Raw genomic sequence first — 54,928 nt, 5'->3', positions numbered from 1 at the left:
GGCGTGAACGAGGGCACTGTCGAGGGCACGGAGCCTTCGACCGGGGAGCACGAGGAGTAGAGCGTGAGTGGAGCCACGGGCGCCGGTTCGGCCGCTTCCGGAGCTGGAGCGAACGGTGCCCGTGGCCCTGCCACGGACTCCCAAGGGGGCACTGTGACGGACACACGAGGGCCTCAGCCCCAGTACGAGGGTTACGCGACCGGGCCCCTGCCCGGCGAGCGTGAGCCCGCACCGGGGCCGTCGGGGCCGTACCACCCGCCCCAGGCGTATCAGGGGCCCGGACAGCCGGCCGGCGGCACGCTGGGCGGCGCGCAGGGCGTGGGCGGCGCTCAGGCGACGCGTAAGCCACGCACAGGGGCGCGGACCACTCCGCGCACCCGCAAGGCCCGTCTGCGGGTGGCCAAGGCCGACCCGTGGTCGGTGATGAAGGTCAGCTTCCTGCTGTCGATCGCGCTGGGCATCTGCACGGTGGTGGCGTCGGCGGTGCTGTGGATGGTCATGGACGCGATGGGCGTCTTCGAGACCGTCGGTGGCACGATCAGCGAGGCCACCGGCTCGAACGAGAGCAACGGCTTCGATCTGCAGTCGTTCCTGTCGCTGCCGCGCGTGCTCATCTTCACCTCGGTCATCGCCGTGATCGACGTGGTGCTGGCCACCGCGCTGGCGACGCTGGGCGCCTTCATCTACAACCTGTCGGCGGGCTTCGTGGGCGGCGTCGAGCTCACGCTGGCCGAGGACGAGTAGCGCGTCGGGTATCGATTTTGGGACTGGCCCCGACGTGCGCTAATCTTCAGAAGTCAGCGCGACAGCGCGGCGGGGCTATAGCTCAGTTGGTTAGAGCGCATCCCTGATAAGGATGAGGCCACAGGTTCAAATCCTGTTAGCCCCACCAGCACGAAGGCCCCTCACCGGAGACGGTGGGGGGCCTTTGACATCTACGGCTGACATCAGCCGATCAGTGGATCTTCCAGGAGTTCCGCGAGCACCGTCACGGCCTCCCGCACACCGTCGCCCACCCCGTGGGTGTAGCCGTCCATGGTCATGCTGATCTGACTGTGCCGGAGGAGCAGAGGCGATCGCCACCGGCCTTGAGGCGGAGGGCGGCTACAGCGTGGACGCGTACAGCAGCACCGCTATCGGAGTCAGCCCGCACACGAGGCCGGCCGAGAGGCACACGTACGCCAGGAACTTGTAGGCCCTGTGCTGTTGGGCCCGGCACGCGGCGAAGCAGGTGAAGCACGCAATGGCCAGGCACGGCAGGACGATGAAGAAGAAGCCCAACGCGGCCACGGCGTCCCCTCTCCGCTGTTCACTCCGCGGCCCGGGCCCGCGAAGTGGGGGCATCCTCGCAGGCCGTGTCAGGGGCGTACGGGACCGGGCCACGGAAAGGGCCCCCGGCCGGTGTGAACCGGACCAGGGGCCCCGGAGTGCGGTGGACGCCGGGATCAGGGAGGTGGCGCCGGGGAGTCGCCTTCCGGGGCTGTGTGGTGGGAGTCGGCCGGGCCGGTCGTGCGGGCGGTCTCCGCGGGGTCGAGCGACAGGTGACGGGTGGCCGGGGAGGAGCCGTGGGCCTCGGCGCGGATGCGCTGCTTCATCGTGGGCGGCACGGCCCGGTCACGCGGAAGGGTCCATCGGACCGAGGGGACGATCGGGGTTGCCGCGGTGGCTGCCGTGTGCTCCTGGGGCGTGGTGCTCGGCTGCGCCGCGGCGTTCGTGGCGTTCGCGGCGCCCGCCGTGGCGGTGGCGAGGCCCAGCGACGCCAGGAGGGCGAAGAACGCGGTGATGAAGGCGGTCCAGAGGTTCTTGGGCTGGAAGGTGCTCATGGCCCCTCGCTTTCGGACGGTCCGGTTGCTGACTTCTCCGATCATGTGGATCCGGGCCGTGGTTTCGAGGAGCGACGCCCGCTCTGCGCCGATCTTCCGATGAACACCACTCGTATGGTGCAACCGGAGTGGACAGGCCCTCGCGGAGGGTCGGAAAGGGTGCCGAGAGGTCTCTCCGGATGCCGTGAATGGGGTGCTCCGGGCCCCCCGGGCAGGTAACCGATCGGTATCGGCCGGTGTGTATAGTCGGCGACAGAAGGCCCATACGCCAAGGAAAGACGAGGTCGCGCGGTGAAGAAGCTTCTCCTGGTCGCACTGGCCGCCATCGGCGGGCTCCTCGTGTACCGCCAGATCCAGGCGGATCGCGCCGAGCAGGATCTGTGGACGGAGGCGACCGACTCCGTGCCCGCAGGTTCGGGTGTGTGAGACGGCACAGTCTGTTACGGGCCCCGGTCGCTGAGCGGCCGGGGCTTCGTGCTGCTCGGGGCCCGCTCGTCGGCGTGCGGGCCCTTTGTCGTACGTGCGTGACGCCCGGGCCTCCGGGGCCCCCGCGTCTCTTGAGTTCACTGGAGCACATACATAAATTGCTCTGGTGAACCTGGCCGGGTGTCGGCGAGGGCCGGAACGCGGACAAGAGGGGCAATACGGCTGCGACCGGAGACACCGGCGGTGCGGGCGGGGCAGGATGGACCGGCATCGCGGCCGGGCGGTCGACGGCACCGGCGCGTGAGGACGACGAGGGGAAGCGCGTGAAGAGGCAGCGCAACAGGGGTCGGGTGGTGGCCGCGGCACTCGCGGCGATGTGCGCGGCGGCGGCCCTGCCGGGGCAGGCGCACGCGGCCGGTCCCGGGGTGTACGCGTTCGACCCCGACGCGAAGAACGTGCAGGGCGCGGCGACCAACGTCGAGGCGTCCACGCTGGACGAGGGCGTCCCGTACCGCAGCACGATCAAGCCGGGCGAGAAGCTCTACTACCGGGTCACGCTGGACGACGCCTCCGCCGCCTACGTCTCGGCGGTCGCGGTGCCCGGCGACAGCGGCGAGGTCGCCTACGGCGACGGCATCAACGTCAACCTCCGGGAGACCGACAACACCCAGTGCAGCTCGGAGCGGGCGAACTTCGGCTCGGGTGAGTACGCGCGTCCCATCGCCGCGTACGTCTCCCGGACCATCAAGGAGGGCAGCTCCACCTGCCAGGAGAGCGGCCAGTACGACGTCCTCGTCGAGCGCGAGAGCAAGGACACGTCCAACTCCGAAGCCTGGGACCTGGAGTTGCGCTTCCTCCAGGAGCCGCGGTTGAAGAGCGGGGTGACCATGCCGACCGACGGGCCCGAAAGCTGGCCCTCGGCCTCGGCGAAGCCGCTGACCGGGAAGCAGCAGAAGCGGTCCGGCGGGTCCGGGTACTCCGAGGCCACCAGCCTGGAGAACGGCCGCTGGCAGGACACGGTCGCCCCGGGACAGACCCGCTTCTACCGGGTGCCGGTCGACTGGGGCCAGCAGCTCCACGCCACCGCGGGTCTCTCCAACAGCACCGGCGACGTCGGGGAGTTCGTGGGAAACGCGCTCACCCTGTCGCTGGACAACCCCGCCCAGGGGCATGTCTCCGACGCCACGCTCTCGTACTCCGGAGGGCCCGCTTCCGCGTCCCTGAAACCGCTGCCGCCGGTGGCCTACCGCAACCGGTTCGCCTCCTCGACCCAGGTCAGCGCCATGCGCTTCGCGGGCTGGTACTACCTGTCGGTGTCCCTCAGCCCGAAGCTCAAGGAGTCCTACGGCGCCGAGCCGATTCCGTTCGAGCTGGCGGTCCAGGTGAAGAACAAGGCCGAGACGTCCCCGTACGAGGGTGACGCCGGGGTCTTCGGCGTCACCGACCAGGACCGGGAAGTGGCCCGGAAGGGGAAGAACGCCCGGGAGGCCGCGCAGAGCGGGCCGATGACGGTGGTCGCCGCGGCCGGGATCGGCACGGGGTCCGTGCTGTTGCTCGGGCTGGGTGTCTGGACGCTGCTGGCCCGCCGCCGCGTCGCCGGGGCCCCGGCGGCGGGTACGCCGGTGGCCGGGGGCCACCAGCCGCCGCAGGGCTGGTAGCCGGCCCGGCGGCAGGCCGTCAGATCTGGGTCAGGGCCCAGATGCCGACCGCGAAGCAGATCAGCGCCACCACCAGCACCGGGATCGCCACCTTCGGGGGCGGTCCCGGACGCGTTCCCCGTACGGGCGCGCGGGGAGCGGTGTGCTGCACCGGCGGGGCCGGCACCGGGGGCTGTTGCTGCTGGGCGGTGTAGGCGCGGGTGGCGACGGGATCGTGCGGTACGCCGGAGGTCGGCGCCTGGGAGAGGCCCGGCGCGCCGACGGCGTACGGGGGCGGCGCGTCCGCGGTGAACGGTGCGGCCTGGGGCTGCTCGAACCCCGGCTGCGCGTAAGGCGGTTGCTGCGGGGGCGAGGCTCCGGGCGGGGGCGCGAGGTGGAAGCTGCCCGTCTCGGACATCGACGCGGGGGGCGGTGCGTAGGCCTGCCGAGCGGGCTCCGGAACGGCCGGCGGCGCCGGTGCGGCCGCGGGGGCAGGGGCGGGGGCGGGCTCCTCGGGCTGCTGAGGGGCGGTCACGGGCCCGTCGGGGCCGAACCCCGCCGGCAGCGGCCCGATCTGGTCGAACACCTCCACCGGCTCGTCGTCCGGGCCGGGTTCGGGCAGCATCTCGACCGCCGCGGTCAGGGCCTTGCGGGCCCCCGTCGCCGTCCGGAACCGGGCGTGCGGGTCCGGCTGGAGCAGCCCGGCGAGAACCTGCCACAGCGGCTCGGGGATGCCGTTGGGCGCGCTCGGGGTGCCGTGCGCGGCGAAGTGCTCCACCAGCGCCTGGGAGTCGGGCTTCTGGCCCTGGAGGAGATAGAGCGCGACCAGGCCGACCGCGAAGAGGTCAGCGGGGAAGTCGGGTTCGGCGCCCATCATCTGCTCGGGGGCGAAGTAACCGGGCGTGCCGACCACGTAGTTGGTCTCGGTCAGCCGGGGTTCGCCCTTGCGCATCGAGATGCCGAAGTCGGAGAGGCGCAGATGCGGGCGGCCCGTTCCGGTCGCCTCCATCAGGATGTTGGCGGGTTTGATGTCGCGGTGCACCACCCCTTCGGCGTGCACCGTGGAGAGCCCGGAGAGCAGCTGGTCCAGCAGCAGGCAGACGAAGCGCGGGGGCAACGGGCCGTAGTCGCCGATGACATGGGCGAGCGAGCCGCCGCTCACCAGGTCCATGGTGAACAGGACCTTGTCGTCGTCGGCGGCCCAGCTGGCCGGTGCCAGCACGTGCGGATGCTCGATGCGCAGGGCCTGTTCGCGGACGAAGCGCAGCAGCGTGTGCGCGTCGCTCTGCTGGAGCACCTTGGCCGCGACGTACCTGCGGCGGCGGTGGTCCCAGGCGCGCCAGACGGCGCCGACCCCGCCCCGTCCGATCGGATCGACCAGCTCGTACCGACCAGCGAAGACCTCACCCATTGTGTTGCGCCCGCTCCCCGTTCCCGTGGTGCCGCGGCGTCTGCCGCGGCCCGTGTCCGGCCCCGTGCCCTGCCGGCACCAGGGCGCCGCACGGTGTGCGCGTGCCCTGGCTCCGTCGTCCGTCGTGGTCCGGAGCCGCTAGCTCTGGTGCCCCTCGTAGTGCGCGACCGCGTCCGCGGTGCGTCCCGCTCCGTACACCTTGAGGAACTCTGCCAGCTCCGGGTGGGTCGGGGCGAGGGCGTCCGCGGCGTCGATGATGTCGCCGGCCGCCGCGACCGACCGCAGCAGGGACTGGATCTCGCGCACCACACGGCGGACGGTGGGAGCGCCGCCGGTGGAGCTGGTCTGGCCGGTGGCGGTCAGGACCGACCCACCCTGTGACTTCTTGATCTCCCCCATGCGGTCGGTGGCCTCGCCCGCGCTGACGCTGCCGTCGGCCACCTGGCTCGCCAGCTCCTGGAGGGCCTGGACGCGCTGGACCACCGCGGGATTCCCGATCTTGGCCCGCTGGCCGCTCATCAGTTGGGAGAGCATCGGGGCGGAGAGCCCGAGAACAGCGGCCAGCCGGGCCTGGTTCAGGCCGAGGTCATCGATCAGCCGGCGGAAGAGCGCCCCCAACGGCTCTCCGTACCAACTGCGTTGAAGCTCTCTGGCTCTTGCCGTCGCCTCTTGTTGCGCTGCGTCCATGGCGTCTCCCCATCGCTGCGGCTTCGCTGCTGCGAACCTTGCGAGCATCTTACGGAGCGTGGTCGTCCACGGGGAGTCCCTATCCTTTTGCAGGATTACGGGGGTCACCCGGTACTCTGGTCTGCGACGGTAGCCCTGGCACGGACGTGCTGGGCGTTGCCCTCATTCGTTGTGGCCCGGGGCCTTAGCTCAGTTGGTAGAGCGCTGCCTTTGCAAGGCAGATGTCAGGAGTTCGAATCTCCTAGGCTCCACACTTTTACACCCCCCTGACCTGCGGAAACGCAGTCAGGGGGGTGTTTTTGTCCAGCGGTCCGGGCTCATCGAGCACGTCGGGCGGCTGGAGGCGTCACACGCCATTTCTCCCGGAGCCAGGCCAGATCGGTTTCGGCGCGGGCGCGGGCCGTCCGCTCGCGGGTGAACACCGCCTCCGTCTTGGTCAGGACCAGGGTGTACGGGCGGCCCTGGCGCCGGGTGGTGTGAGAGACGGGCAGGCCGGCCAGGTCGATACGGCTGTGGATGTGCCGGCGCTTGTCCTTCGCGAGCGGCCATTCCATGACCCGGCGGGTGCGGGAGGCGAGGGAGGCGTCCAGGTCGGGGCAGAGGTCGCAGCCGGAGCGGCACGTACCGGCCGGGGCGAGGGACCAGTCGTCCGCAGCTCGTACGGGGAAGGCGACGGCTGCGGTCAGCCGGGCCTGACAGTGGTCGGCGAGCGACTGGAAGGCGCCGCCTGCGGGGGCCTCGTCGCGTACGGCGGCCGGGTGGTGTGCCGCGGAGCGCAGGGCGGAAAGCAGGCATTCCAGGGCGGTGTCCGGCAGCCCGCGCAGGGTGGTGGTGATCGTGTCGGCGGCCCGGGGGCCGGTGCCTGCACGATGTGGGCGAGTGTGGTGCCGAGCCGCTCCATGGCCGGGCGGCGTTCCGGCTCCCGGCCTACGCCCAGCCAGCCGGTGAGCTGCTCCTCGGTCGCTTGCCAGGCCCCTTCGGCCAGCGGTGTGGCCACCGCTGCCCCGCCACCGTCAGCGTTCCGCAGAGCGGCACATAGGCCGGGTAGGGAGGCGAGCCATGCCGCGCGGTCGGCCCCGGTGCAGGCGCCGGCCGGCCCGAACCAGTCGGCGACGGTCTCGCGTGCCCACGTCGGTCCGTACCGTGCGGCCGCTTGTGCGAGGTCGGGGGCGTGGACCTCGCTCAGAGTCTCCACCCCGAACGGCGCGAGGAGCATCACGCTCGTCCGAGCCGCTTGCGTGCCTCGTGCCCCATGGTGCGCCCGTCTCCCTGCTCGGCGGCGTGCCGTTCCGGCCGTCCCGAAAACCTAGTGCTCCAGGGAGAGGCCCTGCACATGGTCGACAGGATGATCTTGACATTCGAAGAGTACGTGGGTAGGGGCGAGATCGACGTGGACCGCGCGACGGGGATGACGGCACTGCCTGGCCCCGATCTCGTACGATCCGGAACCGGCGCGCTTCCCGCGGGGGCCGAGTGCCGGAGGTACCAGGCACACTTCATACGTAAACAGTCGAGCCACAAAAGGACTCAGGCATGATCACGTTGACGAAGGAAGACGGCCCGGCCGACCTGGGTGGGGTGACCCATCTGTCCATCGGGGCGTCCTGGGACCCCACCGTCGGGAGCAGCGGCGGCCTGATGGGGAAGCTCCGGCAGAAGGCCGGCACGGACCTCGACCTGATCGCCATCGCGTTGCAGGGCGGGGACCCGGTGCGGCTGGCGGGTCTGGACTCGCTGGACCCGCTGGGCAACGGCTCGCTGGTGCACAGCGGCGACAACCAGACCGGGCACGGTGACGGTGATGACGAGACGGTGACCGTCGAGTTCGCCAAGATTCCTTCGAACATCACGGCGATCGTCTTCATCGCCGCCGCGTACAAGAAGCGCAGCGCGTTCAGCAACGCGCGCAACATCAGCTTCAAGGTGTACGACGCGACGGGCGGCAGCACGCAGCAGGTCGCCGACATCTGGCCGAGCATGCTCACCCAGGACAACGGCGTCGCCGTGGCCAAGGCGATCCGCGAGGGCGCGGGCTGGAAGCTCCAGGTGATCAACGAGACCGGGAAGATCAAGCAGGGCGACGAGCAGGCCCTGATGCGCTTCGCCGTGAGCCGTTAGTCGCCGGTGAGCGGGGCCCGCTCCGCCGTCCTTCGGCGGAGCGGGGCGGGGACGGGGAACGGACAGCGGCTGCGGCGACCGCCAGGGCGGTCGGCCGCAGCCGCGTCCGTTCTCTCAGGGCGTGAACCCGGGGCGCCCCGGGTCAGGGCCGGTCGTCGAGGCCGGGGGTGTCTCCCTCGCCCGACTCGGCTTCGGCCTGCTTGGCCTTGACCTCCGGGTCGAGGTCGGCCCGGGCGCTGCCGTCGACCGAGCTGAGCGGCGAACGCTCGTCGCCCACCTCGGTGGCGACCGGCGGCTCGACCAGCCAGTCCGGGTTGGCCTGCTTGTCCCACCAGCGCCAGGCGGCGTAGGCGCCGCCGGCCAGGACGCCCAGCACCAGGAACCCCTTCGCGGCCCGGCCAGCCTTGGCCCGCCGCTGGTGCTTCCTGGCCAGCTTCTGGATCTCCTTGGCCGTCACCTGGGTGCGCAGCGCCGCGAGGGCGGCCGCGCTGCGGGCGGAAGCCTGCTCGGCGACGGGCAGGGCCATCGACCGGGCGTGCTCGACGCGGGGGGCGGTGTAGTCGGCGGCGCTCCGTGCGGCCTTACGGGTGGAGACCGCGGCGCGGTGCGCGGCCTCGTCGACCCTGGGCGGCACGTGCGTACGAGCCTGTTCGAGGCGAGGTGCGAGGTGGGACGCGTACTGGACACGCGCCTGCTGGGCGGCCTTCGTCACCTTCGGCGCGAGTTGCGTACGAGCCTCGTGCGCGTAGTGGGCCGCCTGCTTCTTGGCTGTGTCGGCGTAGGGCGCCACCACTTCCGCGGCGTGCTGCGCGCTGTCCTTCGCCGAGTCGGTTGCGGCGCGCACGCTGTCGATGCGGGTCACGAGATCCTCCTCCTTGGTGGCGGGTAGGTACTCCGCCTGTCCGCCCAGTTCGAAATCATGCCTGTTGGGTCCACGCCCGGCATGCGGGACGGGCATCCGGGTCATGAGCGCCCTTCGCGGCCAAAACGGTTCATGTGAAGTGTGCCGACGACAATGCCATGGTTCGGTGCCTAACGCGCCGTTTCGTCCGGCATCCGGCCGCACGTTTCCCGGTCCGTGGGAGGATCGGCGGACGTCAGCGATGGATGTGACGTCAGGTGAAGGACGAAGGAAGGCAGACCGTGGCCGAGCAGCTTTACGCCACCTTGAAGACCAATCGGGGCGACATCGAGATTCGGCTTCTGCCGAACCATGCCCCCAAGACGGTCCGGAACTTCGTCGAGCTGGCCACCGGGCAGCGCGAGTGGGTCAACCCGGAGACCGGGGAGAAATCCACGGACCGGCTGTACGACGGCACGGTCTTCCACCGCGTCATCAGCGGTTTCATGATCCAGGGCGGCGATCCGCTGGGCAACGGCACCGGCGGCCCCGGTTACAAGTTCGCCGACGAGTTCCACCCGGAGCTGGGCTTCACGCAGCCGTATCTGCTGGCCATGGCGAACGCGGGCCCGGGGACGAACGGCTCGCAGTTCTTCCTGACCGTGTCCCCCACCGCCTGGCTGACCGGCAAGCACACCATCTTCGGCGAGGTGTCCGGTGAGGCGGGCCGCAAGGTCGTCGACGCCATCGCGGCCACCCCGACCAATCCGCGTACCGACCGTCCGCTGGAGGACGTGGTGATCGAGTCCGTGGTCGTCGAGACCCGCTGACGACCGCTTCCGCTTCCCGCCGGATACCCTCGCGGGAACCAACCGCCCCGCCCGTCCGTACTGATACATAGCGGACCAGCGGGGCGGCCCTGTTCGCGCCGCCGAGCGACGAGGACCGAGAGGCAGGCCAGGACCGATGGACCAGCAGCCGCCGGGGGACCGTGCCGCCGCCGCGGGAAGCGGGGCGCCGACGCCGGCCTGCTACCGCCACCCCGACCGCGAGACCGGCATCAGCTGCACGCGCTGCGGGCGGCCCATCTGTCCCGAGTGCATGGTCAGCGCCTCGGTCGGCTTCCAGTGCCCCGATTGCGTACGTCAAGGCTCGGGCACCGGGCACCACCCGGCGGCCAGTCGGCCTCGGACCCTGGCGGGCGGGTCGGTGGCCGCCGATCCGCGCCTGGTCACCAAGATCCTCCTCGGCATCAATCTGGCCGTCTTCCTCCTGGTCTCTGTCCGTCCCGCGCTGGTGGGCGATCTGACGCTGGTCGGCCGTTGGGACCCGGCACCGATGCTGGTTCCCGCCACGGGCGTCGCCGAGGGGCAGTGGTACCGCCTGGTGACCTCGATGTTCCTGCACCAGGAAGTGGTGCACATCGGGTTCAACATGCTGGGGCTGTGGTGGCTCGGCGGACAGCTGGAGGCCGCGCTCGGCCGCTCCCGCTATCTCGCGCTCTATCTGCTGTCCGGTCTTGCGGGCAGCGCCCTCACGTATCTGATCGCCGCGCCCAACCAGGGGTCTCTGGGCGCTTCCGGTGCGGTCTACGGTCTCTTCGGCGCCACCGCCGTGCTGATGCGCCGGATGAACTACGACATGCGGCCGGTGCTGGTGCTGCTGGCGATCAACATGGTCTTCACCTTCACCTGGGGCGGCATCGCCTGGGAGGCGCACGTCGGCGGTCTGATCGCGGGGGTCGTCATCGCCATCGGCATGGTCCACGCCCCGCGCGGGCGGCGTACGGCGGTGCAGGCCGGTGTGTGCGCGCTCGTCCTGCTGGCCACCGTCGGGATCGTCGTCGCTCGCACGATGTCCCTCACCTGAGCCGGATGAGCCGGATGAGCGGGATGAGCCGGATTCCGGGCGGAACAGGGGCCCTCCACCCCCAGGCGGACCCAAGTTGTCCACAGTCTGCGCAGAATCTTGTGCATGGCAAGAGGAACATGCGTTCCCCTCGTCGCTGAGCTGGGTCTTTCCTTCTGGGCAAAGGGGTGCAGCCCCCCTCGGCGAGGGAGGCTGCGGTCACACCGGCGTCAACATGAGTGGAGGTTATCCACAGATCGTCTGACCTTTTCCCCCGACTGTGGATAACTCTGTGGGTAACTCAGGGCAGGGCTTGCGCGGAGGGTGTCCGTCACTTCCACTGCGTCGACACGGCGAAACCGCCGGCGATGAAGCCGAAGCCGACCACGATGTTCCAGTTGCCCAGGGCGTCGACCGGAAGATCACCTTCGGTCACGTAGAACACCACGATCCAGGCCAGCCCGATGAGGAACAGGGCCAGCATCACCGGAGCGACCCAACTGCGGTTGGTCAGCTTGATGGTCGTTGCCTGCTTCGCCGGGGGCGGCGTGAAGTCGGCCTTCTTGCGGATACGTGACTTCGGCACGAGGGACTCTCCTGTCGATGCGCTGCGTGACCGCGCAGGGATCTGTGGCGGGCGCCGGGGGCGGGTGCCAGGGGGAATGCTGCCTCCCCCGAGCGTCCGTTAGCGTAGTGCTTCTCTGGCGCCTGATGAGATAAGGGTACGTTGAGCAATTCCGCCGACTCCCCAGAAGGCCCGGCCCGGCGCACCTCCGCGTGGGCGGTCCGGGGTCTCACCGCTGCGGTTTTCGCCCTGGCCGGACTCATCTTCGTCACCAGCGCCAACACCGCCAAGGGCACCAATCTGCGCAGCGACTCCTCCCTGCTCAAGCTCTCCGACCTGATCAGGGAGCGCAGCGAGAACAACGGCGAGCTGAACGACGCGGTCGCCGGCGCCCGCGCGGACGTCGACGCCCTCGCCCAGCGCGACGACGGCTCGACCAAGGCCGAGGACGCCCGGCTGAAGGCCCTGGAGAAGGCGGCCGGCACCACGAAGATCAGCGGCGAATCCGTCAGCGTGACGCTCGACGACGCGCCCCCCGACGCCACCGCCAACCCCGGCTACCCCGAGCCCCAGCCCAACGACCTCGTCATCCACCAGCAGGACCTCCAGGCCGTGGTGAACGCGCTGTGGCAGGGCGGGGCGCGGGGAATCCAGGTGATGGACCAGCGGCTGATCTCCACCAGCGCCGTCCGCTGCGTGGGCAACACGCTCATCCTCCAGGGCCGCGTCTACTCCCCGCCGTACAAGGTCACCGCGGTCGGCGACCCGGGCAAGCTCAAGCAGGCGCTCAACGACTCCACCGCGATCCAGAACTACCTGCTGTACGTGAAGGCGTACGGGCTGGGCTGGAAAGTCGACGAGAACGAGGCGGTGACTGTGCCCGGGTACTCGGGCACAGTGGATCTGCACTACGCACAGCCTGTGGAGTGAGCCCGAGCTGAGCCCCGGGGAGGCCGTCCGGTGTCGGTGCGCGTCGTCGTCAGAACCTTCAGTGAACTCTGCATCACCGTGGGCGCGCTGATCATCCTCTTCGTCGTCTACTTCCTGTTCTGGACAGGCGTGAAGGCGGCCGACGCGGCCGAGGGCGAGATCGAGACCCTCCGGAGCCAGTGGGCCCAGGAGCCCATGGCGCCGGCCCCGCCGCCAGCCTCTCGGGAGACGTCCGCGTCCCCGGAGACGTCCGCCTCGCAGCCGCCTTCCTCAAGGACCCCGGACCCGCGGCCGGTCCCGTACCGCGCCGGAAAGCCCTTCGCGACGATGCACATCCCGCGCTTCGGCCCCGACTGGGAGTGGCCCGTCCTGGAGAACACCGCGGTCACCACCCTCCAGAAGGGGCTCGGGCACTACAGCGGAACCGCCCGCCCCGGCGACACGGGCAACTTCGCGGTGGCCGGGCACCGGAGGACGTACGGCGACCCCTTCAAGGACTTCCCGCGGCTGAGGCCCGGGGACGCGGTGGTCGTCAACGACGGCACGACCTGGTTCACGTACCGCGTCGTGAAGAAGCCGTACCGGACCGTGCCCACCGACACCGCCGTCGTCGACCCGGTGCCCCGCGGCTCCGGATTCGAGGGCGCCGGACGCTATCTGACGCTCACCACGTGCGAGCCGGAATGGGGCAGCAGCCACCGGCTGATCGCCTGGGCGCATCTGGACGCCACGCGGCCGGTGAGCGACGGAAGGCCGCCGGAGCTCTCCGGCTGACCGTGCCGGTCCACGCTTTTCCCCAGCTGACCCCCTCCCCGGCCACGGGCCCTCTAGTCTGGTGCGGGTACCGAATGGAGGGGTCAGCATGTACGGCTGGATCTGGCGGCATCTGCCGGGCAACGCATGGGTGCGGGGTGTCATCTCGCTCGTGCTGGTTCTGGCGGTCGTCTACGCGCTGTTCCAGTACGTGTTCCCCTGGGCGGAGCCGCTGCTTCCGTTCGGTGATGTGACCGTCGACGGCGGGAGCGCCGGGGGAGCAGGAGCAGACCAGTGAGCGCACGCGTCCTCGTCGTGGACAACTACGACAGCTTCGTCTTCAACCTCGTCCAGTACCTCTACCAGCTCGGCGCCGAGTGCGAGGTGCTGCGCAACGACGAGGTGACCCCCGCCCACGCGCAGGACGGCTTCGACGGGGTCCTGCTCTCCCCGGGTCCGGGGACGCCCGAGCAGGCCGGCGTCTGCGTCGAGATGGTGCGCCACTGCGCGGACACCGGCGTCCCGGTCTTCGGCGTCTGCCTGGGGATGCAGTCGATGGCGGTCGCGTACGGCGGTGTCGTCGACCGGGCCCCCGAGCTGCTGCACGGCAAGACCTCCCCCGTGACTCACGAGGGCAAGGGCGTCTTCGCCGGACTGCCGTCCCCCTTCACCGCGACGCGCTATCACTCGCTCGCCGCCGAACCCGGCGCGCTGCCCCCGGAGCTGGAGGTCACCGCCCGCACGGCGGACGGCATCATCATGGGGCTGCGCCACCGTGACCGGGCGGTGGAGGGTGTGCAGTTCCACCCCGAGTCGGTGCTCACCGAACACGGCCACCTGATGCTCGCCAACTGGCTGGAGCAGTGCGGAGACCGGGGGGCCGTCGCGCGGTCGGCGGGACTCGCGCCGGTGGTGGGCAAGGCCGCCGCGTGACCGTAGGCCGCCCCGGGCACGAGGCCGGACCGGAGGGCCCTCACCCGCAAGGGGTGTACGGGGCTGACGGCGCGTTCGTGGCAGCGGTGGACGGCCTCGCGGATCCGCTCAGCGATCCGCTGCCCGGCGGGCCCGGCTCGCCGTGGTTCCGGGCGGACAACATCCCGGGCGGGCCGGGAACGGACGGGCCTGGGCCGGGTCCCGGGCCCGTGTACGCACCAGGCCCCGGAGTGCCGGTGCCGGTGCCGGTGCCTGCGCCCGTGCTCGGACACGTACCGGACCCTGGGCTCGGACACGTACCGGATCCTGGGCTCGGACACGTACCGGATCCTGGGCTCGGACACATACCGGCGGCGGCGGCGTCGCACGAGGCTGGTCACACGCCTCACCAAGGGCCTCAGCGGCCCCAGGGAGCCCCGACCGAGTGGTACGACCCCGCCGGGTACCAGCGCGACTGGTACGGGCCGCAGGAGCCGTCTGCGCGCACGGCTCCGGCCGAGGTGCCGGCCCCGGACCGGGGCCTCCGCGCCGAACCGCGCACCGAAGTGATGGGCGCCGTCGTCGGAGGGCCCGCCGAGCCCCGCACCGAAGTCATCAGCCGCATCCCGGCCGAGCCCGGTCCCGGGCCCGAGCCGGCTTCCCGCCCCGGTCCGCCTCCCTCCGGTGGGCGGGCCGAGCGGCGGCGGGCGGCCAAGGGGCGCGGCCGTCGGCGCCCGGAACCGGTCGTCGAACAGGCCGCCCCGGCCGCCCCGATGTCCCGGATGGAGGCCCGGCGCGCGGCCAGGGCGGCCAAGGACAGCCCGGCGGTCGTCGCCAGCCGGGTGGTCGGCGAGGTGTTCATCTCGCTGGGTGTCCTGATGCTGCTGTTCGTCACCTACCAGCTCTGGTGGACCAACGTCCGGGCCGAGCAGATCGCCGGCAAGGAGACGAACCGGATCCAGGACGAGTGGGCCAGAGGCGACCGGAAGCCCGGGGTGTTCGCACCCGGCCAGGGCTTCGCGATCATGCACATTCCCAAGCTGGACGTCGTCGTCCCGATCGCCGAGGGCATCGACAAGGAGAAGGTGCTCGACCGGGGGATGCTCGGCCATTACGGCGAAGGCAGGCTCAAGACCGCGATGCCCTCCGACAAGCAGGGCAACTTCTCCGTGGCCGGCCACCGCAACACCCACGGCGAGCCGTTCCGCTACATCAACAAGCTCGAACCCGGCGACCCGATCGTGGTCGAGACGCAGGACGCGTACTACACGTACGAGATGGCCAGCATCCTCCCGCAGACCGCGCCGTCCAACATCTCGGTGATCGATCCGGTGCCGGTGGGTTCCGGGTTCGAGGGCCCGGGCCGGTACCTCACGATGACGACCTGCACCCCGGAATTCACGAGTACCTACCGGCTGATCGTCTGGGGCAAGATGGTCGACGAACGGCCGCGCAGCCAGGGAAAGCCCGACGCGCTCGTCGGCTGAACATCCTCACGACAGGGACGGTGCGGTGGCAGCGAGGACCGAGCACGACGAGCGGGCCGACACGTCTACCTCCCGGGTGGACGCGCCCCCGGTGCGCCGGCGAGGCCGTCACCCCGTCGCGATGGCCGTCAGCGTCTTCGGGGAACTGCTGATCACCGCGGGCCTGGTGCTCGCGCTGTTCGTCGCGTACTCCCTGTGGTGGACCAACGTGCTCGCCGACCGCGAGGCCGACAGGCAGGGCGACACGGTCCGCAGCAGGTGGGCGGATGGACCCGGCGCCCTGGACACCAAGGACGGCATCGGCTTCCTGCACGTGCCCGCAATGAAGAACGGCGAGATCCTGGTCAAGAAGGGCACCGACCCCGAGACCCTGAACAACGGCATCGCGGGCTACTACACGGACCCGGTCGAGTCGGGCCTCCCCTGGGACGACGAGGGCAACTTCACGCTGGCCGCGCACCGCGACGGGCACGGCGCGAAGTTCCACAACATCCACAAGCTGAAGAGCGGTGATCCGGTCGTCTTCGAGACCAAGGACACCTGGTACGTCTACAAGGTCTACAAAAAGCTCCCCGAGACGTCGAAGTTCAACGTCGACGTGATCCAGCCGGTCCCGGAGGAGTCGGGCGTCAAGGAGCCGGGCCGCTACATCACGTTGACGACCTGCACCCCGGTCTACACCTCGAAGTACCGGTACATCGTCTGGGGCGAGCTGGAGCGTACGGAGAAGGTCGACAAGGACCGCACCAAGCCGGTCGAGCTGCGCTGAGCCGCTGAGCAGCAGCCGCTCGCGCTCGGGCACACGGGAAGGGCCCCGGTCACCGTCAAGGCGACCGGGGCCCTTCCCGTGCCGGGTGGGGCGGGCGGGGGGTCAGTCGTCGCCCAGGCCTCCGATGAAGCCCCCGCCGTTGCCGCCGTTCCCGCCGTTCCCGCCGTTGCCACCGTTCCCGCCGCCCTCGATGGTCACGAGGGTGACGGTGCTGCCCTTGTCCGCCTGGGTGGTCGGCGCCGGGCTGCTGGTGATCACCTTGGCGTTCGGCTTGTCGACCGAGCCCTGGGAGAGCGCGACCACGAAGCCGAGCCCTTCGAGCTGGGCCTTCACGTCCTGGTACGGCCTGTTGCCGATGTCACCGGGGATCGGGACCTGCTCCGGCTGCGCCGGCCCCTTGGAGACCTTCAGGACGATCTGCACGTCCTTGGCCTGCTTGCTCGGGCCCGCGGGGGTCTGCTCGATCACCTCTCCGGCCGGCTTCTCCGAGTCCACATCGGCCCGTGAGACGTTGGTGAACCCGAGCTGGTTGAGCTGGGCCACGGCGGCGTCGTACTGACGGGTCCGCACGTCGGGCATCGGGTCGGTCGTCTGCACGGCCACGGTGATGGTGATCTCGGCCCCGTCCTCGGCCTTCGCGCCGCCCTTCGGGTCCTGCTCGATCACGGAGCCCTCGGTCTCCTCGGACTCCTCCGTGGTGACGTTGACCGTGAAGCCCTTGCCCTCCAGGACTTCGCGGGCGCCGTCCTCGGACTTCTCAAGGACGTTGGGGACCTCGATCTTCGGCGCTCCGGCGGAGACGACGACCGTGACGGTGCCGTCCTTGTCCATGAGTGCGTCCGCCGCCGGGTCCTGCGAGCAGATCTCGCCCTTCTCCTGTTCCTCGCACGGCTCCTCGGCGCCGACCTTCACGGTGACGTCGGTTCTGGACGCGAGTTTCTCCGCCTCCTGCACCGTGGAGCCCACCAGGTTCGGGGCATTGATCCGGCCGTCGTCGCTGGTCGGGGAGAAGATCACCCGGCCGATCAGAATCGCGCCGATCAGCACCAGGATGCCCGCGACGATCAGCAGGATCGTCGAGGTGTTGCTCTTCTTCTGCTGGCGCCGACGGCCCTGGCGGTCGTCGTAGCCGTAGCCGCCGTCGTCCGGGTTGACCGGGGGCAGCATCGACGTCTGCGCGTTGTTCGGGTCGGCCGGGCGCAGGGCGGCGGTGGGCTGGTCGGGGTGGTAACCGTCGTAACCCCCGTACCCCGCGGCGCCCATCGCCGCCGTGGCCGCGACCGGCTGGCCGTCGAGGCAGGCCTCGATGTCGGCGCGCATCTCGTCGGCGGACTGGTAGCGGTAGTCCGGGTCCTTGGTGAGCGCCTTCAACACGATCGCGTCCATCTCGGGCGTGATCTCGGGGTCGAAGTTGCTCGGCGGCTGCGGCTCCTCCCGGACGTGCTGGTAGGCCACCGCGACGGGCGAGTCCCCGACGAACGGGGGCCGCACGGCGAGCAGCTCGTACAGCAGGCAGCCGGTGGAGTACAGGTCGGATCGCGCGTCGACCTGCTCGCCCTTGGCCTGCTCCGGGGAGAGGTACTGGGCGGTGCCGATGACCGCGGCGGTCTGCGTCATCGTCATCCCGGAGTCGCCCATGGCGCGGGCGATGCCGAAGTCCATGACCTTGACCTGGCCGGTGCGCGTCAGCATGACGTTCGCCGGTTTGATGTCGCGGTGGACGATCTGGGCGCGGTGCGAGTACTCCAGGGCCTGGAGGATGCCGACCGTCATCTCCAGCGTGCGCTCGGGGAGCAGCCGGCGACCGGAGTGCAGGAGCTCCCTCAGCGTCGACCCGTCGACGTACTCCATCACGATGTACGGGATGGAGACCCCGTCGACGTAGTCCTCGCCGGTGTCGTACACGGCGACGATCGCGGGGTGGTTGAGCGAGGCGGCCGACTGGGCCTCACGGCGGAACCGGGCCTGGAAGGACGGGTCGCGGGCCAGATCGGCCCGGAGCGTCTTCACAGCTACGGTGCGGCCGAGCCGGGTGTCGTGCGCGAGGTAGACCTCGGCCATGCCACCACGGCCGAGCACCGAGCCCAGCTCGTACCGGCCGCCGAGGCGACGCGGCTCTTCCATAACTGTTCCAGCCCTCTCCGTCAGTCCCGACCGCACCCGTGTGTGGTCCGCGGCGGTGCGCTGTTCGCGCATACGCTACCGGGCACGGGTGACGTGATCAGCCCGCGCCCGGCAGCCGATATCCGACCGGTATCCGATGTCCGGTATGACGGGCGACCGCCGTGACAGGTCTCACTTCTTGCTGTCGATGACCGCTTTCATCACGTCGCGCGCGATGGGGGCGGCCAGCCCGCCGCCGGAGATGTCGTCCCGGTTGGCGTTGCCGTCCTCGACCACGACGGCGACGGCGACCGGTGAGCCGCTGTCGGTCTTCGCGTACGAGATGAACCAGGCGTACGGCTTCTCGCTGTTGTTCAGACCGTGCTGTGCCGTACCGGTCTTGCCGCCCACTGTGACGCCGGGGATCCGCGCGTTGGTTCCCGTGCCGTCCTTGACGACGGTCTCCATCATCTGCTGGACCTTCTGGGCGTTCTCACCGGAGAGCGCGCGGCTGAGCTCTTCGGGCTCGTGGGTGTAGACCGGGTCCAGGTTGGGCGCCTGCCGCTCGGCGACCATGTACGGCTGCATCAGCTTGCCGTCGTTGGCGATCGCGGAGGCCACCATGGCCATCTGGAGCGGGGTGGTCCGGTTGGACGCCTGGCCGATGCCGGCCATCGCGTTCTGCGGCCTGTTGTCCTCGGGGTAGATGCTCGCGTCGGCGCGGACGGGCGTGAAGACTTCCTTGTTGAAGCCGAACTTGTCCGTCTGCTCGATCATCTTCTTGTTGCCGAGGTCGTCGCTCATCTTCCCGAAGACGGTGTTGCACGACACCCGCAGGGCCTCGCGCAGCGTGGCGTTCTCGCAGGGGATGTTGCCCTCGTTCTTGAGCTGCGTGGTGGACTGCGGCAGCGTCCAGGGCAGCGGGGAGTCCGTCTTGGCGTCGATGTCGTCGTAGAGCCCGTTCTCCAGGGCGGCGGCGGCGGTGACGACCTTGAACGTGGAGCCCGGAGGGTAGGTCTCGCGCAAGGCCCGGTTGAGCATCGGCTTGTCCTTGTCCTTCAGGAGCTTCTGCCGGTTGTCCGAGTCCTTGAGCGAGTTGCCGGCGAAGACCGACGGGTCGTAGGACGGGGTGCTGGCGAGGGCGAGGATGGCGCCGCTCTTCGGGTCGAGGGCGACCACAGCGCCCTTCTTCTCGCCGAGCCCCTTGAAGGCGGCCTTCTGGGCGTCGCCGTTGAGCGTGGTGACGACGTTGCCGCCGCGCTTCTTCTCGCCGGTGAACATCGACAGCGTCCGGTCGAAGAACAGCTGGTCGTCGTTGCCGGTGAGGATGCCGTCTTCCAGGTTCTCCAGCTGCGAGGAGTCGAAGGCCTGCGAGGAGTAGCCGGTCACGGGGGCCCACAGGGGGCCGTTCTTCCAGACCCGCTTGTACCTGAAGTCGCTGTCCTCGGTCTCGGCGGAGCCGGTGATCGCCTTGCCGTCGACGATGATGTCGCCGCGCTCGTGGGCGTACCGCTCGATCTCGACGCGGCGGTTGTACTTGTGGCTGGTCAGCTCGTCGGCGCGGACGTACTGGAGCCAGTTGTCCCGGATGAGCAGTGCGAGCATCAGGAGACCGCAGAAGACCGCCACCCGGCGCAGGGGCTTGTTCACGGGCGGACCACCTGCGTCATCTCGGCGTCGGTGGAGGGCGCGGGCGCCGGTGCGGGGCGGCGGGCGGTGTCGCTGATGCGGATCAGGATGCCGACCAGGGCCCAGTTGGCGATGACCGACGATCCGCCGGCCGCGAGGAACGGCATCGTCATACCGGTGAGCGGGATGAGGCCCATGACACCGCCGGCGACGACGAAGACCTGGATGGCGAAGGCTCCGGAGAGCCCGATGGCCAGCAGCTTGCCGAACGGGTCGCGTGCGGCCAGTGCGGTGCGCACACCGCGCTCGACGATCAGCCCGTACAGCAGGAGGAACGCCATCACACCGGCGAGCCCGAGCTCCTCGCCCACGGTGGCGAGGATGAAGTCGGTGTTGGCGGCGAAGAGGATGAGGTCGGAGTTGCCCTGGCCGAGACCGGTCCCGAGCGTGCCGCCGGAGCCGAAGGCCATCAGCACCTGGGCCATCTGCTCACTGGCGGCGTGGGTGCCCCAGCCGGCGAAGGGGTCGAGCCAGGCGGTGACCCGGTCCTGCACGTGCGGCTCGAAGGAGGCCACGCCGACGGCGCCCACGGCCGACATGGTCAGGCCGAAGACGATCCAGCTGGTGCGCTCGGTCGCCACGTAGAGCATGACGACGAACATGCCGAAGAAGAGGAGCGAGGTGCCGAGGTCGGTCTCGAAGACGAGGATCAGGATCGACATCGCCCAGATGGCGAGGATCGGACCGAGGTCCCGCCCGCGGGGCAGGTACATGCCCATGAACCGGCGGCTGGCGAGGGCCAGGGCGTCGCGCTTCACCATCAGGTAGCCGGAGAAGAAGATCGCGATGACGATCTTCGCGAACTCGCCGGGCTGGATGGAGCCGATGCCGGGGATGGTGATCCAGATCCTCGCGCCGAACTGGGCCGGGAAGAACATCGGCAGGATCAGCAGGATGAGCGCGACCACCATGGAGATGTAGGTGTAGCGCTGGAGGATGCGGTGGTCCTTGAGCAGGAGCAGCACACCGATGAACAGTGCCACGCCCATCGCCGAGAAGATCAGCTGCTTGGAGGCGGCGGGCGCGAAGCTGGGGTGGTTGAGCAGCCGCTCCGACTGGTCCAGGCGCCAGATCAGTGCCAGGCCCAGGCCGTTCAGGAGGGTGGCCAGGGGCAGCAGCAGCGGATCGGCGTACTTGGCGTATCTGCGCACCACGAGGTGGGCGACGCCGCCGAGCAGGGCGAGGCCCGCTCCGTAGCCGAGCATGCCCGCGGGCAGTTCGCCGTTGAGGGCGAGGCCCACGTTGGCGTAGGCGAACACCGAGATGGCGACGGCGAAGACGACGAGTGCCAGCTCGGTGTTGCGGCGGCTCGGTGCGTCGATCGCGCCGATGGTGGTCGTGTTGGTGACAACGCTCATGGTGCTGAGGCCCCCTACGGCTTACTGCTTACCGCACTGCGGGACCAGCTTCTTCTCTTCCTCCGAGAGGCTGGGGCCGGGAGTGGGAGCGGTGGTCGGCTTGGTCCCCTTGGCGGAGGACGTGGCGGAAGTCCTGGTGGCGGGGGCTCCGGCGGTGCCGCCGGCCTCGCCCTCGCCCGTACGGGCCTGGTTCTCGGCGTCGGCCGCGCGGCGCTGCGCGTCCTTCTTGCAGGCGGAGGCCTGGGCGGCGAGCTCGGCGACCTTCTCGCGGGCGTCGGTGATGTTGCCCTCGGCGATCGTCGCCTCGACCTGCTTGCGCTGGTACGGCGGCAGGTACTTGAGCTCGATCTCGGGGTGGTTCTTCTCGACCGTCGAGAGCGAGATCCAGGCGAGGTCCTGGCTGATGCCCTGGAACAGCGCGACGTGTCCGTCCTGCGTGCCGACGTAGTACTGCGTCTGCGTCCAGCGGTAGCCGCCGTACAGACCGCCGCCGATCACGGCCAGCGCGAGCACGATGTAGACGGACCGCTTCAGCCATTTACGGCCGCCGCCCGGCTTGACGTAGTCCTCGTCCGTGTAGGCGTCGTAGGAGCCGTCCGGCATGCCTCCGTAGCCGACGTCGCCGCTGCCGGGCGGGCCGAAGCCGCCGCCGGGCGGGGGCACGGGGCGACCGAGGCCGGCGGCGCGGCCGGCGGGCGTCTGCATGGCCCCGCCGTCGCCCAGCTGGGCCTGGTTCTCCGCGACCGCGCCGACGACGACCGGGGTGTCGTTGAGCTGCCCGGCCAGGGTGTCGTTGCTGTCGACGTTCAGGACGTCGGCCACGATGCAGGTGATGTTGTCCGGGCCGCCGCCGCGCAGAGCGAGCTGGATCAGCTCCTGGATGGTCTCCTGCGGGCCCTGGTAGCTGGCGAGGGTCTCTTCCATCGTCTGGTGCGAGACGACGCCGGAGAGGCCGTCCGAGCAGATCAGATAGCGGTCGCCGGCGCGGACTTCGCGGATGGAGAGGTCCGGTTCGACATGGTCGCCGCTGCCCAGCGCCCGCATCAGCAGGGAGCGCTGCGGGTGGGTGGTGGCCTCTTCCTCGGTGATCCGGCCCTCGTCGACGAGGCGCTGCACCCAGGTGTGGTCCTGGGTGATCTGCGTCAGGACGCCGTCCCGCAGCAGATATGCGCGGGAGTCGCCGACGTGCACCAGGCCGAGGCGCTGACCGGTCCAGAGCAGGGCGGTGAGCGTGGTGCCCATGCCCTCCAGCTGGGGGTCCTCCTCGACCATGACGCGCAGCTGGTCGTTGGCCTGCTGGACGGCCGTGCCGAGCGAGGTCAGGAGATCGGAACCCGGTACGTCGTCGTCGAGCGGGACGAGCGTGGAGATCACCTCGGAGCTGGCGACCTCACCGGCTGCCTGACCGCCCATGCCGTCGGCGATGGCGAGGAGCCGGGGACCGGCATAGCCGGAGTCCTCGTTGCCCTCCCGGATCATGCCCTTGTGCGACCCGGCGGCGAAGCGCAGCGACAGACTCATGCGCACCTGCCCCGTCGAGTCCGCCTCGGGGTACAGCCTGTCTCGAGCCACACTGCCCACCCTCCGGTCGGGAACCTGGCAGCGTCCGCCGTCCAGGCCGCCGCGGCTCGCTCGCTCCGCTCGCTCATTGTCGTACTACTTCCGCAGCTCGATGACGGTCTTGCCGATACGGATCGGCGCGCCCAGCGGAACTGGTGTCGGGGTGGTGAGCCGGGTCCGTTCCAGATACGTGCCGTTGGTGGACCCGAGGTCCTCGACGATCCACTGACCGTCGCGGTCCGGGTAGATCCTGGCATGCCTGCTGGACGCGTAGTCGTCGTCCAGCACGATCGTTGAATCGTGGGCCCGGCCCAGGGTGATGGTCTGCCCCTGGAGCGCGACCGTCGTGCCCGTGAGCGTGCCTTCGGACACGACCAGTTTGGTCGGTGCCCCGCGGCGCTGCCGCCCGGGCTGCTGGCGCTGCTGGGGCGGCGCCGCTTGTTGTTGTTGGCGGCCTTGTTGGGGGCGCGCGTCGGCGGCAGTGCGGCGTGAGCCGCGCTGCGTGACGCGCGTTCCGAACAGGTCGCTGCGGATGACCTGTACGGCCACGATGACGAACAGCCACAGAACAGCCAGGAAACCTAGCCGCATGACCGTCAGGGTCAGCTCTGACATTGCCCCCGCTTCACCCTTCGGCTTGCCGGTAAACGATGGTGGTGCTGCCCACGACGATCCGCGAGCCGTCGCGGAGCGTAGCGCGGGTGGTGTGCTGCCCGTCTACCACGATGCCGTTGGTAGACCCGAGATCCTGGATCGTCGAGGGCGTTCCGGTCCGGATCTCACAGTGCCGACGCGATACGCCGGGGTCGTCGATCCGCACGTCGGCGTCGGTGGATCGTCCCATCACCAACGTCGGGCGGGAGATCTGATGGCGGGTGCCGTTGATCTCGATCCAGCGCCGTGTCCGGGCGTCCGGCAGGGGGCCGGACGCGGCCGGCGGGCGCCGGTCGTTCGTGGGGGCCGAGGGCCGTCCGGCGCCGGGCGGCGGGGCCGCGGGCATCGGCGGAGCGGCGCTCGGGGGGTAGCCGTAGCCGCCGGGAGCCTGCGGGGCGGCGGGCCGCCCTGCCCCGGGCTGGGGCGGGGCAGGCTGGTCCTGCTGTGACGAACTCGACGCCAGCGTGCGGCTGCGGACCCGGTAGAGCCCGGTGTCGAGGTCGTCGGCCTTCTCCAGGTGGACCTTGATCGGTCCCATGAAGGTGTAGCGCTGCTGCTTGGCGTAGTCGCGCACCAGGCCGGAGAGCTCGTCGCCCAGCTGACCGGAGTACGGGCTGAGCCGCTCGTAGTCGGGTGTGCTGAGCTCGACGATGAAGTCGTTGGGGACGACGGTCCGCTCACGGTTCCAGATCGTCGCGTTGTTGTCGCACTCCCGCTGGAGGGCGCCGGCGATCTCGACGGGCTGCACCTCGGACTTGAAGACCTTGGCGAAGGTGCCGTTGACCAGCCCCTCGAGGCGCTGCTCGAAACGCTTCATGACCCCCATGGGGCACCTCCTCCGTTGTCATCGTCCCTGTACTGCTTACTGATCGTATCCACGCGTCGGGAAATCGGCTGGTTCCCCTTGTCTGGCCTGTGGATGAGTGTCACCCCTCACACGGATCGTAGAGGTGACCTCCTCACAGTGTCCCGCACCCGGGACGCACTCTGGAGGAGTGGGGGCGAGGGTTCGGGGTTCCCGCTTCCCCTGCCGGGGGCGACGAAACAACGGATGTGATTCCACCCTGGCCAGCGTGCTAATCTTCCGTTTGTCGCCAGGCGCTCACCCCACTGGGTGAGAGTCTGAAAACACCACTCATGCGCGAGTGGCGGAACGGCAGACGCGCTGGCTTCAGGTGCCAGTGTCCTTAGGGACGTGGGGGTTCAAATCCCCCCTCGCGCACGACGGACACCGAAGAGGTGTCCTGGTAGCACCGACGAAATGGTCGGCATCGTGATCACGATGCCGACCATTTTGCTTTCTCCGCCGACCGGGCGGGGTGAGGTGGGGTGCCCGCCGGGACCAGGGCGCCGGCCTGGCACAGGAGAGCGGGGCGGGCGTCACGCGGTACAGGCCGAAGACCGTGGCGGGGCAGAGCTCGTCCTCCGCGGTGACGGCTTCCGTCATGACGCCCGCCGACCCCGGCTCAGGAGCCGGGAGCGCGGAGGTCAGGTCTTCATGCCGTTTTCGAGTTCTTCGGCGAGGATGCGCCAGATCTCGGCGGACAGGTCGATGGTGAAAGCCTGACGGGACCGCGGTGGGTCGCTCTGCAGGCTCAGCGAGGCGGCGGCCAGCCGCAGGCGCAGCCACAGCGTCAGGTCGGCGCTCCCCTCCAGGCCCTGGGTCGCGCGCTCGATGAACTCCAGGGCGGCTCCGTGTTCGCCCTGGCGGAACCGGACGGTGGCCGCCGACCAGAGGGCCTCGGCCTTCAGCGGTCCTTCGTGCTTGTCGACCAGCTCGACCAGCTCGTCCACGTGCGCGCGGGCGTCCGGCAGCCGGCCCTCCTCGGCCTCCGCCGAGACCAGCGAGATCAGTGCGTTGCCGATGTCCGGAACCGTGAGCTTCGCTTCCTTGGCGAGCTTGACCGCGCGATCGGCGACGGCGATCGACTCACTCACCCGGCCGGAGCCGCGGAGACAGCGGGCGAGCGAGGACCAGGCCCTGCATTGGAGCTCCGGCAGGCCCAACTCGTCTGCGAGCGCGGCGAGTTCGCTCAAGCAGGCCAGTTCCTCCTCCTCGCGTCCCAGCCGTCGCCAGTGCTGGGCCACCAGCCAGAGCGCCTGCCCACCGGCTGGGCGTCCGGGACTTCGCCACGGACAACCGGGCCGACCTCGCGGCGATCGCCGCGCGCGCCCCCGGAGGCCGGGTGTACTGCCGACTGGCCACCAGCGGTCACGGAGCACTGTGGCGGCTCAGCCACACGTTCGGCTGCTCACCGGGCGAGGCCGTGACCCTTCTGGTGGCCGCCCGCGCCCACGGTCTGATCCCGTCGGGTCTCTCCGTCCACGTCGGCTCCCAGCAGATGACCGCGGACGCGTGGAGCGAGGCGGGCGAGCTTCTCGCGCTGCCCTTCCCCGCCTTCAGCGCTCCCGACCTGGCCCGGCCGGAGCCCTCGGGGGCAGACTGCCTGGCCCGGCCGAGGTCCCCGGAGGCGGACGGCGCGGAGGTTTCCTCCCGCAACCTGCATCTCCACGACCTCGTGATCGTGCCGGAGCTGCGCCGGCGGGGGCTGGCGCGGAACGTGCTGGACCGGTTGATCCGTACCGCGCGGGCCCAGGGTTACGAACGGCTCTCGCTGGTCGCCGTCGGCGGCAGCGACGCGTTCTGGTCGTCCTGCGGCTTCGTGGCCCATCCCTCGGTCCCGGTGCCCGACAGCTACGGCCGGTCCGCCCGTGTCCCTCCCGCTCACCGCCGGGCCTCCGAGCCCGGAGCGGACGGGGTGTTCGACCCGAATGGGGATCGACAGGCCGGATCGTCCGGTGTTGTGATGGCGCCGAATCTCCGCCGCCGAGTGCGGAGACGGAAGGACGTGTACATGGTCCACGCGGAAGCCGCTGCCGCTCCTGCCTCCCCGCCTCCCTCCCCTTCCCCTTCTCCTTCCTCCTCCCCATCTCCCTCCCCCTCCGCCATTGACGCGCATCTCGCCGAGCGGCTGCTTGTCGAGCAGTTCCCGCAGTGGGCGGACCTGCCTCTCGCTCTACTCGATCCCGCCGGTTCCGATCACGTGATCTTCCGGCTCGGCGACGACATGGCCGTGAGGCTGCCCAGGGGCGACTGGGCGACTGGGCGGCGGGGCAGGCGGAGAAGGAGCACCGCTGGCTGCCCCGGCTGGCGCCCGGACTGCCGCTGGCCGTTCCCGTACCGCTGGGACTGGGGACACCGTCGCCGGAGCTGGGGTACCCGTGGCACTGGTCGGTGTCCCGTTGGCTGGACGGAGCGGTTCCCGAGGTGGGCGTCACCGAGAGGCCCGAAAGCGCCCGGTCCCTCTCCATCGCGCGACAGCTGGCGGACTTCCTCACCGCGCTCCACCGGCTCGCCCCGGCGGGCACGTTCCTCCCCGGCCCCCACCTCGACCTCGTCGGCGAATCGCTGGCGTCACGGGACGCCGACACCCGCGCCGCGATCGCCGCCACCGCGGACGTCTTCGACGCCGACGCCATGACGTCCGCGTGGAACGCGGCCCTCGGAGCCCCGCCGTGGTCCGGTGGGCCCCGGTGGTTCCACGGCGACTTCCACACGGGCAACCTCCTCGCGGACCCCGACGGCCGTCTCTGTGCCGTCATCGACTTCGGCGGGCTCGGCATGGGCGACCCCGCCTGCGACCTCACGATCGCGTACACGTTCCTGGGGGCCTCCGGGAGGGCGGCCTTCCGTACCCTCCTGGCCACGGACGACGGGACCTGGGCGCGCGGCCTCGGCTGGGCGCTCTGCACAGGACTCAACGCGTACACGGCGTATGCGGCCACACATCCCCGCGTGGCCGCCCAGACCACCCGCCAGATCCGCCAGGCCCTGGCCGAGCACCAGTGCTGAGGCAGGACGATCCGGGAGGCGAGTCGCTCCCGTGTAGCCTGAGAAAGACTCAGCCGTATGCGGACAGCTGAGATCCCTCGCATATTCTCAGTCGCTCGCGACTGTCGGGTTTGGTTCGGCAGAACCCCCGCTTCGAAGAGATACCGGAGCGGGGGTTCTTCGTTGCTCCGTGGTTCCATGCCTGGTATCCGTGGTGTTCCTCCTTCTCCACGCTCTCGTCGGTGTTCTCGTCGGTCCGTGTTTTTGACGGACGGGCGGGGTACGGACAGGCGGGTAAGGAGGAGGCGGCGGCGGGTGTCCGCGGGCGGTGATCCACCGGGTGTGGGCGCGGTTTCCGGACAGACCGATGGCCGGTGCAACGGCGCACTTGCATACGCTGGCCGCAGTGGTTGGATCGACGGCGACTCGGCGGTGAAGGGCTGAGCGCACAGAACGTCCCGGAGGCAGGAAATGGCGAAGCAGGCTCGCGCAGTCCAGACGTGGCGGTCGATCGTGGATGCCGCGGCGAGTGTCTTCGACGACTACGGCTACGAGCGTGCCGCCATCTCGGAGATTCTCCGCCGCGCCAAGGTCACCAAGGGGGCCCTGTACTTCCACTTCGCCTCCAAGGAGGCCATCGCGCAGGCGATCATGGACGAGCAGACCTCCACGGTGGAGTTCGAGCAGGAGGGGTCGCCGCTTCAGTCCCTGGTGGACGGCGGCCAGCAGTTCGCTTTCGCTCTGCGCCACAACTCGATGGCCCGAGCCGGTACCAGGCTCTCCATCGAGGGCGTCTTCCTCGGCGGACCGCATCCATGGGGCGACTGGATCGACGCGACGGCCCGGATGCTGGAGCTGGGCCAGGAGCGCGGCGAGGTGTTCCCGCAGATCGACCCGATGGTGTCAGCCAAAATCATCGTCGCTTCGTTCACCGGTATTCAGCTGGTCTCGGAGGCCGACTCGGGCCGGGCCGATCTGCGCGAGCAGGTGGCCGAGATGTGGCGCCACATCCTGCCGTCGATCGCTCACCCCGGTGTCATCGCCCACATCAAGCCGGAGGGCCGGGTGGATCTGGCGGCCCAGGCCCGCGAGAAGGCGGAGCGTGAGGAGCAGGAGGCCAGGATCGCCGCGGAGGCCAAGGGCGCGGGTTCCGATCCCACGACCGACGCGGGCTCCCGATCGGGCGGGTCAGGTCTGCGGGGCGGTGGAACCGGTCGTGGTCCGCGGGCCGGGGCGGTCGGCGACGAGGGCGACGAGGAGCCCGCAGGTGCGGGGGTGGCGGCCGGAGGAGCCGTCGTCTGATGCGCTCCGGGCGCGCTGTGTTTCACGTGAAACGTCCGATTGTTCATGATCATCATACGACAGGGCGGCGGTGCTCCTGGAGCCTCCCCGCCCCTGTCGGAGTGCGCGGAGCGGCTACTTACCTTTAGTAAGCCGCTCGGGGTGGCCCAGTAATCTGGGGAAATGGCGGATCACGGCGAGCAGCCCTGTCGGCGGGTCGACCGGGGGATCAGCCGCGTCTTCGCGTTGTTCGGCAAGCGCTGGACCGGTCAGATCGTCTCGGTGCTGCTGCAGCGACCGGTGCACTTCGCCGAACTGCGACGGGCGATTCCCGGAATCAGCGAGCGCATGCTCTCGGACCGGCTGACCGAACTCGGTGCGGCCGGCCTGGTGATCCGCGAGGTCGACGACGGACCGCCGCTGCGCGTCGCGTACCGGCTCACCGAGGCGGGTGCCGCGATGGAGACCGCGCTCGAGGAGCTGGGGCGGTGGGCCGACACCTATCTGACGCGGGACGACGCAGCCGGCTCCGGGACCGGCTGCTGACCTGCCCGGCCGCCCCGGGGCGTACCGCTGTCGGCCACGCCCACAGGGCCAGCTCCGGCGTCCGTCCGCAGGGCCCGGCGGGTGCCGGGCATCGGCGGTACCGTCGTGCTCGGTCGCTGGAGGAACAGGGCCGCTGGCCGGTCGGACAGCCGGGCAGCCACGGAAACGGTACGAGGGTGGGGGAGGCGACGCTCCATGAGCGGAACCGAGACGACGATGCCTGAGCAGCCGACTGCGGGGGCGGCGGGAACCGGAGAGAGCGCGGGGGAGGATCCGCGCATTCCGGTCGTGACCGGGTTTGCCCGGCGTGGTGCCGCGAGTTCCCCGAAGGCGGCGGGCAAGGCCCTCCGCGACCGGGTTCCGCGGTCCTCGCACGCCTCGCTGGTCCTGCCGCCGGGACGGCCGGACGCCGTGCGGGCGGTCGAGGAGTCGAACCGGGGCCGCGTGCCGGGCCTGACGCCGATACGGGTGGGGCGGATGGCGGCGACGCCGTTCGCCTTCCTGCGCGGCGCGGCCGGGCTGATGGCCCACGATCTGACGGGCAGCCCGGTCACCGGGGTGGGCGCCCAGCTCTGTGGCGACGCGCACGCGGCCAACTTCGGCCTCTACGGCGATGCCCGGGGCGGCCTGGTCATCGATCTGAACGACTTCGACGAGACCGTCTTCGGTCCGTGGGAGTGGGACCTCAAGCGGCTCGCCACCTCCCTGGTGCTGGCGGGCCGGGCCGCCGGGGCCGACGAGGACACCTGCCGCCGGGGCGCGCACGACGCCGTCGGCGCCTACCGGCGCACGATGCGGCTGCTGGCCCGGCTGCCCGCCCTCGACGCCTGGAACGCGATCGCGGACGAGGAACTCGTCTCGCACACGGACGCCCGTGATCTGGTCGGCACCCTGGAGCGGGTCTCGGAGAAGGCCCGCAACAACACCAGCGCCCGCTTCGCCGCCCGCTCCACCGAGGAGCGCCCCGACGGCGGCCGGCGTTTCGTCGACGCCCGGCCCGTGCTGCGCCGGGTGCCGGACGCCGAGGCCGCTGTCGTGGCCGCCGGTCTCGGCGGCTATCTCTCCACCGTCTCCGAGGACCGGGTGCCGCTGCTGGCCCGGTACACGATCCACGACGTGGCGTTCCGGGTGGTCGGCACCGGCAGCGTGGGGACCCGGTCGTACGTGGTCCTGCTGCTCGATCACCGGGGTGAGCCGCTGGTCCTCCAGGTGAAGGAGGCGCGCCCCTCGGTGCTCGCTCCCTATCTGCCCGCCGTCGGTTTCGACGTTCCGGAGGTGGCGCACGAGGGCCGCCGGGTAGTGCTCGGGCAGAAGCGGATGCAGGTCGTCAGCGACATCCTGCTCGGCTGGGCGGACGTCGACGGCAGGCAGTTCCAGGTCCGGCAGTTTCGGAACCGCAAGGGCAGCGTGGACCCCGCCGCGCTCGCCGCCGACCAGGTGGACGACTACGGGCGGATGACCGGCGCGCTGCTCGCGCGGGCGCACGCCCACAGCGCCGACCCTCGCCTGCTGGCGGGCTACTGCGGCAAGAACGACGAGCTCGACGCGGCCGTGGCCGCCTTCGCGGTGACGTACGCCGACCGTACGGAAGCGGATCACGCCGAGCTGGTGCGGGCGATCAAGGCGGGCAGGCTGGCCGCCGAGTTCGGTATATGACGGGTTCGTGGGGCGCTGGGGCGCGGGCCGCGAGGCGCCGGGGCCCCGTCCGTGCGGCGGTGGGGCTCTGTACGTCACGGGGTGGGGCCCGGGCCGTGACGGGGTGAGGCTCTGTCCGTCACGGGGCGCGGCCCGGGCCGGGGCACACCCCGTGTGTGCCGCGCCGCCGGGCCGTGGCCATACGCTGGACGGGTGACCCACGAAGCCGCCGGGGTGCCGACCACCCGGAACGATGAAGACCGGCAGGACAACGACCGGCCGGACGCGCCCCGATCCGTCCCCGAAGCTGGGGACGCCCCGGGGACGCAGGACGCTCCGGCGGGGCCGGACGCTTCCGGCCCCGCGGACGCCGCTGCCGGGGAGTGCACCGGCCCCGAGGACGCCGCGCCGCGCCCCGAGGCGCGGCTGGCCAGGGCGGTGCAGGTCGCCGAGCAGGCGTTGATCGAGTTCGAGATCGCGGTGGAGACCTTCCGGGTGGAGGTCGAGAACTTCTCCCGGCTGCACCACCAGAAGCTCGGCCCGATGTACACCCGCCTCGACGAGCTGGACGCGCTGATCGCCGAGGCGCGGGCCGCCCGGACCGGGGATCCGGAGGACGAGCGCAAGGCGCGGGAGGCGCGTGCGGTCGTCATGCCGATGCCCGGGGTCGACGAGCTGTTCCACGACTGGATGGACACCGACGGGCTGTCGCCCGAGGCCGCGGCGATGCTCACCGAACAGCCGGTCCGGCCGCCGAAGCGGGTCAGGCCGAGCGAGGAGGCCCGCAGGCTCTACCGGGAGCTGGCCCGCAAGGCGCACCCGGACCTCGCCCAGGACGAGCCGGAACGGCAGCGCCGGGACGAGTTCATCACCCGGGTGAACGCCGCCTACGGGCGCGGCGACGTCGACCTCCTCAAGGAACTCGCGACGGAGTGGGCGGCAGGCCCGGTGCAGCCCCTGGCCCCGCTGAGCGAGAGCGAGGAGCTCTATGCCCGGCTGGAGTGGCTCAGCCGGCGCAAGGAGCTGCTGACGGTGCTCGCCAAGGAGCTGGAGGACGGCGCGATCGGCTCGATGCTCCGGATGGCCCCCGACGACCCGGATCAGCTGCTGGAGGACATCGCGGAGCAACTGCTGGGCGAGGTCTCCCGGCGCGAGGCCGAGCTCGCGGAGATGGTGCAGTAGCGTTCCGGGTGACTCTGCCGCGTACGGACGGGGCTCCTGCACGAGGCCCCATGTACGAGGTCCAAGACCGCACGAGAGAAGGCATGACCCATGAACTTCGCCCCGCTGCCCTCGGTGGACGCCGCGGCGGTGCCGTCGGACGGCTTCGTCCTGGACGTCCGTGAGAACGACGAGTGGGCGGCCGGTCACGTCGAGGGTGCCCTGCACATCCCGATGAGCGACTTCGTGGGCCGGTTGGGCGAGCTGACCGAGTCCGCCGATGACGGCCGGCGCGTCCATGTGATGTGCCGGGTCGGCGGCCGGTCGGCCCAGGTCACCCAGTACCTGGTCCAGCAGGGCATCGACGCCGTGAACATCGACGGCGGCATGCAAGCCTGGGACGGCGCCGGACGCCCGATGGTCACGGACAACGGGACGCCCGCCTTCGTCCTCTGAGCCCCGGGCGGGCCTGGCCGGTGCCGTCAGCGCTGTCGTTGGCCGTTGGTGCCGTTGGTGCTGTCGGTGCTGTCGGTGCTGTCGGTGCTGTCGGTCAGCCGAGCGGGTGGGCGGCCAGCAGGTCGCCCAGGGCCTCCTCATGGGCCGCGGCCGGGCCCAGGGAGAGTTCGATCTGCTTCGCCCAGGCGTGGAAGCGGTGCAGTGGGTAGTCGGTGTCCGCGCCGAAGCCGCCGTGCAGGTGCTGTGCGGTCTGCACGACGCGGCGGACGCCGTCGGAGGCCCAGATCTTCGCCACGGCGACATCGCCCGCCGCGGGCAGCGGCCCCCCGGCGTCGGCCGAGATCCGCCAGGCGGCCTGCCAGAGCGTCGCCTCCATCGCCCGCAGGTCGATGTACCGGTCCGCTGCCTGGACGGCCACCGCCTGGAACGTGGCGACCGGGAATCCGAACTGCTCGCGCTTGCCGGTGTAGGCGGCGGTCATCGCGAGCACCCGCTCGCCCAGCCCGAGCGCGAGCGCGCAGGTTCCCGTGGTGAGCAGGGACCGCAGCCACTCCCAGCAGCCCGGGTCGTCGATCAGCTCCCGGTCGGTCACCCGCACAGCGTCGAGCCGGACCTCGGCCAGCCGCTCACCGCTGGTGGAGACCTGGTCCGCCAGGGTGACGCCCTCGCGGGTACGGGGCACGAGTGCCAGGACCGGCCGGCCCTCCGCGGTGTGCGCGGGGATGGCGATCCAGTCCGCCACCTGGGCCCACGGAACCGCGGACTGCACCCCGTCGAGCACCCAGCCGGAGCCGCTTGCCGCCGCCGACGCCCCGCGGCTCTCCTCGTTCTCGCCGCTCTCCCCGTACGGCCGTGCGGCGACGGCCAGTTCGGCGGGATCGTGACCGCTGCGCCCGTTGGCGCCGACGGTCAGGATCAGTTCGCCCCGGCCTGCCGGGGGCAGCAGCTCCGCCGCGAGGGTGCTCCCGCCGTACCGCTGGACCGTCATGGCGACCGCACAGCTCTCCAGCAGCGGGACCCTGGCCAGCACCTTCGCCGACTCCCGCAGGACGAGGCAGAGCGCGATCGGGTCGAGGCCCGCGCCTCCGTGGTCCGGCGACAGGGTGAGACCGAGCAGATCCGTGCGCGCCAGCTCGTTCCACAGCTGTCGGTCGATGTCCTCCGCCACGGCGCCCGGGGTCAGGGCGGGGCTGGGAACGCGGTCGGGTGCGACGTCCGAGAAGACCGCCCTGGCCGCCTCGACGGCCGCCTGCTGTTCCTCGGTGAAGGTGAAGTCCACTGTCCCGGCCTCCCGCTAACCGTGCACGACCTGACGGAACGTCAAGATAGAACAGGTTCTAGAGGAAGGGAACAGCGCGGAGGCGTGGCGGTGGGTCAGCGACCCCAGGGACCCCAGGGACCCCAGGCACCCCAGGGAGCCCAGGGACCCCAGGCACCCCAGGGACCCCAGGGACCTCATCGGTCGAAGTCCAACTCCACCTCCGGGGTGAGCGGATGCGACTGACAGGCCAGCACGAACCCCGCCCCGGTCTCCTCCGGTTCCAGCGCGAAGTTGCGGTCCATCCGGACCTCGCCCGAGACGAGGAACGCCCGGCAGGTCCCGCACACCCCTCCCTTACAGGCGTAGGGAGCGTCCGAGCGGCTTCGCAGCACCGTCTCCAGCAGGGATTCGGTGTCCTGCACGGGCCAGCTGCCCGAGCGGCCGTGGAGGGTGGCCGTCAGCACGGCGTCGGACGGGGCGGCGACCTTGAGCGCCGTCACGTCGGTGGGGCCCTCGTCGACGTGGAAGATCTCCTGGTGGACCCGGGAGCGGTCGACGCCGAGGGTTTTCAGGGCCTTCTCCGTGCCCCGCACGAGGCCGAGCGGCCCGCACAGGAACCAGCCGTCCACCTCCGCCACCGGAAGCACGGCGGGCAGCAGGCCGGTGAGCCGTTCGGCGTCCAGCCGCCCGGAGGGGAGTCCGGCCGCCTGCTCCTCCCGGGAGAGCGCGGTGACCAGCTGGAAGCGGTCCGGCCAACGGTCCTTGAGGTCGGCCACCTCGTCGAGGAACATCGTCGAAGCCGCCGTGCGGTCGCTGCGGATCAGGCAGAACCGGGCCGTCGGCTCCCGGTCGAGCAGGGTGGCAGCCATGGACAGCACCGGGGTGATGCCGCTGCCGCCGACCACCGCCGCGAACAGACCGGGACGCGGCCTCAGGACGAAGCGGCCCATCGGAGGCATGGCCTCCACCCGGTCCCCGACGGCCAGCTCCTTCAGGGCGTACGTGGAGAACGCCCCGCCGTCGACCATGCGGATGCCCACCCGCAGGACCGGTTCGCCGGGCTGTTCGATGGCCGGTGCGCAGATCGAGTACGAACGGCGGATCTCCTGGCCGTCCACGGTGTAGCGCACGTTCAGATGCTGGCCGGGGGCGTGGCGGAAGGTCTCGCGCAGCTCGGCCGGCACGGCGAGCGTCACGGCCACCGCGTCGTCCGTGATCCGTTCGATCGCGCTGACCCGGAGCGGATGGAACATCTACAACTCCTTGAAGTGATCGAACGGTTCACGGCAGGCGACGCAGCGGCGCAGGGCCTTGCACGCCGTGGAGGAGAACCGGCTGAGCAGTTCCGTGTCCGTGGAACCGCAGTGCGGGCAGCGCACCGAGAGCGTCAGCGGCACGGGGCCGCCGACGGGGCCCTGGGCGCGCGGCGGGGCGATGCCGAACTCGGCCAGCTTGCGGCGCCCTTCGGCGCTGATGTCGTCCGTGGACCAGGCCGGCGCCAGGACGGTGACCACGGAGACGTCCGGTACGCCGTGGTCGTGCAGCACGCGCTCGATGTCGGCGGACATCGACTCGATCGCCGGGCAGCCGGTGTAGGTCGGAGTGAGCTGTACGGTCACCCGGCCCGGCCCGTCCAGGTGTACGTCACGCAGGACGCCGAGCTCCGCCAGCGTCAGCACCGGCAGTTCGGGGTCGGGCACGGAGCCGGCGAGATCGCGCAGCTCCGCCTCCAGCCGGGTGTCGGTCACCATGACGCCCCCGGATGGCTCCGGTGCAGATGCTGCATCTCGGCGATCATGCGGCCGAACGGCTCGGTGTGCAGGCCCTGCCGGCCCGCTCCGGCCGCCCAGCCCCCGGACCGCCGGCCCGCCGGGAGGGTCAGACCGGCCCGCTCGACGACATCGGTGACGGCGGCGAGCCAACCGGCCTCCAGCGCTTGCCAGTCGACACCGGAGTCCGGGGAGTCGAGCCCCTCGACCGGCTGGAACATCTCCCCGGTGAACCGCCACAGCGCGTCCAGGCCGTTCCGCATCCGGGTGCGGCTCTCCTCGGTGCCGTCGCCGAGCCGCAGGACCCACTGCTCGGCGTGGTCGCGGTGGTAGGCCACCTCCTTGACGGCCTTGGCCGCGAGGCCGGTGAACTCGCCGTCCCCGGCTGCCAGGCGCTCGTACAGCAGGTGCTGGTAGACCGAGAAGTAGAGCTGCCGGGCGATGGTGTGCGCGAAGTCCCCGTTCGGCTGCTCGACCAGCTGGAGGTTGCGGAAGGCCCGCTCCTCGCGGAGGTACGCGAGCTCGTCCTCGTCGCCGACGAGCGAGAGCAGCACCCGGGCCTGTCCCAGCAGGTCGAGGGCGATGTTGGCGAGGGCCACCTCCTCCTCCAGGACCGGGGCGTGGCCGGCCCACTCCCCCAGCCGGTGCGAGAGCACCAGCGCGTCGTCGCCGAGGGCGAGGGCGGCGCTCACAGGTGCTTCACCCCGTCCGGGATCTCGTAGAAGGTCGGGTGGCGGTAGGGCTTGTCGCCGGCCGGCTCGAAGAAGGAGTCCTTCTCGTCGGGGGAGGAGGCGGTGATCCCGGTAGACGGGACCACCCAGATCGAGACGCCTTCCGAACGGCGGGTGTAGAGGTCGCGGGCGTTGCGCAGGGCCATCTCGGCGTCCGGCGCGTGCAGACTGCCCGCATGGGTGTGGGACAGTCCGCGGCGCGAGCGCACGAAGACCTCCCACAGAGGCCAGTCGGTCGAGCTGCTCATGCCGTCTCCTCCACGTGGTGCGCGGGCGCGCTGTGCTGTGCCGGTGTCCGGGGTGATGACTGCGCCGGTGCGTGCTTGGCGGCGTAAGCCGCTGCCGCGTCGCGGACCCAGGCGCCCTCCTCGTGGGCCCTGCGTCGCTGGGTGATCCGCTGTTCGTTGCAGGGGCCGTTGCCCTTGAGGACCGCCTGGAACTCGGCCCAGTCGATCGCGCCGAACTCGTGCCGGCCGAGCTCCTCGTCCCACCGGATGTCGGGGTCGGGGAGCTCCAGGCCCAGCGCTTCGGCCTGGGGAACGCAGATGTCCACGAAGCGCCGGCGCAGCTCGTCGTTGGAGTGCCGCTTGATCTTCCAGGCCATGGACTGCTCGGAGTGCGACGAGGCGTCGTCGGGCGGGCCGAACATCATCAAGGACGGCCACCACCAGCGATTCACCGCGTCCTGGGCCATGGCGTGCTGGGCCTCGGTGCCACGGCTGAGGGCGAGGAGCAGCTCGTACCCCTGGCGCTGGTGGAAGGACTCCTCCTTGCAGATGCGGACCATCGCGCGGGCGTAGGGGCCGTAGGAGCAGCGGCAGAGCGGCACCTGGTTGGTGATCGCCGCCCCGTCCACCAGCCAGCCGATGGCGCCGACGTCGGCCCACGTCAGCGTGGGGTAGTTGAAGATCGAGGAATAGCGCTGGCGGCCCGCGTGGAGCTTGTCGAGCAGCTCCTCGCGGCTGGTGCCCAGGGTCTCGGCGGCGCTGTAGAGATACAGGCCGTGGCCCGCCTCGTCCTGCACCTTGGCCATGAGGATCGCCTTGCGGCGCAGCGAGGGCGCCCGGGTGATCCAGTTGGCCTCGGGCTGCATGCCGATGATCTCCGAATGGGCGTGCTGGGCCATCTGGCGCACCAGCGTCGCCCGGTAGGCGTCGGGCATCCAGTCGCGCGGCTCTATCCGCTCGTCCGCCGCCACGGCCGCGTCGAAAGCCGCGATGCGGTCCGCGTCCACCGCATCCTCCGTGCCGAGCGTCTTCTGCGTCGTCTGGTCCGCAGTCACTGCCGCCATCCCGGGCTCCCTACCGACCGATCGTTCGGTTCCTTGACTTCAATGGTGAGTCGGAGGCCCGTAGGGTGTCAACCCTGTGGATAACTGAGTGGTGATCGACGGCGATCGGGGCGGGATGGATTCGGACCACGACAGGAGCTCCGCGGGCGGGGGGAAGGACGTCTGGCCGCAGGCGTTGAACCGGCCGGCGGAGGCGCGGGACACCCCCGAAGCCATACCGCCGACACCCTTGGTGCCTGTCCCGGTGCCTGAGCCGGGCCCCTCGGCCACCGGCCGGGGCATAGCCGGGCTCTCCCTTCCCTACCAGGTGGTCGCGGCTCTGGCGCTGTCCCTGATCGGGCTGCTCGCCTGTACGCAGGTGGCCATGGTGTTCCTGCACGTCGCCCCGTCCAACACGCTGTCCAAACAGCACGGGAAGACGATCGACCGCTGGATCTACCCGGAGTTCGAGCAGAACTGGAAGCTCTTCGCTCCCAACCCTCTACAGCAGAACGTCGCCGTCCACGTGCGCGCCGACGTGGTGGGGGCCGACGGCCGCCGCACGACCAGGTGGATGAACCTGACGCACGAGGACGGCGAACAGATACGCGGCAACCTCTTCCCCAGCCACGTGGACCAGAACGAGCTCCGCCGGGGCTGGGACTTCTACGTCAATTCCCACGACAGCGAGAACCGCCCCAACGGTCTGCGCGGGGATCTCTCCGAGCGTTACGTGCGGCGCATCACGATGCTGCGGCTGAGCGAGCGCGACTACGGCGGCACGATCGAGCGCATCCAGCTCCGCTCCGCCACCAACTCCATCGCCCCGCCCCCGTGGAGCAACGAGAAGATCAGTACCCGGCCCGTCTACCGGGTACTCCCCTGGTGGACCGTGACGCCGGAAGATCTTCCCGGGCGCGACGCGGACCAGGTCCGGGACGAGGCGCGCGGCGTGGAGGAGAACCAGTGACCGTTCCCTCGCCGGCCGGCCCCCCGAGCGGGGGCCCTCAGAACGCCGGCATGCAGAACGCCGGCCCCCAGAGCATCGACCCGCGGAACGGCGGCCCCCGGAACGCCGGCACGCAGCCCCCGGCTTCCCGCCCGGCCGTGCTCCCTTCCGGCGGTTTCGGTGGTCCCGGCGGTGGCCCGGCCCGTGCCCTCCAGCGCGTCACCGCCTCGGCCCTCGGTCCGTACCAGAGCGCTGTCGTCCGGATCGGCTTCGCCGCCACGTACCTCTTCTTCCTGTTGCGCGAGCTGCCGAACCGCCATGAGCTGTACGGCCCGGACAGCCCGTGGCACTGGGACCTGGCGCGCCGGCTCACCAACGGCAACGAGGCCTTCTCCGTCCTGATGTGGACGGACAGCACGGTCTGGTTCGAGGCCGTGTACGCCCTCACGCTGCTGTCCGCCGCGGCCCTGCTGCTCGGGTGGCGGACCCGGACCATGTCCGTCCTCTTCATGGTCGGCGTGCTCTCGGTGCAGAACCGCAGCATCTTCATGGGCGACGGCGGCGACAACGTCGTCCACCTCATGGCGATCTACCTGGTGCTGACGCGCTGCGCCCAGGTCTGGTCGCTGGACGCCCGGCGGGCGGCGCGCGCCGGGCGCCGCGCCGCGGCGGGCCTGTCGCCCCCGCGGGACATCGTGGGCCCGGTGTTCTGGGTGCTCCTCGGCTACGTGCTCGTGACGGCCACGCTGATGGGCGGACTGGGCGGCACCTGGTGGCTCCCCACCCTGCTGTGGGTGATCTGGCTCTCCGCCGCCGCCTGGTGGGCCGTGGACCGCTACCTGCCGCACAGCGAGCCCCGCACCCTGCTCGATGTGCTGGCCAACCTCGCCCACAACGCCACACTCGCCGTGATCATGGCCGAGGTGTGCCTGATCTACGCGACCGCAGGCTGGTACAAGATCCAGGGATCGCGCTGGCAGGACGGCACCGCGCTCTACTACCCGCTCAACCTCGACTACTTCACCCCGTGGCCCGCCCTGTCGGACATCCTGGGCGCCAGCGGGCTGATGGTGATGGTGCTGACGTACGGCACGGTCATCGTGCAGGTCGCCTTTCCGTTCACGCTGTTCAACCGGCGCGTCAAGAACATTCTGCTGGTCGTGATGATCTGCGAGCACGCCGGAATCGCCCTGCTCCTGGGGCTGCCGTTCTTCTCCATGGCGATGATCGCGGCCGACGCCGTGTTCCTGCCGACGGCCTTCCTCATGTGGCTGGGAGCCCGCGCCACGATCGGCAGGCGGCGGCTGCTCTCCGGGCTGCCCGGCCGGCCGCGCACACCGGGGGAGGCCGGGGAGCCAGGGGCGGCCTCCGGCCCGGTCGGACCACCGGAGGCCGGGCCGGTGCAGGACGGCCGGGGCGGCGGCCCGGAGGAGCCCCGACGTCAGGGTGGCGCCGGGGGCCATACGCTCGTCGGGTGAGCAGTGAGACCGGCAGAACCCAGCAGACCCCCACAGCGGCGGAACCCCGCCCGGCGGAAGGCTCCCCGGCGGGGCCTCTTCAGGAGGAACCCCTCCAGTACGACGACGGCTACGGCCAGCCGGTCGGTGTCGGGCCGCACCCGCTGCCGTGGCCCGAGGGCGAGCGCTACGACCCCGAGCTGCTGGCCCAGGGCGACCGGCGCAACGTCGGTGACGCGTACCGCTACTGGACGCGGGAGGCGATCGTCGCCGATCTCGACCTGCGGCGGCACGACTTCCACGTCGCCGTGGAGAACTGGGGCCACGACTTCAACATCGGCTCGGTGGTGCGGACCGCCAACGCCTTCCTGGCCAAGGAGATCCACATCGTGGGCCGGCGGCGCTGGAACCGGCGCGGGGCCATGGTCACCGACCGCTACCAGCATGTGCGCCACCACCCCGACACGGCGGACCTGACCGCGTGGGCGGCGGCCGAGGGGCTGCCGATCATCGGGATCGACAACCTCCCCGGCGCCGTACCGCTGGAGCGCACCGAGCTGCCGCGCCGCTGCGTCCTGCTCTTCGGCCAGGAGGGGCCGGGCCTGACCGAGGAGGCGCGTGAGCACGCCTCCATGGTGTGCTCGATCGCGCAGTTCGGCTCGACCCGGTCCATCAACGCGGGCGCCGCCGCCGCCATCGCGATGCACGCGTGGGTGCAGCGCCATGCCGACGTCCCGGACCCGCGAGAGACCCCCTGATCACGCCTGGCGGCGCACCTCCACCACACGGAAGCGGTTGGCGACGAAGGCCCCGTCGCAGAGCGCCGCGTTCGCCGCGGGGTTGCCACCGGAGCCGTGGAAGTCGGAGAAGGCCGCTGTCTGGTTGACGTAGACCCCGCCGGTCAAGTTCAGCGAGAGCTGGGCGGACTCGTCCAGGCAGACGTCCTCGACGGCGCGCTCCACCTCGGGAGACGTGGTGTAGGCGCCGACCGTCATCGCCCCCTTGTCGCGGATCGTCCGGCGGAGCAGGTCCAGGGCGGCGGTCGTCGACTCGACGGCGACGGCGAAGGACACCGGCCCGAAGCACTCCGAGAGGTAGGCCGCGCCATCGTCGGTCTTGGTGCCGTCGAGCTTCACGATGACCGGCGTACGGACGACCGCGTCGGGGAATTCGGCGTTCGCGACCGTACGCGAGGGAAGGGCCACCTCGCCCAGCTCACCGGCCGCCTCCACCCGGGCCCTGACGTCCGGGTTGACCAGGGCGCCGAGCAGGGCGGACGCGCGCGCGTCGTCGCCGAGCAGTCCGGTGACGGCGGCCGCGATGTCGGCGACCACGTCGTCGTAGGACTTGGCGCCGCCGTCGGTGGCGATGCCGTCCCGGGGAATCAGCAGGTTCTGCGGGGTGGTGCACATCTGGCCGCTGTACAGCGAGAGCGAGAACGCCAGGTTGGCGAGCATGCCCCGGTAGTCGTCGGTGGAGTCGACGACGATCGTGTTGACACCGGCCTTCTCCGTGTAGACCTGGGCCTGGCGGGCGTTCTCCTCCAGCCAGTCACCGAAGGCGGTGGAGCCGGTGTAGTCGATGATCCGGATCTCGGGGCGGAGCGCGAGGGTCTTGGCGATGCCCTCGCCGGGCCGCTCGGCGGCCAGCGCGACCAGATTCGGGTCGAAGCCCGCCTCGGTCAGCACCTCGCGGGCGACGGACACCGTGAGGGCCAGCGGAAGCACGGCGCGCGGGTGCGGCTTGACCAGCACCGGGTTGCCGGTGGCGAGGGAGGCGAAGAGGCCGGGATAGCCGTTCCACGTGGGGAACGTGTTGCAGCCGACGAGCAGCGCGATGCCGCGGCCGGACGTGATGAACGACTTGTGCAGCTTCAGCGGATCGCGCTTGCCCTGCGGCTTGGACCAGTCGGCGGTCTCCGGGGTGCGGACCTGTTCCCGGTAGGCGTAGGCCACGGCCTCCAGGCCACGGTCCTGGGCGTGCGGGCCGCCCGCCTGGAACGCCATCATGAAGGCCTGGCCGCTCGTGTGCATCACGGCGTGGGCCAGCTCGTGGGTGCGGGCGCTGATCCGCGACAGGATCTCCAGACAGACCAGGGCCCGGATCTCCGGTCCCGCCGCCCGCCAGGCGCCCGTGCCGGCCTTCATCGCCGGAAGCAGGACATCGAGGTCGGCGTGCGGATACTCGACGCCGAGCTCCGGACCGTACGGCGAGACCTCGCCGCCGGTCCAGCCGTCGGTGCCGGGCTGCCCCAGGTCGAGACGGGTGTTCAGGACGGCGTCGAAGGCGGCCTTGCCCTCGGCCGCGCCGAGACTGCCCGGGGCACCGCCCTCCCCGTAGGCCTTCGGGTGCTCGGGGTGCGGCGACCAGTACGCGCGGGTGCTGATCGTGTCGAGGGCCTGGTCGAGCGTGGGCCGGTGGGTCTCGGACAGCTGCTGGGGGGTGAGCACGGCGGCCATGGCGGACCAACTCCTCATCGAGCCGGGCGGGGACGTACGGACGGAGTTAGAGTAACCGAACGATCGGTCGGGACAAGGGCCCCCGGGGGAACCTGTGGACAACTTCGACGGTCCCCGCCTGTGCGGGGCCGATCCCTCATGGGGGAGGATCGCGGACATGACCACGGCCAAGCGGGACACGTACACCCCGGAGACCCTGCTCACCGTCGCTGTCCGTGTCTTCAACGAGCGCGGCTACGACGGCACCTCCATGGAGCATCTCTCCCGGGCGGCGGGCATCTCGAAATCCTCCATCTACCACCATGTGGCGGGCAAGGAGGAGCTGTTGCGCCGGGCCGTGAGCCGGGCGCTCGACGGTCTCTTCGCCATCCTCGACGAGCCGGGGGCGCAGCGCGGGCGCGCGGTCGAGCGGGTCGAGTACGTCACGCGCCGGACGGTCGACCTGCTGATGGCCGAGGTCCCCTACGTCACCCTGCTGCTGCGTGTGCGCGGCAACACGAAGACGGAGCGTTGGGCGCTGGAGCGGCGCCGCGAGTTCGACCAGCGGGTGTCGGAGCTGCTCCAGGCGGCGGTCACCGAGGGCGACCTCCGGGCGGACGTGGACATACGGCTGGCGACCCGGCTCCTGTTCGGCATGGTCAACTCGCTGGTCGAGTGGTACCGGCCGCAGCCGGGCGGTTTCCCGGGGGAGGAGCAGCTCGCGGACACCATCGTCCAGCTGGCCTTCGAGGGGCTGCGGGCGAACGGCCGCTGAGTCCGCCCGTCGCGGTCAGGCGAGCTCGGCCGGCCGGTCCGGGCGCGGTCCGAGGTCCGTCTCCTCGAACACCAGGAGGGTGCGCGTCGAGAGCACCTCGGGGATGGACTGGATCCGGGTGAGGACCAGCTCCCGCAGCGCCCGGTTGTCCGGCGTGTGCACCAGGAGCAGTACGTCGAAGTCGCCGCTGACCAGGGCGATGTGTGTGGCCCCCGGCAGCGCCTGAAGCTGCTCGCGTACGGTGCGCCAGGAGTTCTGCACGATCTTGAGCGTGATGTACGCGGACGCCCCCTGGCCCGCCCGCTCGTGGTCGACCCGGGCGCCGAAGCCGCGGATCACGCCGTCCTCGACGAGCCGGTTGATCCGGGCGTAGGCGTTGGCGCGCGAGACGTGGACCCGTTCGGCCACGGAACGTATCGACGCGCGCCCGTCCGTCTGGAGGATGCGGAGGATGTCGCGGTCGATGGCGTCCAGTGGCCGCGCGGGCGGGACCGGGGGCTCCGCCGCCGGGCGGTCGGGTGCGGCCGACGGGACGACCGCGGACGCGGCCTGCGGTACGGACGAGGGCGCGGTCGACGGCGTGGCGGAGGGTGCGATCGGCGGCGTGCCGGCGGGCGCGGCCTGGCGCGGCTCCTCGCCCCTGTCGGCCATTTGTTCAGCTGCCATCTGCCCGCGCCTCCCTGTTGTGGACGACCTGTCCCTATCCCAGGCTGTGGAGAACCGTTTGTCCACAGGCTGGCGGCGCCTGTAGCCAAAATGCCCCCGCGACCGAACAATCGGTAGGTGAGGCACACCACACCCGTGCCCCGCCCACCCCTCGACATCTCGCTCCCTGTCGACCCCCGATCGACCACCCCCGATCTCCCTCGATGCCAGGAGGTGCTTCTCATGACGGTCCAAGAGCTGCCCGGCGCGGCCGCCTACCGGCCCACGCCGCCCCCGGCCTGGAAGCCGATCACCGACCCCGCCCCGCTGCTCCCGGACCCGGAGCCCTACCGGGTGCTCGGTACGGACGCGGTCGCCGACGTCGACCCCGAGCTGTTGCTCCGGCTCCACGCCGAGCTGGTCCGCGGGCGCCGCTACAACGCCCAGGCCACCGCGCTGACCAAGCAGGGCCGGCTGGCGGTCTACCCGTCGAGCACCGGCCAGGAGGCGTGCGAGATCGCCGCGGCCCTGGTCCTGGAGGAGCGCGACTGGCTCTTCCCCAGCTACCGCGACACGCTGGCCGCTGTCGCGCGCGGCCTGGACCCGGTCGAGGCGCTGACCCTGCTGCGGGGCGACCGGCACACCGGCTACGACCCGCGCGAGCACCGCATCGCCCCGCTGTGCACCCCCCTGGCCACCCAGCTCCCGCACGCGGTGGGGCTGGCGCACGCCGCCCGGCTCAAGGGAGACGACGTGGTGGCGCTCGCCATGGTGGGCGACGGTGGCACCAGCGAGGGCGACTTCCACGAGGCGCTGAATTTCGCGGCCGTCTGGAAGGCCCCGGTCGTCTTCTTCGTCCAGAACAACGGCTTCGCGATCTCCGTTCCGCTGGCCAAGCAGACCGCCGCCCCCTCCCTCGCCCACAAGGCCGTCGGCTACGGGATGCCGGGGCGCCTCGTCGACGGCAATGACGCCGCCGCGGTGCACCAGGTCCTCGGCGAGGCCGTGGCACGGGCCCGGCGCGGCGAGGGCCCGACCCTGGTCGAGGCCGTCACCTACCGCATGGAAGCCCATACGAACGCCGACGACGCCACCCGCTACCGGGGCGACAGCGAGGTCGAGGCCTGGAAGGCGCACGACCCGGTGCGGCTGCTGGAGCGCGAGCTGACGGAGCGCGGGCTGCTGGACGACGCGGGCATCGAGCGGGCGAAGGAGGCCGCGGAACGCATGGCCGCCGCCCTGCGTGACCGGATGAACGCGGATCCGGAGCTGGCCCCGATGGACCTGTTCACGCATGTCTACGCCGAGCAGACCAGCCAGCTCCGGGAGCAGGCGGCCGCCCTGCGTGCCGAGCTGGACGCCGAGCAGGACCACGACGAGCACGACGCGGAGGCGGGACGATGACGACCGCGGCAGCGACGGCCGACGGACGTCGGACGAAGGCGAAACCGGCCACGATGGCGCAGGCCCTCGGGCGCGCGCTCCGCGACTCGATGGCAGAGGACCCCACCGTGCACGTGCTCGGTGAGGACGTGGGCACGCTCGGCGGGGTCTTCCGGATCACCGACGGGCTGGCGAAGGAGTTCGGCGACGACCGCTGCACCGACACCCCGCTGGCCGAGGCGGGCATCCTCGGCGCGGCCGTCGGCATGGCGATGTACGGGCTGCGGCCCGTGGTGGAGATGCAGTTCGACGCGTTCGCCTACCCGGCGTTCGAGCAGCTGATGAGCCATGTCGCGAAGATGCGCAACCGCACGGGTGGGGCAATGCCGCTGCCCATCACCGTGCGGGTGCCGTACGGCGGCGGGATCGGCGGGGTCGAGCACCACAGCGACTCCTCCGAGGCGTACTACATGGCCACCCCCGGCCTGCACGTCGTCACACCGGCCACGGTCGACGACGCGTACGGGCTGCTGCGGGAGTCGATCGCCTCGGACGACCCGGTGATCTTCCTGGAGCCCAAGCGGCTCTACTGGTCCAAGGCCGACTGGTCGCCCGAGGCTCCCGCCGCGGTCGAGCCGATCGGCAGGGCCGTGGTGCGCCGTCCTGGCCGCAGCGCCACGCTGATCACGTACGGGCCCTCCCTGCCGGTCTGCATGGAGGCCGCCGAGGCGGCGGTCGCCGAGGGCTGGGACCTCGAAGTGGTGGACCTGCGCTCGTTGGTGCCGTTCGACGACGAGACGGTGGCCGCTTCGGTGCGGCGCACCGGGCGCGCGGTCGTCGTCCATGAATCCCCCGGATTCGGCGGGCCCGGCGGTGAGATCGCGGCCCGGATCACCGAGCGGTGCTTCCACCACCTGGAGGCTCCGGTGCTGCGGGTGGCCGGGTTCGACATCCCCTACCCGCCGCCCATGCTGGAGCGGCACCATCTGCCGGGCGTGGACCGGGTGCTCGACGCGGTGGCCCGGTTGCAGTGGGAGGCGGACAGCTGATGGCCAAGGTGCTCGAATTCAAGCTGCCGGACCTCGGTGAGGGACTGACCGAGGCGGAGATCGTCCGCTGGCTGGTGGAGGTCGGCGAGGTCGTCGCCATCGACCAGCCCGTCGTCGAGGTCGAGACGGCCAAGGCCATGGTGGAGGTGCCCTGCCCCTACGGGGGCGTGGTGACCGCGCGGTTCGGCGAGGAGGGCACGGAACTTCCCGTCGGCGCACCGCTGCTGACGGTCGCCGTCGGAGCGCCGGCGGGGCTGGATCCCGCCGGGGCGTCCCCGTCGTCCGCAGTCCCCTCCACCGCCTCCACCGCCTCCGCCACGGAGTCTTCGGGCGGCTCGGGGAACGTGCTCGTGGGGTACGGGACGGGCGCACCCGCCGCGCGGCGTCGGCGCATCCGGCCGGACCGACTCGGCCGGACGGCCGCCCAGTCCCCGGGGCCCGACGCCCCCGGGGCCGACGCGCTCGCGCTCGCCCCGGCGGCGTCCGCCACGGCTCCCGCGACCGACGCCCCCGCGGCTGCGGCTGTCGCTGTGTTGAACGGGCAGGGTCCCGTGCCGGTGATCTCTCCGCTGGTACGCCGGCTGGCCCGGCAGAACGACATCGATCTGCGGCGGCTGGAAGGCTCGGGTCCCGAGGGGCTGATCCTGCGCGCCGACGTCGACGGCGCGATCCGGCAGGCTGAGGAGACCGCGGCGGCGACGGCACGTGTGGCCCGGGCGCCGGCCCAGGCGCCTGCGGCTCCCGCGGCTCCGGCCGCCGAACGGATTCCGCTGCGTGGGGTGCGCGGAGCGGTCGCCGACAAGCTGTCGCGGAGCCGGACCGAGATCCCGGACGCCACCTGCTGGGTCGACGCGGACGCCACCGAGCTGATGGCGGTCAGGGCCGCGATGAACGCCGCCACGGGCCCGTCCGCCGGGCCGAAGGTGTCGGTCCTGGCCCTGCTGGCGAGGATCTGCACGGCGGCGCTGGCCCGGTTCCCCGAGCTCAACTCCACCGTGGACACGGCGGCCCGGGAGATTGTCCGGCTGCCCGGCGTGCACCTCGGGTTCGCGGCCCAGACCGAGCGGGGCCTCGTCGTTCCGGTCGTCCGGGACGCGCACACCCGTAACGTCGAGTCGATCGGGGCCGAGATCGCCCGGCTGACCGAGCTGGCGCGGACCGGGAAGCTGAGCCCGGCCCAGCTGACCGGTGGCACGTTCACGCTGAACAACTACGGGGTGTTCGGGGTCGACGGTTCGACGCCGATCATCAACCACCCGGAAGCGGCGATGCTCGGCGTCGGCCGGATCATGCCCAAGCCATGGGTGCACCAGGGCGAACTGGCCGTACGTCAGGTCGTCCAGCTGTCCCTCACCTTCGATCACCGGGTGTGCGACGGCGGAACGGCGGGCGGCTTCCTCCGGTATGTGGCGGACTGCGTGGAGCAGCCGGCGGTGCTGCTGCGCACCCTGTAGCCGACCGGCCGGCGCCCCGTCGGACGCGCCCTTCCGGGGCCGGCCCTTCCGGCCACCCCGGCGGGGGCGTCGCCCCGGGCCGCCGCCCATACTCGACGTATGACCGCCTATGACGTGATCGTCCTTGCCGGCGGGGCCGCGAAGCGGCTCGGCGGCGCCGACAAGCCAGGAGTCCGGGTGGGCGGCCGGGCGCTGCTCGACCGGGTGCTCGCGGCGTGCGACGGCGCGGCGCTCACCGTCGTGGTGGGCGGTCGCCGCGCCACCGTCAGGCCGGTGCTCTGGACCCGGGAAGTGCCCGAGGGCGGCGGCCCGTTGGCGGCGCTGGGGGCGGGGTTGCGGCTGACGACGGCGGAGCGCGTTCTCGTCCTCTCCGCCGACCTTCCGTTCCTCGGCGCGGGGACGGTCGACGTGCTGCTCGCCGCGGCCGGGCAGCACGGCCGGGAAGGGGCCCTGTGCACCGACCCCGGGGGGCGTGACCAGCCGCTGGTGGCCGCCTACCGCGCCGAGCCGCTCCGCCGGGAGCTGGCCCTGCTCGCCACCGAGTACGGGGGGCTCGCCGGGCTGCCGTTGCGGCTCCTGACGGCGGAGCTCGATCTGGCCCGGGTCGACGCGGGCCCCGACGCCGCGTTCGACTGCGACACTTGGGGTGACATCGCGGCGGCCAGAGCCCGGATCAGGGAGCATGGGGCCGTGCTGGACGAATGGATCACCTCGGTCAAGAACGAACTGGGAATCGAACTCGACGTCGATACCGGTGTCCTGCTCGACCTCGCCCGTGACGCGGCGCACGGAGTGGCCCGCCCCGCCGCACCGCTCACGACCTTCCTGGTCGGGTACGCGGCGGCCAGGGCGAGCGCGGGCGCGGGTCCCGACGAGGCCGCGGCAGCGGTCACGGAGGCCGCTCGCAAGGCCACCGCCCTGGCTCTGCGCTGGGAAGCGGAAGCGAACGCGGAGACGAACGCAGAAGCTCGCCCGGAGACGAACGCAGAAGCGAACCCGGAGACGAAGCCCGGCGCGGGGCGCGAAGGGACCGGGGCCCCATGACCGGCCCCGACCCGGTCGGGCCCGGCCGCTCCCGCCGTGACCCGGACGACGTCGCCCAGGCGGAGGCGGAGGCGGAACGGGCCGTCGAGCAGGCGCTCGCCCTGGTCGGCGGGGCGCGATGCGGCCCGGGCCGGGACCCCGACCGCCGACGGGACGCCTCCGCCGGCGGCCCGCGCGGTGACGCGGACGACGCCCCCACCGGCAGCCCCCACTCCACCCGTAACAGCGCCAACAGCGCCAACAGCGCGGCCCCGGGCGGCCCGGCCTCGACCGGCGCCCCGCCCCCGGTCCCGCCCCTCACCTGGGACCGGGCGCGGGCGGTCGCGGCGCGAGCCGGACGGGCGGCTCCGCTCGCGGCGATCCGGTTGCCGCTCGACCGCGCGCTCGGGCATGTGCTGGCCGAGCCGCTCGGCGCGCTCACCGATCTGCCGTCCTTCGACACCTCGGCCATGGACGGCTGGGCGGTCGCCGGGCCGGGGCCCTGGGCGTTCGGGGCCGGGGCGGGGCTCCTCGCCGGACGCAACCCCGGCACCGCGCTGCCCGACGGCACCGCCGTACGGATCGCCACCGGCGCCCGCGTCCCGCCCGACACCACGGCGGTCCTCCGCAGCGAGCACGCGCACGCCGACGAGGCCAGGGGGCTGCTGCACGCCAGGCGGCCGGTGGTCGCCGGGCAGGACGTCAGACCCCGGGGCCAGGAGTGCCGTTCGGGCGAGCAGCTCGTCCCGGCCGGGACGGTCGTGACCCCGGCCGTGCTCGGTCTCGCCGCGGCCGCCGGGTACGACGCGCTGCCCGCCGTGCCCCGTCCGCGCGTCGACATCCTCGTCCTCGGCGACGAACTGCTCGCCTCCGGCCTGCCGCACGACGGGCTCATCCGCGACGCCCTCGGCCCCATGCTCGGCCCCTGGCTCCGGGCCCTGGGCGCCGAGGTCTCCGGGCCCCGCCGCCTCGGCGACGAAGCGGAAGCGCTGCGCGACGCCCTCACCGGCTCCGACGCCGACCTGATCGTCACGACCGGCGGCACCGCCTCCGGCCCGGTCGACCATGTGCACCCGGTCCTCGACTCCCTCGGGGCCGAACTCCTGGTGGACGGGGTCGCGGTCCGCCCCGGCCACCCCATGCTGCTGGCACGGCTGCCGGCTTCAGCACCGTCGAAGCGACCGCCGGACGGACAGCCGCAGGGCCCGCCGGACGGACAGCCGCAGGGCCCGCCGGACGGACAGCCGCAGGGTCCGCCGGACGGGCCCTATCTGGTCGGGCTGCCCGGCAATCCGCTCGCGGCCGTATCAGGCCTGCTGACGCTCGTGGAGCCGCTGCTCGCGGGGCTCGCGGGCCGCCCCGCCCAGGACGCGTACCGGGCTCTCGTCCATGCCGAGGTGCACGGGCATCCGCACGACACCCGCCTCGTCCCCGTGGTCCACCGCGCGGGGCGGGCGGGTGGCCGGGACCATGTCGCACCGCTGCGCTACAACGGGCCCGCGATGCTGCGGGGAATCGCCGCGGCGGACGGGCTGGCCGTGGTGGTGCCGGGCGGGGTACGGTCCGGCACCGAGGTGGAGATTCTGGATCTCCCATGGGCCCCGGCGACGCCGTGGACGGAAGGGTGTTTCACGTGAAACTTCCCGGCCACGATGCGATGGCCAGGCGAGCCGAAGAAGTGGTCGTGCCGACCCGGGTGATGCTGCCCCGCCGGGTCGTCGACGGCCCGGCCCGCCAGGTCGGCAAGCGCCTGCTGATGGCGCTGCTCGTACTGACCGCGACCGTGCTGATCGTCTGGCTCGACCGCGGCGGCTACAACGACAGTGCCGACGGCGAGGTCGATCTGCTCGACGCGGTCTACTACGCGACGGTCACCCTCTCCACCACCGGGTACGGGGACATCACACCGTTCAGCGACGGGGCCAGGCTGATCAACGTGGTGCTCGTGACACCGCTGCGCGTGCTCTTCCTGATCATCCTGGTCGGTACCACTCTCGAAGTCCTCACGGAACGGACCCGAGAGGACTTCCGGCTGAAGCGTTGGAGATCCAACTTGCGTGACCACACCGTCGTCGTCGGCTTCGGTACGAAGGGCCGCTCGGCGATCCTGACTCTCTGCACCACCGGCCTGCGGAAGGACCAGATCGTCGTCGTCGATCCGGCCACCAAGGTGATCGAGGCCGCCAACGCCGAGGGCTTCACCGGCGTGCTCGGCGACGCCACCCGCAGTGACGTATTGCTGCGCGCCGAGCTCCAGAAGGCGCGTCAGATCATCATCGCCACCCAGCGCGACGACACGGCCGTCCTGGTGGCCTTGACCGCACGTCAGCTGAACCGCGGGGCGAAGATCGTGGCGGCGGTGCGCGAGGAGGAGAACGCTCCCCTGCTGCGGCAGTCCGGCGCCGACGCCGTGATCACCAGCGCCAGTGCCGCCGGGCGGCTGCTCGGCCTCTCCGTCCTCAGCCCCAGCGCGGGCACGGTGATGGAGGACCTGATCCAGCAGGGCAGCGGCCTCGACCTGGTGGAACGGCCGGTCATAAAGGCCGAGGTGGGCAAGAACGTACGGGAGACGGACGACCTCGTCGTCAGCGTCCTGCGCGGGCACCGGCTGCTCGGCTACGACGATCCGGCGGCCAGCCCGTTGCAGCTGACGGACCGGGTCATCACCATCGTGCGGAAGAGCCCCAGCTCCACCACCACGCCGAACAACTCGATGCCGCCGCGCCCCTGAACGCACGCCGTGCCGGAGTAGCCTCGCGGCCATGCATGCGATCACGATTCCTGAACCCGGCGGCCCCGAGGCGCTCGTGTGGGCCGAGGTGCCCGATCCCGTACCCGGCGAGGGCGAGGTACTCGTCGAGGTCGTCGCCTCCGCCGTGAACCGTGCGGACGTGCTCCAGCGGCAGGGCTTCTACAACCCGCCGCCCGGCGCGTCCCCCTACCCCGGCCTGGAGTGCGCGGGCCGGATCAGCGCGCTCGGTCCCGGGGTGACCGGCTGGGCGGTCGGCGACGCCGTGTGCGCGCTGCTGGCGGGCGGCGGCTACGCGGAGAAGGTCGCCGTGCCGGCGGGCCAGCTCCTCCCCGTACCGGAGGGCGTCGACCTGGTGGAGGCCGCGGCGCTCCCCGAGGTCACCGCGACGGTGTGGTCCAACGTCTTCATGGTGGCCCACCTCCGCCCCGGCGAGACCTTCCTGGTGCACGGCGGCTCCAGCGGCATCGGCACGATGGCGATCCAGCTGGCGAAGGCGGTCGGGGCCCGGGTCGCGGTCACGGCGGGCAGCCCGGAGAAGCTCGCCCGGTGTGCCGAGCTGGGGGCGGACATCCTCATCAACTACCGCGAGCAGGATTTCGTCGAGGAGCTGCGGGAGAACACGGCCGGGTCGGGGGCCGACGTCATCCTGGACCTCATCGGCGCCAAGTACCTGGACCGGAACGTCTCGGCGCTCGCCGTCAACGGCCGCCTGGCGATCATCGGGCTCCAGGGCGGGGCCAAGGGCGAGCTGAATCTCGGCGCCCTGCTGACCAAGCGGGCCGCCGTCACCGCGACCTCCCTGCGGGGCCGCCCGCTCCACGAGAAGGCCGCCATCATGGCCGCCGTACGCGAGCACGTGTGGCCGCTGATCGCGGACGGGGTGGTCCGGCCGGTGGTGGACCGGGCGCTGCCGATGGCGGACGCCGCCGAGGCGCACCGGGTGCTGGAGTCCAGCGCGCACATCGGGAAGGTGCTGTTGGTCGCGCCGTCGGCCGGCGCCTGACCCCGTGCACCGTCACCGTTGAACGGCCACGACGAGGGGCCCGGCGCACACCGTGGTGTGCGCCGGGCCCCTCGCGGTCGGTCCTCCGGCTTCAGGAGGCGGATACAGGGGGACGGGGGACGGGGGGTTACAGATACGGGCCCGAACGGATCGGGCCGTGCGGGTCCGCGCCGCCCTCCTCGTCCTCGTGTCCCGTGCCGGGCGGCAGGGCCCGGCGCATCTGCTCCAGCTGGGCGCGGGCCGCCATCTGCTGCGCGAACAGCGCCGTCTGGATGCCGTGGAACAGGCCCTCCAGCCAGCCCACGAGCTGTGCCTGGGCGATCCGCAGCTCGGCCTCGGAAGGCACCGACTCCTCGGTGAACGGCAGGGAGAGCCGCTCCAGCTCCTCGACCAGCTCGGGCGCCAGGCCGTCCTCCAGCTCCTTCACGGAGCTGGCGTGGATCTCCTTGAGCCTGACCCGGCTCGCCTCGTCGAGAGGGGCCGCCCTGACCTCCTCCAGAAGCTGCTTGATCATGCTGCCGATGCGCATGACCTTCGCGGGCTGTTCCACCATTTCCGTCACCGGGACCTCGCGCGACTCGTCGTCACTGGCACCGCCGCCGATAGCCATTCCGTCCTGGCCCACGACAAGGACCTGCGGGTGCTCCTGCGACCGGTCATTCCTCGGCATTTCCATGCCGCCATTGTCTCGCACACGTGCCGTACCCCACGTTGGTGCCCCCGGAAACGGATGATCCACCGTCTTCGGGGGCACCGGAACCCTTCCGGGAGTGCCGGAAGTGCCTGTCACCCCGCGCGTCGGGCCAGGGTCAGCCGGGAGCTGGTGAGGCCGGCGGCCAGGAGTCCGGCGAGCAGCGGGACGACCAGGGCCAGCAGCCCGACGGTCTCCCACGGCATCACGATCGGCGTGTAGGCCGACTCCATCGGATCCTCCCGCATGTCCGCCAGCGCCGCGCGCAGGTCGGTCAGCCGCAGGGCGACCGCCGGCACGAGCCCCGCCGCCGTCCCCAGGAGCACCCCGGTCAGGGCGACGACCAGGCACTGGAAGCCGGACAGCGAACGCCGTACCCCCGGGGGTGCGCCCACCGCGCTGAGCGTGGTGAGGTCGGCCTCCGCGTCGGCCTTGGACAGCCCGGTCGTGATGGCCGCCGCGCCCAGGGTCACCACCCCGGCGAAGAGGGCGAGGAGCAGCAGGACGGTGTCGGTGTCGTCGTTCCTGCGGAACGTCTCGTTCGACGTCATCAGGTAGGCGCGGTTCCCGGCCTGTTCGAACGCGGCGTGGGTCGCCTGGCTCTCGGCGTCCGTGGCATCGCGGTCGAGCGTGTAGAAGCTGCCGTACTCCTCGACGTGCAGGCCGAGCCGTTGTGCGGTCTTCTCCGGCATGACCATCCGGATGCCCGGCGTCGCCGCGTAGCGGTCCGGTGCGACGTAGACCTTCAGCCGGTCGGTGGTGACGCGGGTCTTGCCGGGGTGCAGGGCCCGGTTCTTCTTGTCGCGGTCGTTGTAGGCGTGGGTGGCCTTCAGGGCGACCTCGCCGTTCTTCGCGTACGCCGAGTTGAGCAGGACGGGCGTGCCCTCTGCCAGGGCCTTCGCCGCCGCCGGGTCCTGCAGTTTCACGTACGAGTCGAGCACGTCCGCGCCCCCGACGACGATCTTGTCGCCGCCGGTGCCGAACGCGACCATCGTGTAGTGCTCGTCCATGCAGGCCGGGGAGTTCATCAGCCGTTTGTGCTCGTCGGCAGAGATCCGCAGGGCCAGCTCCTTGGCGCCCTTTCCCTTCAGCGGGCAGGAGTGGCCCTTGCCGGTGGGCTTGACGAGTTCGAGGGTGCCGCAGCCGTTCTCCTCGTCGTAATAGACCATGCAGTCGCTGCCGGCCCAGACCCGGCTGATGTCGGCGCGTGCGCCGCTGACCGGGAAGTTCTGCTCGACGGCGGCCCGGGCGCGGGGCAGTTCGGCGCCGTCGCCGGTGTCGGCGGCCATCAGCGCGACGGTGCCCGGGGTCAGATTGGGCTCGTAGTCGTAGGCCTGCTCGGCGGCGGTGCTGCTGGTGTACGTGGCGATGGCGACGCTGCCCGCGACGGCCGCCATCACGGCGGCGACGGCGGGTGCGGTGCGGCCCCGGTTGCGGGCCGCGTCGCGCAGGGCGATGCGGGGTGTCAGCGGGAGCCGTCGGCCGAGCCGGCCGAGGAAGCCGACGATCACCGGGATGCAGCCGAGGACGCCCAGTTCGGCGAGGACGGATCCTCCGGCGACGAAGGCGGTGTCGCCGGCCACCCCGCCGTAGACCGCGACCGCGACGCCGGTCGTGAGCGCCACGACACCGACGACGGGCAGGACGCGGGAGCCGCGGCGGGTGCCGCGCCGGCCGGTGAGCGACTCCAGGACGGACTGGCGGCCCGCGACGATCGCCGGGGCGAGCGCGGCGAGGACGCCGGTGACCAGGCCGAGCAGGGCGATGCCGAGGATCTCCCAGGGCCGCACGGTCAG

At 71.5% G+C, this 54,928-nt stretch carries 54 protein-coding genes, 3 tRNA genes and 1 pseudogene (2 of these 58 only partly in view); 34 read left to right on the top strand and 24 right to left on the bottom strand.

From position 1 onward, the window contains the following. From gyrA to ACH4KB_RS16935, 3 genes are all read left to right on the top strand, one after another. On the top strand, positions 1-60 hold the 3' end of the coding sequence (gene gyrA, locus ACH4KB_RS16945) for a DNA gyrase subunit A (RefSeq protein ID WP_398066719.1). Its footprint begins 2,580 nt before the window's first position; only the last 60 of its 2,640 coding nucleotides appear in the window; the start codon falls outside the window, past its left edge; its stop codon occupies positions 58-60. A gap of 93 nt (positions 61-153) precedes the next feature. Further along, positions 154-744, top strand: coding sequence for a DUF3566 domain-containing protein (locus ACH4KB_RS16940; RefSeq protein ID WP_398066718.1), 591 nt, complete (start codon positions 154-156; stop codon positions 742-744). Positions 745-815: 71 nt separating this feature from the next. After that, positions 816-892 (top strand) — tRNA-Ile (locus tag ACH4KB_RS16935). 212 nt (positions 893-1,104) lie between these two features. On the opposite strand, the gene ACH4KB_RS16930 is transcribed toward ACH4KB_RS16935, so the two are convergent. Next, on the bottom strand, positions 1,105-1,290 hold the full coding sequence (locus ACH4KB_RS16930) for a hypothetical protein (protein WP_398066717.1): 186 nt from the start codon (positions 1,288-1,290) through the stop codon (positions 1,105-1,107). A 155-nt stretch (positions 1,291-1,445) separates the two neighbouring features. Continuing rightward, positions 1,446-1,823 (bottom strand): DUF6344 domain-containing protein, encoded by a 378-nt coding sequence (locus tag ACH4KB_RS16925; RefSeq protein WP_398066716.1) that lies wholly within the window; start codon positions 1,821-1,823, stop codon positions 1,446-1,448. A 291-nt stretch (positions 1,824-2,114) separates the two neighbouring features. On the opposite strand from ACH4KB_RS16925, the gene ACH4KB_RS16920 reads away from it, so the two are divergent. Further along, complete coding sequence (locus ACH4KB_RS16920; protein ID WP_003958712.1) at positions 2,115-2,249, top strand: DLW-39 family protein; 135 nt, start codon at positions 2,115-2,117, stop codon at positions 2,247-2,249. A 323-nt stretch (positions 2,250-2,572) separates the two neighbouring features. After that, a complete protein-coding gene (locus tag ACH4KB_RS16915) occupies positions 2,573-3,907 on the top strand; it encodes a hypothetical protein (protein ID WP_398066715.1) in 1,335 nt (444 codons plus the stop codon). A gap of 19 nt (positions 3,908-3,926) precedes the next feature. Here ACH4KB_RS16915 and ACH4KB_RS16910 read toward each other — a convergent pair whose 3' ends face one another. After that, a complete protein-coding gene (locus ACH4KB_RS16910; protein ID WP_398066714.1) occupies positions 3,927-5,297 on the bottom strand; it encodes a serine/threonine protein kinase in 1,371 nt (456 codons plus the stop codon). Between the two features lie 138 nt (positions 5,298-5,435). Beyond that, positions 5,436-5,984: a helix-turn-helix domain-containing protein gene (locus ACH4KB_RS16905; protein ID WP_398066713.1), complete on the bottom strand. Its 549-nt coding sequence runs from the start codon at positions 5,982-5,984 to the stop codon at positions 5,436-5,438. Between the two features lie 178 nt (positions 5,985-6,162). Between ACH4KB_RS16905 and ACH4KB_RS16900 the strand changes: the two genes are divergently transcribed. Next, positions 6,163-6,235, top strand: a tRNA-Ala gene (locus tag ACH4KB_RS16900). A 66-nt stretch (positions 6,236-6,301) separates the two neighbouring features. On the opposite strand, the gene ACH4KB_RS16895 is transcribed toward ACH4KB_RS16900, so the two are convergent. After that, the gene (locus tag ACH4KB_RS16895; protein ID WP_398066712.1) at positions 6,302-6,538 is read right to left on the bottom strand and encodes a hypothetical protein; all 237 of its coding nucleotides are present in this window, start codon (positions 6,536-6,538) and stop codon (positions 6,302-6,304) included. Positions 6,539-7,517: 979 nt separating this feature from the next. Between ACH4KB_RS16895 and ACH4KB_RS16890 the strand changes: the two genes are divergently transcribed. Continuing rightward, positions 7,518-8,102, top strand: coding sequence for a TerD family protein (locus ACH4KB_RS16890; protein WP_215103583.1), 585 nt, complete (start codon positions 7,518-7,520; stop codon positions 8,100-8,102). A gap of 142 nt (positions 8,103-8,244) precedes the next feature. On the opposite strand, the gene ACH4KB_RS16885 is transcribed toward ACH4KB_RS16890, so the two are convergent. After that, positions 8,245-8,964, bottom strand: a complete 720-nt coding sequence (locus ACH4KB_RS16885; RefSeq protein ID WP_398066711.1) for a DUF5324 family protein — start codon at positions 8,962-8,964, stop codon at positions 8,245-8,247. Between the two features lie 281 nt (positions 8,965-9,245). Here ACH4KB_RS16885 and ACH4KB_RS16880 point away from each other — a divergent pair, with 281 nt between their 5' ends. Continuing rightward, positions 9,246-9,773 carry a peptidylprolyl isomerase gene (locus ACH4KB_RS16880; protein ID WP_050359820.1) on the top strand — a complete coding sequence of 176 codons (528 nt, stop codon included), beginning with the start codon at positions 9,246-9,248 and terminating at the stop codon, positions 9,771-9,773. Between the two features lie 136 nt (positions 9,774-9,909). Next, positions 9,910-10,812 (top strand): rhomboid family intramembrane serine protease, encoded by a 903-nt coding sequence (locus ACH4KB_RS16875; RefSeq protein ID WP_398066710.1) that lies wholly within the window; start codon positions 9,910-9,912, stop codon positions 10,810-10,812. Between the two features lie 310 nt (positions 10,813-11,122). On the opposite strand, the gene crgA is transcribed toward ACH4KB_RS16875, so the two are convergent. Further along, the gene (gene crgA, locus ACH4KB_RS16870) at positions 11,123-11,377 is read right to left on the bottom strand and encodes a cell division protein CrgA (RefSeq protein ID WP_097865620.1); all 255 of its coding nucleotides are present in this window, start codon (positions 11,375-11,377) and stop codon (positions 11,123-11,125) included. Positions 11,378-11,518: 141 nt separating this feature from the next. On the opposite strand from crgA, the gene ACH4KB_RS16865 reads away from it, so the two are divergent. The 6 genes from ACH4KB_RS16865 (at position 11,519) to ACH4KB_RS16840 (ending at position 16,207) form a co-directional block, all read left to right on the top strand. Further along, the gene (locus tag ACH4KB_RS16865) at positions 11,519-12,286 is read left to right on the top strand and encodes a DUF881 domain-containing protein (protein WP_398066709.1); all 768 of its coding nucleotides are present in this window, start codon (positions 11,519-11,521) and stop codon (positions 12,284-12,286) included. 30 nt (positions 12,287-12,316) lie between these two features. Next, entirely contained in the window at positions 12,317-13,060 is a 744-nt protein-coding gene (locus ACH4KB_RS16860; RefSeq protein WP_398066708.1) for a class E sortase, read from the top strand. 88 nt (positions 13,061-13,148) lie between these two features. Further along, positions 13,149-13,337, top strand: a complete 189-nt coding sequence (locus tag ACH4KB_RS16855; protein ID WP_398066707.1) for a hypothetical protein — start codon at positions 13,149-13,151, stop codon at positions 13,335-13,337. Continuing rightward, positions 13,334-13,972 carry an aminodeoxychorismate/anthranilate synthase component II gene (locus ACH4KB_RS16850; RefSeq protein WP_398066706.1) on the top strand — a complete coding sequence of 213 codons (639 nt, stop codon included), beginning with the start codon at positions 13,334-13,336 and terminating at the stop codon, positions 13,970-13,972. Before ACH4KB_RS16855 ends, ACH4KB_RS16850 begins: the two co-directional genes overlap by 4 nt. Further along, positions 13,969-15,438, top strand: a complete 1,470-nt coding sequence (locus ACH4KB_RS16845) for a class E sortase (RefSeq protein WP_398066705.1) — start codon at positions 13,969-13,971, stop codon at positions 15,436-15,438. The genes ACH4KB_RS16850 and ACH4KB_RS16845 overlap by 4 nt, the downstream gene beginning before the upstream one ends. 25 nt (positions 15,439-15,463) lie before the next feature. Next, positions 15,464-16,207, top strand: a complete 744-nt coding sequence (locus tag ACH4KB_RS16840; protein ID WP_398066704.1) for a class E sortase — start codon at positions 15,464-15,466, stop codon at positions 16,205-16,207. 102 nt (positions 16,208-16,309) lie between these two features. Here the strand turns inward: ACH4KB_RS16840 and pknB are convergent, their stop codons facing one another. The 6 genes from pknB to ACH4KB_RS16810 all read right to left on the bottom strand — a co-directional run bounded on the left by pknB (position 16,310) and on the right by ACH4KB_RS16810 (position 24,397). Continuing rightward, positions 16,310-18,331 (bottom strand): Stk1 family PASTA domain-containing Ser/Thr kinase, encoded by a 2,022-nt coding sequence (gene pknB / locus ACH4KB_RS16835; RefSeq protein WP_398066703.1) that lies wholly within the window; start codon positions 18,329-18,331, stop codon positions 16,310-16,312. Between the two features lie 171 nt (positions 18,332-18,502). Continuing rightward, positions 18,503-19,960 (bottom strand): peptidoglycan D,D-transpeptidase FtsI family protein, encoded by a 1,458-nt coding sequence (locus tag ACH4KB_RS16830; protein WP_398066702.1) that lies wholly within the window; start codon positions 19,958-19,960, stop codon positions 18,503-18,505. Further along, the gene (locus tag ACH4KB_RS16825; protein ID WP_398066701.1) at positions 19,957-21,357 is read right to left on the bottom strand and encodes an FtsW/RodA/SpoVE family cell cycle protein; all 1,401 of its coding nucleotides are present in this window, start codon (positions 21,355-21,357) and stop codon (positions 19,957-19,959) included. Before ACH4KB_RS16825 ends, ACH4KB_RS16830 begins: the two co-directional genes overlap by 4 nt. A gap of 21 nt (positions 21,358-21,378) precedes the next feature. After that, complete coding sequence (locus tag ACH4KB_RS16820) at positions 21,379-22,878, bottom strand: PP2C family protein-serine/threonine phosphatase (RefSeq protein WP_398066891.1); 1,500 nt, start codon at positions 22,876-22,878, stop codon at positions 21,379-21,381. A 135-nt stretch (positions 22,879-23,013) separates the two neighbouring features. Continuing rightward, positions 23,014-23,532, bottom strand: a complete 519-nt coding sequence (locus ACH4KB_RS16815; protein ID WP_003967913.1) for an FHA domain-containing protein — start codon at positions 23,530-23,532, stop codon at positions 23,014-23,016. Between the two features lie 10 nt (positions 23,533-23,542). Continuing rightward, positions 23,543-24,397, bottom strand: a complete 855-nt coding sequence (locus ACH4KB_RS16810) for an FhaA domain-containing protein (protein ID WP_398066700.1) — start codon at positions 24,395-24,397, stop codon at positions 23,543-23,545. A gap of 313 nt (positions 24,398-24,710) precedes the next feature. Between ACH4KB_RS16810 and ACH4KB_RS16805 the strand changes: the two genes are divergently transcribed. Further along, a tRNA-Leu gene (locus ACH4KB_RS16805) sits at positions 24,711-24,793 on the top strand. A gap of 266 nt (positions 24,794-25,059) precedes the next feature. Here the strand turns inward: ACH4KB_RS16805 and ACH4KB_RS16800 are convergent. Then, positions 25,060-25,608 (bottom strand): tetratricopeptide repeat protein, encoded by a 549-nt coding sequence (locus tag ACH4KB_RS16800; RefSeq protein ID WP_398066699.1) that lies wholly within the window; start codon positions 25,606-25,608, stop codon positions 25,060-25,062. On the opposite strand from ACH4KB_RS16800, the pseudogene ACH4KB_RS16795 reads away from it, so the two are divergent. From ACH4KB_RS16795 to ACH4KB_RS16765, 7 genes and pseudogenes are all read left to right on the top strand, one after another. After that, positions 25,557-26,222: pseudogene (locus tag ACH4KB_RS16795) on the top strand (GNAT family N-acetyltransferase); the annotation flags it as partial. The gene ACH4KB_RS16800 and the pseudogene ACH4KB_RS16795 sit on opposite strands and share 52 nt — an antisense overlap. Positions 26,223-26,566: 344 nt before the next feature. Then, positions 26,567-27,424 (top strand): aminoglycoside phosphotransferase family protein, encoded by an 858-nt coding sequence (locus ACH4KB_RS16790; protein ID WP_398066698.1) that lies wholly within the window; start codon positions 26,567-26,569, stop codon positions 27,422-27,424. Between the two features lie 450 nt (positions 27,425-27,874). Continuing rightward, positions 27,875-28,705: a ScbR family autoregulator-binding transcription factor gene (locus ACH4KB_RS16785; protein ID WP_398066697.1), complete on the top strand. Its 831-nt coding sequence runs from the start codon at positions 27,875-27,877 to the stop codon at positions 28,703-28,705. Between the two features lie 162 nt (positions 28,706-28,867). Next, complete coding sequence (locus ACH4KB_RS16780) at positions 28,868-29,230, top strand: winged helix-turn-helix transcriptional regulator (RefSeq protein WP_398066696.1); 363 nt, start codon at positions 28,868-28,870, stop codon at positions 29,228-29,230. Between the two features lie 195 nt (positions 29,231-29,425). Beyond that, the gene (locus ACH4KB_RS16775) at positions 29,426-30,886 is read left to right on the top strand and encodes a DUF2252 domain-containing protein (protein ID WP_398066695.1); all 1,461 of its coding nucleotides are present in this window, start codon (positions 29,426-29,428) and stop codon (positions 30,884-30,886) included. Positions 30,887-31,078: 192 nt separating this feature from the next. Continuing rightward, positions 31,079-32,047 carry a J domain-containing protein gene (locus tag ACH4KB_RS16770; protein WP_398066694.1) on the top strand — a complete coding sequence of 323 codons (969 nt, stop codon included), beginning with the start codon at positions 31,079-31,081 and terminating at the stop codon, positions 32,045-32,047. Positions 32,048-32,137: 90 nt separating this feature from the next. Further along, positions 32,138-32,482, top strand: a complete 345-nt coding sequence (locus ACH4KB_RS16765; protein ID WP_398066693.1) for a rhodanese-like domain-containing protein — start codon at positions 32,138-32,140, stop codon at positions 32,480-32,482. Between the two features lie 94 nt (positions 32,483-32,576). On the opposite strand, the gene ACH4KB_RS16760 is transcribed toward ACH4KB_RS16765, so the two are convergent. From ACH4KB_RS16760 to paaA, 6 genes are all read right to left on the bottom strand, one after another. After that, positions 32,577-33,761: an acyl-CoA dehydrogenase family protein gene (locus tag ACH4KB_RS16760; protein WP_398066692.1), complete on the bottom strand. Its 1,185-nt coding sequence runs from the start codon at positions 33,759-33,761 to the stop codon at positions 32,577-32,579. A gap of 176 nt (positions 33,762-33,937) precedes the next feature. Further along, positions 33,938-34,996, bottom strand: coding sequence for a 2Fe-2S iron-sulfur cluster-binding protein (locus tag ACH4KB_RS16755; protein WP_398066691.1), 1,059 nt, complete (start codon positions 34,994-34,996; stop codon positions 33,938-33,940). After that, complete coding sequence (gene paaD / locus ACH4KB_RS16750) at positions 34,997-35,494, bottom strand: 1,2-phenylacetyl-CoA epoxidase subunit PaaD (protein WP_398066690.1); 498 nt, start codon at positions 35,492-35,494, stop codon at positions 34,997-34,999. Beyond that, positions 35,488-36,204 carry a 1,2-phenylacetyl-CoA epoxidase subunit PaaC gene (paaC, locus tag ACH4KB_RS16745; protein ID WP_398066689.1) on the bottom strand — a complete coding sequence of 239 codons (717 nt, stop codon included), beginning with the start codon at positions 36,202-36,204 and terminating at the stop codon, positions 35,488-35,490. Before paaC ends, paaD begins: the two co-directional genes overlap by 7 nt. Further along, entirely contained in the window at positions 36,201-36,491 is a 291-nt protein-coding gene (gene paaB, locus ACH4KB_RS16740; protein ID WP_007447213.1) for a 1,2-phenylacetyl-CoA epoxidase subunit PaaB, read from the bottom strand. Before paaB ends, paaC begins: the two co-directional genes overlap by 4 nt. After that, positions 36,488-37,534: a 1,2-phenylacetyl-CoA epoxidase subunit PaaA gene (gene paaA / locus ACH4KB_RS16735; protein WP_398066688.1), complete on the bottom strand. Its 1,047-nt coding sequence runs from the start codon at positions 37,532-37,534 to the stop codon at positions 36,488-36,490. Before paaA ends, paaB begins: the two co-directional genes overlap by 4 nt. A gap of 115 nt (positions 37,535-37,649) precedes the next feature. Between paaA and ACH4KB_RS16730 the strand changes: the two genes are divergently transcribed. From ACH4KB_RS16730 to ACH4KB_RS16720, 3 genes are read left to right on the top strand one after another with little or no spacing between them, the layout of a single operon-like run. Continuing rightward, positions 37,650-38,483: a DUF5819 family protein gene (locus tag ACH4KB_RS16730; protein ID WP_398066890.1), complete on the top strand. Its 834-nt coding sequence runs from the start codon at positions 37,650-37,652 to the stop codon at positions 38,481-38,483. A gap of 50 nt (positions 38,484-38,533) precedes the next feature. Then, a complete protein-coding gene (locus ACH4KB_RS16725; protein WP_398066687.1) occupies positions 38,534-39,940 on the top strand; it encodes an HTTM domain-containing protein in 1,407 nt (468 codons plus the stop codon). Then, a complete protein-coding gene (locus ACH4KB_RS16720; RefSeq protein ID WP_398066686.1) occupies positions 39,937-40,677 on the top strand; it encodes a TrmH family RNA methyltransferase in 741 nt (246 codons plus the stop codon). Before ACH4KB_RS16725 ends, ACH4KB_RS16720 begins: the two co-directional genes overlap by 4 nt. Here ACH4KB_RS16720 and paaN read toward each other — a convergent pair whose 3' ends face one another. Next, positions 40,678-42,378, bottom strand: coding sequence for a phenylacetic acid degradation protein PaaN (gene paaN, locus ACH4KB_RS16715; RefSeq protein ID WP_398066685.1), 1,701 nt, complete (start codon positions 42,376-42,378; stop codon positions 40,678-40,680). Positions 42,379-42,535: 157 nt separating this feature from the next. On the opposite strand from paaN, the gene ACH4KB_RS16710 reads away from it, so the two are divergent. After that, positions 42,536-43,132 (top strand): TetR family transcriptional regulator, encoded by a 597-nt coding sequence (locus ACH4KB_RS16710; protein WP_018957271.1) that lies wholly within the window; start codon positions 42,536-42,538, stop codon positions 43,130-43,132. A 15-nt stretch (positions 43,133-43,147) separates the two neighbouring features. Here ACH4KB_RS16710 and ACH4KB_RS16705 read toward each other — a convergent pair whose 3' ends face one another. Then, the gene (locus ACH4KB_RS16705) at positions 43,148-43,783 is read right to left on the bottom strand and encodes an Lrp/AsnC family transcriptional regulator (RefSeq protein ID WP_398066889.1); all 636 of its coding nucleotides are present in this window, start codon (positions 43,781-43,783) and stop codon (positions 43,148-43,150) included. Positions 43,784-44,020: 237 nt separating this feature from the next. Between ACH4KB_RS16705 and pdhA the strand changes: the two genes are divergently transcribed. From pdhA to ACH4KB_RS16670, 7 genes are all read left to right on the top strand, one after another. Next, positions 44,021-45,181, top strand: coding sequence for a pyruvate dehydrogenase (acetyl-transferring) E1 component subunit alpha (gene pdhA, locus ACH4KB_RS16700; RefSeq protein ID WP_398066684.1), 1,161 nt, complete (start codon positions 44,021-44,023; stop codon positions 45,179-45,181). Continuing rightward, positions 45,178-46,209 (top strand): alpha-ketoacid dehydrogenase subunit beta, encoded by a 1,032-nt coding sequence (locus ACH4KB_RS16695; protein WP_398066683.1) that lies wholly within the window; start codon positions 45,178-45,180, stop codon positions 46,207-46,209. Before pdhA ends, ACH4KB_RS16695 begins: the two co-directional genes overlap by 4 nt. After that, positions 46,209-47,663 carry a dihydrolipoamide acetyltransferase family protein gene (locus tag ACH4KB_RS16690; RefSeq protein WP_398066682.1) on the top strand — a complete coding sequence of 485 codons (1,455 nt, stop codon included), beginning with the start codon at positions 46,209-46,211 and terminating at the stop codon, positions 47,661-47,663. Before ACH4KB_RS16695 ends, ACH4KB_RS16690 begins: the two co-directional genes overlap by 1 nt. 99 nt (positions 47,664-47,762) lie before the next feature. After that, complete coding sequence (locus ACH4KB_RS16685) at positions 47,763-48,707, top strand: DUF6457 domain-containing protein (RefSeq protein ID WP_398066681.1); 945 nt, start codon at positions 47,763-47,765, stop codon at positions 48,705-48,707. Further along, positions 48,704-50,323: a molybdopterin molybdotransferase MoeA gene (locus ACH4KB_RS16680; protein ID WP_398066680.1), complete on the top strand. Its 1,620-nt coding sequence runs from the start codon at positions 48,704-48,706 to the stop codon at positions 50,321-50,323. The genes ACH4KB_RS16685 and ACH4KB_RS16680 overlap by 4 nt, the downstream gene beginning before the upstream one ends. Continuing rightward, the gene (locus tag ACH4KB_RS16675; protein ID WP_398066679.1) at positions 50,281-51,417 is read left to right on the top strand and encodes a potassium channel family protein; all 1,137 of its coding nucleotides are present in this window, start codon (positions 50,281-50,283) and stop codon (positions 51,415-51,417) included. Before ACH4KB_RS16680 ends, ACH4KB_RS16675 begins: the two co-directional genes overlap by 43 nt. A 31-nt stretch (positions 51,418-51,448) precedes the next feature. Further along, complete coding sequence (locus ACH4KB_RS16670) at positions 51,449-52,441, top strand: NAD(P)H-quinone oxidoreductase (protein ID WP_398066678.1); 993 nt, start codon at positions 51,449-51,451, stop codon at positions 52,439-52,441. 127 nt (positions 52,442-52,568) lie between these two features. Here ACH4KB_RS16670 and ACH4KB_RS16665 read toward each other — a convergent pair whose 3' ends face one another. Then, positions 52,569-53,117 (bottom strand): bacterial proteasome activator family protein, encoded by a 549-nt coding sequence (locus ACH4KB_RS16665; protein ID WP_026290403.1) that lies wholly within the window; start codon positions 53,115-53,117, stop codon positions 52,569-52,571. A gap of 110 nt (positions 53,118-53,227) precedes the next feature. Further along, positions 53,228-54,928 carry the 3' portion of an FtsX-like permease family protein gene (locus ACH4KB_RS16660; RefSeq protein WP_398066677.1) on the bottom strand. It continues 1,161 nt past the right edge of the window, so the window shows 1,701 of its 2,862 coding nt (coding positions 1,162-2,862); the start codon falls outside the window, past its right edge; it ends in the stop codon at positions 53,228-53,230.

The organism is Streptomyces sp. NPDC017520 (assembly GCF_044329855.1).
In the GTDB taxonomy this organism is placed as follows: Bacteria; Actinomycetota; Actinomycetes; order Streptomycetales; family Streptomycetaceae; genus Streptomyces.
Note: the sequence above shows the minus strand (reverse complement) of the source record. Positions and strands in the feature narration are given on the sequence as shown.

What these genes read in the sequence shown, in the direction of transcription:
- ACH4KB_RS16810 (WP_398066700.1), bottom strand. Translation starts at nt 24,397, where the DNA reads ATGGGGGTCATGAAGCGTTTCGAGCAGCGCCTCGAGGGGCTGGTCAAC.
- pdhA (WP_398066684.1), top strand. Translation starts at nt 44,021, where the DNA reads ATGACGGTCCAAGAGCTGCCCGGCGCGGCCGCCTACCGGCCCACGCCG.
- ACH4KB_RS16675 (WP_398066679.1), top strand. Translation starts at nt 50,281, where the DNA reads ATGGGCCCCGGCGACGCCGTGGACGGAAGGGTGTTTCACGTGAAACTT.
- ACH4KB_RS16820 (WP_398066891.1), bottom strand. Translation starts at nt 22,878, where the DNA reads ATGAGTCTGTCGCTGCGCTTCGCCGCCGGGTCGCACAAGGGCATGATC.
- ACH4KB_RS16665 (WP_026290403.1), bottom strand. Translation starts at nt 53,117, where the DNA reads ATGGAAATGCCGAGGAATGACCGGTCGCAGGAGCACCCGCAGGTCCTT.
- ACH4KB_RS16755 (WP_398066691.1), bottom strand. Translation starts at nt 34,996, where the DNA reads ATGTTCCATCCGCTCCGGGTCAGCGCGATCGAACGGATCACGGACGAC.
- paaD (WP_398066690.1), bottom strand. Translation starts at nt 35,494, where the DNA reads ATGGTGACCGACACCCGGCTGGAGGCGGAGCTGCGCGATCTCGCCGGC.
- ACH4KB_RS16690 (WP_398066682.1), top strand. Translation starts at nt 46,209, where the DNA reads ATGGCCAAGGTGCTCGAATTCAAGCTGCCGGACCTCGGTGAGGGACTG.
- ACH4KB_RS16695 (WP_398066683.1), top strand. Translation starts at nt 45,178, where the DNA reads ATGACGACCGCGGCAGCGACGGCCGACGGACGTCGGACGAAGGCGAAA.
- ACH4KB_RS16780 (WP_398066696.1), top strand. Translation starts at nt 28,868, where the DNA reads ATGGCGGATCACGGCGAGCAGCCCTGTCGGCGGGTCGACCGGGGGATC.
- ACH4KB_RS16910 (WP_398066714.1), bottom strand. Translation starts at nt 5,297, where the DNA reads ATGGGTGAGGTCTTCGCTGGTCGGTACGAGCTGGTCGATCCGATCGGA.
- ACH4KB_RS16785 (WP_398066697.1), top strand. Translation starts at nt 27,875, where the DNA reads ATGGCGAAGCAGGCTCGCGCAGTCCAGACGTGGCGGTCGATCGTGGAT.
- paaB (WP_007447213.1), bottom strand. Translation starts at nt 36,491, where the DNA reads ATGAGCAGCTCGACCGACTGGCCTCTGTGGGAGGTCTTCGTGCGCTCG.
- ACH4KB_RS16925 (WP_398066716.1), bottom strand. Translation starts at nt 1,823, where the DNA reads ATGAGCACCTTCCAGCCCAAGAACCTCTGGACCGCCTTCATCACCGCG.
- ACH4KB_RS16895 (WP_398066712.1), bottom strand. Translation starts at nt 6,538, where the DNA reads ATGGAATGGCCGCTCGCGAAGGACAAGCGCCGGCACATCCACAGCCGT.
- ACH4KB_RS16705 (WP_398066889.1), bottom strand. Translation starts at nt 43,783, where the DNA reads ATGGCCGACAGGGGCGAGGAGCCGCGCCAGGCCGCGCCCGCCGGCACG.
- ACH4KB_RS16775 (WP_398066695.1), top strand. Translation starts at nt 29,426, where the DNA reads ATGAGCGGAACCGAGACGACGATGCCTGAGCAGCCGACTGCGGGGGCG.
- ACH4KB_RS16710 (WP_018957271.1), top strand. Translation starts at nt 42,536, where the DNA reads ATGACCACGGCCAAGCGGGACACGTACACCCCGGAGACCCTGCTCACC.
- ACH4KB_RS16725 (WP_398066687.1), top strand. Translation starts at nt 38,534, where the DNA reads ATGCAGAACGCCGGCCCCCAGAGCATCGACCCGCGGAACGGCGGCCCC.
- ACH4KB_RS16875 (WP_398066710.1), top strand. Translation starts at nt 9,910, where the DNA reads ATGGACCAGCAGCCGCCGGGGGACCGTGCCGCCGCCGCGGGAAGCGGG.
- ACH4KB_RS16905 (WP_398066713.1), bottom strand. Translation starts at nt 5,984, where the DNA reads ATGGACGCAGCGCAACAAGAGGCGACGGCAAGAGCCAGAGAGCTTCAA.
- ACH4KB_RS16855 (WP_398066707.1), top strand. Translation starts at nt 13,149, where the DNA reads ATGTACGGCTGGATCTGGCGGCATCTGCCGGGCAACGCATGGGTGCGG.
- ACH4KB_RS16765 (WP_398066693.1), top strand. Translation starts at nt 32,138, where the DNA reads ATGAACTTCGCCCCGCTGCCCTCGGTGGACGCCGCGGCGGTGCCGTCG.
- ACH4KB_RS16670 (WP_398066678.1), top strand. Translation starts at nt 51,449, where the DNA reads ATGCATGCGATCACGATTCCTGAACCCGGCGGCCCCGAGGCGCTCGTG.
- ACH4KB_RS16685 (WP_398066681.1), top strand. Translation starts at nt 47,763, where the DNA reads ATGACCGCCTATGACGTGATCGTCCTTGCCGGCGGGGCCGCGAAGCGG.
- pknB (WP_398066703.1), bottom strand. Translation starts at nt 18,331, where the DNA reads ATGGAAGAGCCGCGTCGCCTCGGCGGCCGGTACGAGCTGGGCTCGGTG.
- ACH4KB_RS16680 (WP_398066680.1), top strand. Translation starts at nt 48,704, where the DNA reads ATGACCGGCCCCGACCCGGTCGGGCCCGGCCGCTCCCGCCGTGACCCG.
- paaA (WP_398066688.1), bottom strand. Translation starts at nt 37,534, where the DNA reads ATGGCGGCAGTGACTGCGGACCAGACGACGCAGAAGACGCTCGGCACG.
- paaN (WP_398066685.1), bottom strand. Translation starts at nt 42,378, where the DNA reads ATGGCCGCCGTGCTCACCCCCCAGCAGCTGTCCGAGACCCACCGGCCC.
- ACH4KB_RS16825 (WP_398066701.1), bottom strand. Translation starts at nt 21,357, where the DNA reads ATGAGCGTTGTCACCAACACGACCACCATCGGCGCGATCGACGCACCG.
- ACH4KB_RS16890 (WP_215103583.1), top strand. Translation starts at nt 7,518, where the DNA reads ATGATCACGTTGACGAAGGAAGACGGCCCGGCCGACCTGGGTGGGGTG.
- ACH4KB_RS16730 (WP_398066890.1), top strand. Translation starts at nt 37,650, where the DNA reads ATGGATTCGGACCACGACAGGAGCTCCGCGGGCGGGGGGAAGGACGTC.
- ACH4KB_RS16815 (WP_003967913.1), bottom strand. Translation starts at nt 23,532, where the DNA reads ATGTCAGAGCTGACCCTGACGGTCATGCGGCTAGGTTTCCTGGCTGTT.